General features: G+C 63.6%; 46 protein-coding genes, 4 other RNA genes and 3 pseudogenes (1 of these 53 running past the window's edge). 24 read left to right on the top strand and 29 right to left on the bottom strand.

Going from position 1 to position 57671, the window contains the following annotated elements:
* Window positions 1–45: 45 nt before the first annotated feature.
* Window positions 46–312 carry a transposase gene (locus tag RQH86_RS13910; protein ID WP_311240169.1) on the bottom strand — a complete coding sequence of 89 codons (267 nt, stop codon included), beginning with the start codon at window positions 310–312 and terminating at the stop codon, window positions 46–48.
* Between the two features lie 435 nt (window positions 313–747).
* Here RQH86_RS13910 and RQH86_RS13915 point away from each other — a divergent pair, with 435 nt between their 5' ends.
* The 4 genes and pseudogenes from RQH86_RS13915 to RQH86_RS13930 all read left to right on the top strand — a co-directional run bounded on the left by RQH86_RS13915 (window position 748) and on the right by RQH86_RS13930 (window position 3694).
* Window positions 748–1269 (top strand): hypothetical protein, encoded by a 522-nt coding sequence (locus RQH86_RS13915; RefSeq protein ID WP_311240170.1) that lies wholly within the window; start codon window positions 748–750, stop codon window positions 1267–1269.
* A 107-nt stretch (window positions 1270–1376) separates the two neighbouring features.
* Window positions 1377–2279, top strand: a pseudogene (locus tag RQH86_RS13920) (XVIPCD domain-containing protein).
* Between the two features lie 206 nt (window positions 2280–2485).
* Window positions 2486–2824, top strand: a complete 339-nt coding sequence (locus tag RQH86_RS13925; protein ID WP_311240171.1) for a hypothetical protein — start codon at window positions 2486–2488, stop codon at window positions 2822–2824.
* Window positions 2825–2827: 3 nt separating this feature from the next.
* Entirely contained in the window at window positions 2828–3694 is an 867-nt protein-coding gene (locus RQH86_RS13930; RefSeq protein WP_311240172.1) for a hypothetical protein, read from the top strand.
* A gap of 126 nt (window positions 3695–3820) precedes the next feature.
* On the opposite strand, the gene RQH86_RS13935 is transcribed toward RQH86_RS13930, so the two are convergent.
* Complete coding sequence (locus RQH86_RS13935) at window positions 3821–5950, bottom strand: ankyrin repeat domain-containing protein (protein ID WP_311240173.1); 2130 nt, start codon at window positions 5948–5950, stop codon at window positions 3821–3823.
* Between the two features lie 283 nt (window positions 5951–6233).
* Here RQH86_RS13935 and RQH86_RS13940 point away from each other — a divergent pair, with 283 nt between their 5' ends.
* On the top strand, window positions 6234–7154 hold the full coding sequence (locus RQH86_RS13940) for a hypothetical protein (RefSeq protein WP_311240174.1): 921 nt from the start codon (window positions 6234–6236) through the stop codon (window positions 7152–7154).
* A gap of 168 nt (window positions 7155–7322) precedes the next feature.
* Here the strand turns inward: RQH86_RS13940 and RQH86_RS13945 are convergent, their stop codons facing one another.
* Window positions 7323–8189: a hypothetical protein gene (locus tag RQH86_RS13945; protein WP_311240175.1), complete on the bottom strand. Its 867-nt coding sequence runs from the start codon at window positions 8187–8189 to the stop codon at window positions 7323–7325.
* A complete protein-coding gene (locus RQH86_RS13950) occupies window positions 8186–8830 on the bottom strand; it encodes a hypothetical protein (RefSeq protein ID WP_311240176.1) in 645 nt (214 codons plus the stop codon). The genes RQH86_RS13945 and RQH86_RS13950 overlap by 4 nt, the downstream gene beginning before the upstream one ends.
* A gap of 237 nt (window positions 8831–9067) precedes the next feature.
* Between RQH86_RS13950 and RQH86_RS13955 the strand changes: the two genes are divergently transcribed.
* From RQH86_RS13955 to RQH86_RS13965, 3 genes are all read left to right on the top strand, one after another.
* Window positions 9068–9658 (top strand): hypothetical protein, encoded by a 591-nt coding sequence (locus RQH86_RS13955; RefSeq protein WP_311240177.1) that lies wholly within the window; start codon window positions 9068–9070, stop codon window positions 9656–9658.
* 90 nt (window positions 9659–9748) lie between these two features.
* Window positions 9749–9824, top strand: a non-coding RNA gene (locus RQH86_RS13960) — sX9 sRNA.
* A 93-nt stretch (window positions 9825–9917) separates the two neighbouring features.
* Complete coding sequence (locus tag RQH86_RS13965; RefSeq protein ID WP_311240178.1) at window positions 9918–10415, top strand: excalibur calcium-binding domain-containing protein; 498 nt, start codon at window positions 9918–9920, stop codon at window positions 10413–10415.
* Here the strand turns inward: RQH86_RS13965 and RQH86_RS13970 are convergent.
* Window positions 10342–11931 carry an SDR family oxidoreductase gene (locus RQH86_RS13970; RefSeq protein ID WP_311240179.1) on the bottom strand — a complete coding sequence of 530 codons (1590 nt, stop codon included), beginning with the start codon at window positions 11929–11931 and terminating at the stop codon, window positions 10342–10344. The two genes, RQH86_RS13965 and RQH86_RS13970, sit on opposite strands and share 74 nt — an antisense overlap.
* A 444-nt stretch (window positions 11932–12375) precedes the next feature.
* Between RQH86_RS13970 and RQH86_RS13975 the strand changes: the two genes are divergently transcribed.
* Window positions 12376–13350 (top strand): glutathione S-transferase family protein, encoded by a 975-nt coding sequence (locus RQH86_RS13975; RefSeq protein WP_311240180.1) that lies wholly within the window; start codon window positions 12376–12378, stop codon window positions 13348–13350.
* Between the two features lie 21 nt (window positions 13351–13371).
* Here RQH86_RS13975 and RQH86_RS13980 read toward each other — a convergent pair whose 3' ends face one another.
* The 6 genes from RQH86_RS13980 to RQH86_RS14005 form a co-directional block, all read right to left on the bottom strand.
* Window positions 13372–13833, bottom strand: coding sequence for a DUF4126 family protein (locus tag RQH86_RS13980; protein WP_311240181.1), 462 nt, complete (start codon window positions 13831–13833; stop codon window positions 13372–13374).
* Window positions 13834–14123: 290 nt separating this feature from the next.
* Window positions 14124–15053 carry a CPBP family intramembrane glutamic endopeptidase gene (locus RQH86_RS13985; protein WP_311240182.1) on the bottom strand — a complete coding sequence of 310 codons (930 nt, stop codon included), beginning with the start codon at window positions 15051–15053 and terminating at the stop codon, window positions 14124–14126.
* 24 nt (window positions 15054–15077) lie between these two features.
* Window positions 15078–15563 (bottom strand): helix-turn-helix domain-containing protein, encoded by a 486-nt coding sequence (locus RQH86_RS13990; protein WP_311240183.1) that lies wholly within the window; start codon window positions 15561–15563, stop codon window positions 15078–15080.
* Entirely contained in the window at window positions 15560–15856 is a 297-nt protein-coding gene (locus tag RQH86_RS13995; protein WP_311240184.1) for a hypothetical protein, read from the bottom strand. The genes RQH86_RS13990 and RQH86_RS13995 overlap by 4 nt, the downstream gene beginning before the upstream one ends.
* Window positions 15853–16809 carry an alpha/beta hydrolase-fold protein gene (locus RQH86_RS14000; RefSeq protein ID WP_311240194.1) on the bottom strand — a complete coding sequence of 319 codons (957 nt, stop codon included), beginning with the start codon at window positions 16807–16809 and terminating at the stop codon, window positions 15853–15855. The genes RQH86_RS13995 and RQH86_RS14000 overlap by 4 nt, the downstream gene beginning before the upstream one ends.
* A gap of 277 nt (window positions 16810–17086) precedes the next feature.
* Window positions 17087–17722: a YiiX/YebB-like N1pC/P60 family cysteine hydrolase gene (locus tag RQH86_RS14005; protein WP_311240195.1), complete on the bottom strand. Its 636-nt coding sequence runs from the start codon at window positions 17720–17722 to the stop codon at window positions 17087–17089.
* Between the two features lie 211 nt (window positions 17723–17933).
* Here RQH86_RS14005 and RQH86_RS14010 point away from each other — a divergent pair, with 211 nt between their 5' ends.
* Window positions 17934–18269, top strand: a complete 336-nt coding sequence (locus RQH86_RS14010; RefSeq protein ID WP_311240185.1) for a DUF3817 domain-containing protein — start codon at window positions 17934–17936, stop codon at window positions 18267–18269.
* Window positions 18270–18437: 168 nt separating this feature from the next.
* A complete protein-coding gene (locus tag RQH86_RS14015) occupies window positions 18438–20408 on the top strand; it encodes a S9 family peptidase (protein WP_311240186.1) in 1971 nt (656 codons plus the stop codon).
* Window positions 20409–20466: 58 nt separating this feature from the next.
* On the opposite strand, the gene RQH86_RS14020 is transcribed toward RQH86_RS14015, so the two are convergent.
* The 3 genes from RQH86_RS14020 to RQH86_RS14030 all read right to left on the bottom strand — a co-directional run bounded on the left by RQH86_RS14020 (window position 20467) and on the right by RQH86_RS14030 (window position 24788).
* On the bottom strand, window positions 20467–21723 hold the full coding sequence (locus RQH86_RS14020; RefSeq protein ID WP_311240187.1) for a VWA domain-containing protein: 1257 nt from the start codon (window positions 21721–21723) through the stop codon (window positions 20467–20469).
* A gap of 279 nt (window positions 21724–22002) precedes the next feature.
* The gene (locus tag RQH86_RS14025) at window positions 22003–24324 is read right to left on the bottom strand and encodes a DPP IV N-terminal domain-containing protein (RefSeq protein WP_311240188.1); all 2322 of its coding nucleotides are present in this window, start codon (window positions 24322–24324) and stop codon (window positions 22003–22005) included.
* Window positions 24325–24712: 388 nt separating this feature from the next.
* A non-coding RNA gene (locus RQH86_RS14030) (sX9 sRNA) lies at window positions 24713–24788 on the bottom strand.
* A gap of 112 nt (window positions 24789–24900) precedes the next feature.
* Between RQH86_RS14030 and RQH86_RS14035 the strand changes: the two are divergent.
* Window positions 24901–26322: pseudogene (locus RQH86_RS14035) on the top strand (GAD-like domain-containing protein); the annotation flags it as partial.
* 5 nt (window positions 26323–26327) lie between these two features.
* Here RQH86_RS14035 and RQH86_RS14040 read toward each other — a convergent pair.
* A non-coding RNA gene (locus tag RQH86_RS14040) (sX9 sRNA) lies at window positions 26328–26403 on the bottom strand.
* Window positions 26404–26529: 126 nt separating this feature from the next.
* Window positions 26530–27618, bottom strand: coding sequence for a DUF1615 domain-containing protein (locus tag RQH86_RS14045; RefSeq protein ID WP_311240196.1), 1089 nt, complete (start codon window positions 27616–27618; stop codon window positions 26530–26532).
* A 666-nt stretch (window positions 27619–28284) separates the two neighbouring features.
* Here RQH86_RS14045 and RQH86_RS14050 point away from each other — a divergent pair.
* The 4 genes from RQH86_RS14050 to RQH86_RS14065 all read left to right on the top strand — a co-directional run bounded on the left by RQH86_RS14050 (window position 28285) and on the right by RQH86_RS14065 (window position 31969).
* On the top strand, window positions 28285–30159 hold the full coding sequence (locus tag RQH86_RS14050; protein ID WP_311240189.1) for a GGDEF domain-containing protein: 1875 nt from the start codon (window positions 28285–28287) through the stop codon (window positions 30157–30159).
* A gap of 116 nt (window positions 30160–30275) precedes the next feature.
* The gene (locus RQH86_RS14055) at window positions 30276–30755 is read left to right on the top strand and encodes an Rrf2 family transcriptional regulator (RefSeq protein WP_343237799.1); all 480 of its coding nucleotides are present in this window, start codon (window positions 30276–30278) and stop codon (window positions 30753–30755) included.
* Between the two features lie 103 nt (window positions 30756–30858).
* Complete coding sequence (locus tag RQH86_RS14060) at window positions 30859–31758, top strand: NAD(P)/FAD-dependent oxidoreductase (protein WP_311240191.1); 900 nt, start codon at window positions 30859–30861, stop codon at window positions 31756–31758.
* Window positions 31759–31893: 135 nt separating this feature from the next.
* A non-coding RNA gene (locus RQH86_RS14065) (sX9 sRNA) lies at window positions 31894–31969 on the top strand.
* A 4-nt stretch (window positions 31970–31973) separates the two neighbouring features.
* Here the strand turns inward: RQH86_RS14065 and RQH86_RS14070 are convergent.
* A complete protein-coding gene (locus RQH86_RS14070) occupies window positions 31974–32516 on the bottom strand; it encodes a hypothetical protein (RefSeq protein WP_311240192.1) in 543 nt (180 codons plus the stop codon).
* 308 nt (window positions 32517–32824) lie between these two features.
* On the opposite strand from RQH86_RS14070, the gene RQH86_RS14075 reads away from it, so the two are divergent.
* Window positions 32825–33163 carry a hypothetical protein gene (locus RQH86_RS14075; RefSeq protein WP_311240193.1) on the top strand — a complete coding sequence of 113 codons (339 nt, stop codon included), beginning with the start codon at window positions 32825–32827 and terminating at the stop codon, window positions 33161–33163.
* Between the two features lie 146 nt (window positions 33164–33309).
* Here RQH86_RS14075 and RQH86_RS14080 read toward each other — a convergent pair whose 3' ends face one another.
* Complete coding sequence (locus RQH86_RS14080; RefSeq protein ID WP_055850472.1) at window positions 33310–33843, bottom strand: hypothetical protein; 534 nt, start codon at window positions 33841–33843, stop codon at window positions 33310–33312.
* Between the two features lie 66 nt (window positions 33844–33909).
* On the bottom strand, window positions 33910–34761 hold the full coding sequence (locus RQH86_RS14085) for an SAM-dependent methyltransferase (protein ID WP_115512657.1): 852 nt from the start codon (window positions 34759–34761) through the stop codon (window positions 33910–33912).
* 479 nt (window positions 34762–35240) lie between these two features.
* Between RQH86_RS14085 and RQH86_RS14090 the strand changes: the two genes are divergently transcribed.
* A complete protein-coding gene (locus tag RQH86_RS14090; protein ID WP_055850474.1) occupies window positions 35241–36116 on the top strand; it encodes a DMT family transporter in 876 nt (291 codons plus the stop codon).
* A 119-nt stretch (window positions 36117–36235) separates the two neighbouring features.
* On the opposite strand, the gene RQH86_RS14095 is transcribed toward RQH86_RS14090, so the two are convergent.
* Window positions 36236–37006 carry a transporter substrate-binding domain-containing protein gene (locus RQH86_RS14095; protein WP_055850477.1) on the bottom strand — a complete coding sequence of 257 codons (771 nt, stop codon included), beginning with the start codon at window positions 37004–37006 and terminating at the stop codon, window positions 36236–36238.
* Between the two features lie 299 nt (window positions 37007–37305).
* Here RQH86_RS14095 and RQH86_RS14100 point away from each other — a divergent pair, with 299 nt between their 5' ends.
* A complete protein-coding gene (locus RQH86_RS14100) occupies window positions 37306–37521 on the top strand; it encodes a hypothetical protein (protein ID WP_311260629.1) in 216 nt (71 codons plus the stop codon).
* 436 nt (window positions 37522–37957) lie between these two features.
* Here the strand turns inward: RQH86_RS14100 and RQH86_RS14105 are convergent, their stop codons facing one another.
* Complete coding sequence (locus RQH86_RS14105; protein ID WP_311260630.1) at window positions 37958–39730, bottom strand: expansin EXLX1 family cellulose-binding protein; 1773 nt, start codon at window positions 39728–39730, stop codon at window positions 37958–37960.
* Window positions 39731–39946: 216 nt separating this feature from the next.
* On the opposite strand from RQH86_RS14105, the gene RQH86_RS14110 reads away from it, so the two are divergent.
* Together RQH86_RS14110 and RQH86_RS14115 are read left to right on the top strand one after the other, a co-directional pair.
* Window positions 39947–40183 (top strand): hypothetical protein, encoded by a 237-nt coding sequence (locus RQH86_RS14110; protein ID WP_311260631.1) that lies wholly within the window; start codon window positions 39947–39949, stop codon window positions 40181–40183.
* 117 nt (window positions 40184–40300) lie between these two features.
* Window positions 40301–41212: a CorA family divalent cation transporter gene (locus RQH86_RS14115; RefSeq protein WP_311260633.1), complete on the top strand. Its 912-nt coding sequence runs from the start codon at window positions 40301–40303 to the stop codon at window positions 41210–41212.
* Between the two features lie 158 nt (window positions 41213–41370).
* On the opposite strand, the gene RQH86_RS14120 is transcribed toward RQH86_RS14115, so the two are convergent.
* Window positions 41371–42066, bottom strand: coding sequence for an AIM24 family protein (locus RQH86_RS14120; protein ID WP_012437307.1), 696 nt, complete (start codon window positions 42064–42066; stop codon window positions 41371–41373).
* Between the two features lie 205 nt (window positions 42067–42271).
* Between RQH86_RS14120 and RQH86_RS14125 the strand changes: the two genes are divergently transcribed.
* Window positions 42272–44371, top strand: a complete 2100-nt coding sequence (locus tag RQH86_RS14125) for an NHL repeat-containing protein (protein ID WP_311239678.1) — start codon at window positions 42272–42274, stop codon at window positions 44369–44371.
* 317 nt (window positions 44372–44688) lie between these two features.
* A complete protein-coding gene (locus RQH86_RS14130; RefSeq protein ID WP_311239677.1) occupies window positions 44689–45174 on the top strand; it encodes a family 43 glycosylhydrolase in 486 nt (161 codons plus the stop codon).
* Window positions 45175–45629: 455 nt separating this feature from the next.
* Here RQH86_RS14130 and RQH86_RS14135 read toward each other — a convergent pair whose 3' ends face one another.
* From RQH86_RS14135 to RQH86_RS14155, 5 genes and pseudogenes are all read right to left on the bottom strand, one after another.
* On the bottom strand, window positions 45630–48110 hold the full coding sequence (locus RQH86_RS14135) for an XVIPCD domain-containing protein (RefSeq protein WP_311239676.1): 2481 nt from the start codon (window positions 48108–48110) through the stop codon (window positions 45630–45632).
* The gene (locus RQH86_RS14140) at window positions 48103–48537 is read right to left on the bottom strand and encodes a hypothetical protein (protein ID WP_311239675.1); all 435 of its coding nucleotides are present in this window, start codon (window positions 48535–48537) and stop codon (window positions 48103–48105) included. Before RQH86_RS14140 ends, RQH86_RS14135 begins: the two co-directional genes overlap by 8 nt.
* 169 nt (window positions 48538–48706) lie before the next feature.
* A complete protein-coding gene (locus RQH86_RS14145; protein ID WP_311239674.1) occupies window positions 48707–49432 on the bottom strand; it encodes a hypothetical protein in 726 nt (241 codons plus the stop codon).
* A gap of 405 nt (window positions 49433–49837) precedes the next feature.
* On the bottom strand, window positions 49838–51511 hold the full coding sequence (gene treA / locus RQH86_RS14150; protein WP_311239673.1) for an alpha,alpha-trehalase TreA: 1674 nt from the start codon (window positions 51509–51511) through the stop codon (window positions 49838–49840).
* A gap of 479 nt (window positions 51512–51990) precedes the next feature.
* Window positions 51991–52366, bottom strand: a pseudogene (locus tag RQH86_RS14155) (DUF72 domain-containing protein); the annotation flags it as partial.
* A gap of 222 nt (window positions 52367–52588) precedes the next feature.
* Between RQH86_RS14155 and RQH86_RS14160 the strand changes: the two are divergent.
* On the top strand, window positions 52589–53605 hold the full coding sequence (locus RQH86_RS14160; RefSeq protein WP_311239672.1) for a hypothetical protein: 1017 nt from the start codon (window positions 52589–52591) through the stop codon (window positions 53603–53605).
* 390 nt (window positions 53606–53995) lie between these two features.
* Here RQH86_RS14160 and RQH86_RS14165 read toward each other — a convergent pair whose 3' ends face one another.
* On the bottom strand, window positions 53996–54913 hold the full coding sequence (locus RQH86_RS14165; protein WP_311239671.1) for a GAF domain-containing protein: 918 nt from the start codon (window positions 54911–54913) through the stop codon (window positions 53996–53998).
* 931 nt (window positions 54914–55844) lie between these two features.
* Window positions 55845–57671, bottom strand: partial view of a pitrilysin family protein gene (locus RQH86_RS14170; RefSeq protein ID WP_311239670.1) — the 3' portion only. 1053 nt of this gene lie beyond the right edge of the window; 1827 of the gene's 2880 nt are visible here — the last part of the coding sequence; the start codon falls outside the window, past its right edge; the stop codon is at window positions 55845–55847.

The following is a 57671-nucleotide window of genomic DNA, read 5'->3' on the forward strand; positions in this document are numbered from 1 at the left end:
GAGTAGTTTGCATGGACAGACTCAATTCCAGTCGACGAGCCTGGCTCAACCTTTTCGCGACAGCACGTCCTTGAGCGCGTGGTGATCCAATGTCAACTCGGCATACATGCGCTTCATCCGGGCCAACTCGGCTTCCACATCCTTCAGATGCCGCAACTGCGACACCTCCATGCTGGCGTACTTGGACTTCCAGACGTAATAGGTCGGCTCGCTGATCCCGTGCTTGCGGCAGGTCTCGCCAACCCTTGCACCGGCCTCGACTTCTTTGAGGATCCGAACCATCTGTTCTTCGGTGAACTTCGACTTCTTCATACAGAGCTCCTTGGGATGGAACTCTACTTCCAAGTGGATCGAGTTAACGAGGACGCTTCAGCCTCAGCGGCCTATGGCTGGAACAAGCTGGGCGTTGCCATCGGCACCAAGCTGCGCACCACTGCAAGCGCGGGGAGGGGGGGGGTTCCGGTGGAGCGGTTGTAGCGTCCAGCGACAAGCGGAGTTAGCCGTGGAGAGGGGCAAGCGATACGATGCAGCATGTTAGCCGCAAGGGGCGGCTAAATGGCCTCATGCTCTTCGAAGCCTACTTCCGTTAAACGTTAGCTTTAGCTTCACACTTTTAGGAGAGATACGGTGCCCCTTGCAAACGATCGAGTGCGCTTTGCAGTTATGGCACTGGCTATTTGCCTGATTGTAGGCTGCAGCATGCAACAACCTCCCGCAAATACACCCATCGCAAAGGAGCAGTCAGGTATGCAATCCGCAGTGCCATTCACGCGAAGCTTGCCTTCGCACGACGGCGAAGAAATGGTGCTTGAGTTCGCGGTGCCTGCTCTGCCGGACGATACGAATCCGCCGATCTCTGTCGGTGTTCTACTGACTGGAAGTGACACCGACGCGGTGGCAGATGTCGCTGAGCGTCTAGTGCGCGCTGATGTCGTTGCAGTCGTTCATCTGGAGCACACTGAGCAGGCCGGGTCGGTCCCGGTGGAGCTGCTACGCAGCCAGCGTGTCGGAAGAGAGCAAGAGAAGCCCGTCACGATCGCAGTAGACGGTATTGCAGAGGGATTGTTCGCGCTCAATGCGGATGTTGCGACAATGGAAAATGCCGGATTGCCCCCGAGGGGTATGGTTTCAGAGGAGCTTGCATTCGCTTATAGCACTTCCCTCCCGTCTGGTCGCTATCGTCTTCGGTTGCGTATTGATCAGAATCGGCAGGTTTTAGTGGACGCTAACGCGCAGCTACTCATTGCTTACACTCACAAAGCAAAATAGGTGTGCATGACATGGATGATCACGACAAGCGCTACACCGTTACCATTTATGTCGCTTCGGCAGGTACCCCGCTCTTGATCAGCGGCGGAAACTCAATGGCCGGTCACATGTATTACGCGGTGAGTGATGGCGCGGAAGTTAATAGCTATGGATTTGCTCCCGCGAAGCATGGTGAGTCAAGTGGGCCAGGAAAGGTCTTCAAAGACGATGCCAGGAATTATAAAGATCCTTATTATTCGCGCACGATGGAGATCAATCAGTCGCAATACGAGAAGCTAAAAGAATTTGGCAGGTCGCCGGCGAAGCATAATTTTAATATGGAGTACGGCGGTGCTTCCAATAGCTGCATCGACTTCACTTGGGGTGCGTTGAACTATGCGGGATTGCACCGCACCACCAAGCAGGGGGTCGACAAGGATTTTGAGGGCGCGCTTAAGCCTGTAGGAAATGTTGATGAAATCAAGAGCATCCATGCTCCGATGCCGAACAGTGAGTTGAACAAAGAGCACAGCAATCCTAAGCCGCCTCAGCTTTTCTGGCAGAAGGTGATTGGAGATGCGCAGGCGCCAGGGGATCAGAGATCTGCAGGCGATGCTAACGCAACCGCCGCGAACCAACAGCCTCGTGACCCACTTCATCACCAAGCAGAGCAGGCCGTTCGCCGCCTTGAATAGGGCCTCGGTCGAGAGTACGACGATAACAGTGCCAGGCTGGCAGCAAGCAGCGCACATCTGGCCAAAGAGCACGGGCTGTCGCGGATCGATCATGTCGTGCTGAGCGAGAACACCAAGTCCGTGCAGCAGGGCGAGAATGTCTTCGTTGTCGAAGGCGCGTTGAACGATCCCGCTCACAAGATGGCGCATATGAAGACGAGCGAGGCGATAGCGCAGCCCGTCGAGCAATCCTTGGCGCAATTGCAGGCCTTGGGCGAAACGCAGCGCCAACAGCAATCCCAGCAGCAGGAGCAACAGCGAGAGCAGTCGATTGCGCCTCAACACCGGATGGTGTGAGGCCTAGTGCAATTTGTCTGGGGCTCTTACACGCTCCGTCAACCGCACGCTGTAGGGAGGTAGGCGAGGTGCTGTGCCGGCTGGCCGCTTCTGGTAAAACATCGCTCTACCGCAGGAAGGAGCCGCGCCGTATGCCATTCGCTATCTTCCGTTCTTACGTTTCGGCATCGGCCGTAGTGGTCGTTGCTACCTTTGCAGGATGCGCCATGACCGAGCCGCCGATCTCAAACAAACAGTTTTCCGAGCATGTTGTGACGCTGCTGGCCGGCAAGGATTCGGCTGTGGTCGAAGCCGGCAAGTTGACCGATTTTCCTTGGAAGACGCTGTGCTTCGAGCGCGATGACAGCCTGTTGCTGAAGTTCGATCGCGACGGAGAGACATCCGTGCTGCCGTTGCCTTATGAAGAGTTCTTCGTGGACGAGGCGCATGTGGCCAATTCCCTGGAAGATAGCTGTGTCACGCCATCCGATCGCATCCTGATCAAGAAGAAGTATCCGGGCTATCAAGGGCCTATCGAGTTTCAGAAGGCAGCGCAGGGAGGCTAAGCCATGGTCGATATCACCGATCCAAAAGGTGCAAAGCGGGAGATTGAGCAGGAAGCGTATCGGCACTACGAACAGTTGAGCGGCACGACGTTGGCAAGGCGTCCCGATGGCACGTTCCAGTCACAGGGGCACAACGATCAGCTCGATGCCTTTCGGCATGCGTATACCAGTGGCCGTGTCACCCAACTTGCGTTAGGTCAGCAGTGGATCGCACGCAAGTTTGGGGATGATGCCGAGATTGGGCCGGCCCATCCAAATGATCCCTACGAACATCGGATGGATCTATGGAACAACGAAGCCGGCCGCCGGCTCGGCGATCAGACCTCCGGGCAGGATGCATTGGCACGACAAGCCTATGACGCGCTGCGTCACGGCGATCTGGCGACCGGTTTGAACGATCCGCGGCTCAGGCAGCTGTTTCCCGACGATCCACGCCTTGCGCGCCCCCAGGGAGATCCCGAACGGGACCTTGTGACCAGCAGCGATGTTGACCGGATCAACAAGGATGTATCGCGCCTGCAGGACCAGGCGCATGACAGGTTTCCAGATACGCATCCGGACCGTGCGTATTTCAATACGTTGCGGGGGCAGCTGCCTGCATCGGTGTCCGATACCAAGGTGGCCGAGGTCATGATTGCCGCAAAGCAGGCGGGTATGGAACGGGTTGACCAGCTCGCCGGCGCCGTTCTGCGTGACGACCACATCTTCGTCTCTGGCAAGACGCCAGGATTTCGTGCACAGGTAGACGCGAACACGCCGGCACCTGATATGCGGCAGAGTGTTTACACCGCCGATCAGCACAACGCCGTCCAGGCTTACGACCAAGCGCAATCGCAGGCGACACAACAAGCACCTGCGCCTGGACGCTAGGCGGCCCAGTGGGAGGCTGGTGGTGCTGCCGACGTGTTGCCTTCGACGGCTGAATCATCAAGGGGACGCCGGTGCGCGCCGGCTGATGCGTGATGTCTGGCTCCGGTAATGGTCACCGCATGACGCTCACCGCAATGCCGCCCGCACCGTCTGCAACGAGGTGGCAAACAGATCGACGGCGCGCTTGCCGTCGTTGTCTTTGATGGTCTTGTCGGCACCCCTGGCCACCACGAGCACGTAATTGGGCGCGCTCTCGTCATTGCTTTCCTGTTCGGCGGCGTAGTGCAGCAGGGTGCGGCCCCGCGCGTCGCGGGCGTTGATGTCGATGCCCCGGCTCAGCAGAAAGTCGAGAAAGGCCACTTCCTTTGGAAACGTGTGGCGTGGTAACCAGTGATGGGAGGTGAGGTTATGCAACAGGGTTTGCTGGCCCGGTTGCAGGGCGAGCGGGTCCAGCCCCTTGGCCATGATCAGGCGGACCAAGTCTGGCTGGAAACAATAGGCCAGCGACGAACGCCCATCGGCTGCGGTGCGGGTGGCGTCCGCACCCAGTTCCAGCAGCGCGGTGATGGGGCTATCGGCGTCTAGCGTGTGGGACAGCAAGGCCGATTGCAGCGGAGTGTAGTGCAGCGAGTCGTCGCGCTTCTGTGCGATGGCCTGCGCGTTGATATCGGCGCCGCCGGTAACCAGCACACGCACTTTCTCGCCGGTGCTGGCTGTGTGCAGCGGAGTGGTGCCGTGGATGTCGCGCGCGTTGGGATCGGCGCCGTGCGCCAGCAGCACGCGTGCAGTGGCGACGCCGCCCCAGTCGAGCATGGTGGTGCCGTTGTCCCAGCGTGCGTCGGGGTCGGCGCCGGCATCCAGCAGTGCTTCCAGCATGTCCAGATAGTCCTGCAGGCTGAGGTGGTTACGCAGCTTGCTGTCCACGTCTTTCACCGCATCCTTGCTGGCTTGCTGCAGGGCATGCTTGGCGGCGCGATAGCGCTCGCGGGTCTGTGCATCCTTGGCGTGGGCGATCATGGCATCCAGCGAGTCGAGGCTGCCGATGCTGATGCTGTCGACCAAGTGCTGACGGTATTGGGCGCGGGTCATTGCGGCGATGGGCCCGCGGGTGACCACCAGATCGTGCAGCGGCCAATAGCGCTGATTGGTCCAGCCGTTGACGCGTGCGCCGTGGGCGATGAGCCAGCGTACGGTGGCTAGCGTGCTGTGTTTGACCGCCGTATTGAGCGGTAGCAACCGTGTGTTGAGCGCTGCGCCGGCCGTGAGCAGGCGCGCGATCATGGCCGTGTTGTCGTGCCGGGTGGCGTAGTTGATGGCTGTGGAAAATTCCTGATCGGACGCGATGTGCTCGCTCAGCCAGTCGCTGTCCGGTGTGCAATCGGGCACGGCGCCTGCCAGCAATGCCGCCTCGATACCGACGAGCGAATTGGCGCGTGCTGCGTCCAGCAATGCGCGATCGGCCGCACTGCGCTCCACTACCGGCACTGGCGGTGTGTCGTTGTCGGGCTGTGCGGGGTCGCGTTCCAGCCAGGCAAGCCACGCCTTGGCGCCCTCGCTGCCGGCATCCAGGTAGAAGGTGTCGTTTTTCTGGCCATTGCCGAAGCGCATCCACGAGGCCCATTCGGTGCCGGCCATGCCCAACGCCGACATTTGGGTGATGAAGCTGAAGAAATCCGTGGCCAGCGCCAGGCCGTGCAGCATTTCCAGCTCGTGCGAAAAATAGCGCACCGGTTGCCTGGTGGGATCCGGGTGCGTGGTGTCGATGGTCAGCCAGTCGCCATTGATGAGGGTGTAGAAGGCAAACTGGTGTTCCCACAGTGCGGGGCTGTTGGGTGCTTCGGACAGGTCGCGATCGGCCAGCTCCTGCTTCCAGTCCAGAAACACCGGCAGGGCCATCGTGTCGATGTGGGTCAGGCTCCACACCGCGTCGCGGTTGCAGCTCATGGACGGCAGGTCTTGCTGCTCCATCGCGCGCAGGTGCGAGGGCACGTACCAGCCGAAGCTCACCTCTGCCGACAGCTCGCGCAGCACGCGACGCAGCTGTGTCGGGATCGGCAGGTGGTGGCGGCGTTCGAGCGACAGCAGCTGACGTTCGGTCGCAGGCGGGGCGATCAGCAGCGGCGTCACCTGCCAGTCGCGCTTGCGGGCGATGGCTTCCATCCAGCGCCATTTCGCCTGCCACAGGGTCCAGCGTGTCTGCAGGGCGGTGTCCTGTGGTGTGCAGGCACCGAGCAATGTGGAGGTGGCCAGGGCCATGAGGCCGGCCTCGAGAAGCTTGCGGCGTGAGAGCGTGATCAGAAGCGGTTCCTTGCGTCTGGCGACGGGGCGAGGCGTCTGCGAGCAAGGATGCACGCAGCAATGCTAAACGCGCGACAAGGCTTTGCCGCATCAGCTGCGGGCGCGGGTGGGCAGGTCGGCCAGGCGGCCGCTGCAGGCGCTGCGTTGCGCTGGAACCCTGGGCGATCCCTGGCCGCGGGTGGGACAGGGGCGGCGCAGGTGTCGCACGGTTGCGTAGGATAGGCAGCACGGAGGCACTCGCATGGACCCGACATCCCACCACCAGGATCGCCTGGCTTCGCGCACACGGCTCTACGCGCTGTTGGCGCGAGAGGCGCGCACCGGCGTGATCTTTCGGCGTGGGCCCAGCAAGCAGGTGCAGCTCATCCGCTGGGATCGCGCCACCGACACCTTCGAGCACGGGCAGTGGTTCAAGGGCCGCATCTACGAGCGGCGTTGCGATCTGTCGCCGTCGGGGCGGTTGCTGGTGTATTTCGCGGCCAAGCATAAAGGCGATTTCGGCACCTGGACGGCATTGTCGCGCCCGCCGTTTCTGACGGCGTTGGCGCTTTGGCCCAAGGGCGATGCCTGGGGCGGCGGCGGTGCGTTCGAAGATGAGCAGACGTTGCTGCTGAATCATCGCCCGCAGGAAGGTCGCGAGCCTTTTCCGCGACCGACAGGCTTTCAGCTGAAGCACACGATGACGGTGCGGCCATTCGGGCAATGGTCTGGCGGTGGCGAAGACGAGCCGATCGACAGCGTGCTGCGGCAGCGCGACGGTTGGCGGGTGCTCGACGCCGGTGAGGGGGAGCGGGGCGGCCTGCGGAGCGGGATGCTCTACCGCTTCACGCGCCCGCGCGTGTGGGAGAAGGACGGCGGTGGCGGGCGTCGGCTGCAATCGCTGTTGCATGCCGTGGGGCGTCAGAACGATGCGTGGTATGCGCTGGATCACCGTGTGCTGGATCGCGATGGTGACGTGCTGGCGGACTTGCCCGGCACCGACTGGGCCGATTGGGACGGTGGCGACCTGGTGTTTGCACGTGGCGGTTGCCTGTATCGGCTGTGCAAAAGCGATTTTCGGCGCTATCCGGAGGACGGCGAGCAGGTGGTTCGGCTGTTGTATGACTTCAGCAATGCGCGGTTTGCCCCGGTTGCACCCACGGCGGAGGCGCTGCGCTATTGATCCGCTGTGCAAAACGCCTGCGCGCTGCAGAGCTTGTAAGCTGACCAAGCGGCAGCATGCGTCGCCGTGCTTGATGCGCCGCGCCGATGTGCTCACGTTGGTGATGGATGGATCGCTCTGCATGGTTTCACTCGCCTGCGCACCCGCAGACGTGCCGCAGCGTTGCAATCAGGCGCTGTCTTGTGCGCACAGGTGAGCGAGCAGCAGCGGGTGCAGTACCGGTGGCATCGGCAGGTTGCGCAGCCCTTGTTCCCATTGCTGAAAAAACGGCGCCAGCACCAGGCGATACCAGACACTTCGCTGGCTGCGTTCGGTTTGCCGTGCGCGCAACTGTTCGACCATTGCCTGCGCGCGTGGCTGTTCATCGCACTCCAGGTGGTAGAACGCGAACGCCAGCAGCACGCTCTCGGGGCTGGCGAACAACACCTCAGGCGGAACCACACCGTTTTGGTCGCCTTCCATCCGTTGCAGCCAAGTGTCGGCGGACTGCTGGAACCAGGGCCCAGCCAGTTGTTCGTCAATGAGGCCGAAATAGTGCGCATCCAGCTCGGGTAGCGCAGCCGCTAGGCGGTCCAGCCCGGCGCTTAGCACGGCGTCGCTGTGGGCCGGTTTCAGCACCCATCCGCCATAGGCGCCCACGTCCGCGCTGTCCAGGATTTCCTTGCCCATGAAGGCTGTTGCGGTATCGACAAAATGCAGATCGTGCAGCTGCGTGGTCGCCGCACGCTGCTGCCAGGCCAGCAGGCGTGCATGCTGCATCCCCACCCGGACGATCAGCTCACCCAGATCCGGTTCATAGATGGTCCACAGACATAGACGGCTGCCACCGCGGTCGCGGATCCATTGCCAGCGATGCTCCGGTTCAACTGGCACGGGCGACCAGCCAGCGGCTTGCAGCGGTGCGCCCAGGCGTTGTTCGACCAGCAGCGGGAGCAACTCGCGGACACGTGCCTGCTGACGCTGGGCCTTGTCGCGCGCTGCGCGCAGCGCTGTTGGTGTGCGCTTGGGTTGCAGGAAAAAATGCAGGCCGATCACGCGATCGATCTCGCGCGATCGATCTCGCCGAGTACAGCGTTGTCGTCCGGTCGCGGCAGGGCCAGGTCTTCGGGCGCGCCACGCCGAGGCTTGAGCCCGCGGTGGGCAGCCAGCGCACGGATAGCGCGCAACGTGTCGGAAGCGAGCAGGCCGTCCAGGGTGGAGGCGATGCCGTCGGCAGCGTCGAAGGTCTCGTCCAGCCAGCCGTTGACCAACAGCCCGTAGCAGTCGGCGAACAGTGCGCTGTCATCGGCCTGGTCGGCGAGCATCAAAAGATCACCGAACACAGTTGCCAGCGGCAGCGTTTGGCCGATGTCTGGTTGGCGATAAACCACGCGTGCCTGGTCTTGCCACTCCAGATAGACCTCGCCCTGTGCATCTTCCAGCCAACCCGGCGCCTCGGCGGCCAGGGCCTGCGCGCGCAAGGTCGCGTCGTCGATCTCCTCGGCCGCTGTGCGCACCAGCACGCCATGACACAGTAACTCGGTGTGTAGCCGGAACCAGGTCAGGCCGGTGTCGTAGCGCGCCTGCAGCCGAAGCAGGCTACGCATGAGCGCTGCCTTGTGCGCGCTACGCAAGGTGCTGCGATCGACCAAATGGATGCAGCGCTCGGCCCACTCCTCGATCGCGTGTTGTGACATCCGGGCGTCCTTTGCATCAGCGGTAAACATCCGCGCGTCATCATGCCAGCGGTGCGGGCAACCGGGTGAGCTGGAGTCGCAGGGTGGAACTCCTGGCGCTTGGCGCGGATCAGCATGCCTGTTCGTGCGCTGTTGCGCACTTTCCATATGAGTGCGTCGTTTGTTATCAAGAACTGTCACGTCGCGCCGCTACTACGAGCTCAATGAAATCGCTGGATTGCGATCGTGGAGAATGCGTTGAACAAATTGACTCGATTGCTGCTCTTGTCTCTGGCGTCTGCGGTACCCGCCATGGCCGCAGAGCCTGCGTCCTCGCCCACCGATGGTACCGGCGCGCGCATCCGGATGTTTGGTCAAAATGGTGTTGGTATCGTGCTGTACAAGGATGCGGTGTGCACGGCCAAGTATGGCGAGAAGGTGCGCGCATCCGGTTCGCTGAAAAGCGCTTTCGGGTCGTTGATGGGCTCGGTGAAGAATGAGTCGATCGGCATCCCGGAGACAGAAAATACGCGTCATCTGCGCGACCGGAAGATGATCGGTTCCAAGCCGTTCTACAAGGAATACACGATAGAGCCTGGTAAGCCGGTCGTTGTGGAGGCGGGCGCGAGCTCGCCGGCGCATTGGAGTCAGTCGCCTGGGTACCACATTGGCTGGAGCTGCGGCGCATTGCTTGCTTCTACGTTTATTCCTGAACCTGGCGCAGATTACGAGGTGGCCTTGAACCTGGATTTTCGGAGCTCGGTTTGCACGCTGGCCGTCAATCGTGTGGATGCGAACGGTCAGGTCAGTCCGGTGGATGTTGCGCCGGTTGCAAAAGACTGCAAGTAAATTGCAGCACATCGGCGCAGCAGAAATAAGAGCAGCTAACAAAACGACTTTGCATCCGCCAGGCGGGCGCGGCCGGTGCTCGGAATCGGCATGTACCACTCGTACACTCCGGTTCCTGCGCGCCGTCCACACCCACCTGATAACTGCTCGCTACGTTTTGTTAGCCACTCTAAAACAGGTGCAGCACAAGCGCTGCACGATTGGCCGTGGCAATTTACGAATGCTTGATCGAATCCCCTCACGCCCGTTAGTGCTGGCGATGTGTATCGCCGCAATTGCCTGGGTAACCCCTGCGGCTGTCGCGCATCCGGGTGGATTGAACAAGCAGGGCTGCCACAACGATCGCAAGAACGGTGGATACCACTGTCATCGCTCGGCCAGTGGCGAACGCAAACCGACGGCCGCGGCCGAGCCGCTTGATCGGTCCCCGTGGATCCCATGGACCGGGGCGGTCTTCCGCAATTGCGCAGAAGCACGCGCAGCTGGTGCTGCACCGGTGCGGCGTGGCGATCCAGGATATGGCCCACATCTGGATCGCGACCATGATGGCGTGGGATGCGAGCCGTCGCGTCGGCGCCGATGCACCACGTCACCCTGCGTGCTGATCACTGCCACGTGTGGCGCATACGTATTGCGAGCATGGGCCGCGCATCTGTCCTGGATGCGTGGCCCAGTATCACCCCTCACCAATCCGTCGGCGCGTAATCCTTCAAAAACTGGCCCCACACGTGTTCGCCGGTGTTGGCGCCGTGGATGATCGGGTCGACGATACGGGCGGCGCCGTCGACGATGTCCAGCGGCGGGTGGAAGCGTTCCTGTTGCACCTTGAGCGCGGCGATGTCAGCGGGATCTTCATCAGTGACCCAACCAGTGTCCACGCTGTTCATGTGGATGCCGTCGTTTTGATAATCGGCGGCCGAGGTGCGCGTCATCATGTTCAACGCGGCTTTGGCCATGTTGGTATGCGGGTGACGGGTGGTCTTGAAGTTGCGATAGAACTGCCCTTCCATCGCCGAGACATTGACGATGTGTTTGTCGCGCTCGGGCGTGCGCAGCATCAGCGGCTTGAGCCGCGCGTTGATGATGAAGGGCGCGATGGCGTTGACCAGTTGCGTTTCCAGCAGCTCGACCGACGGCACTTCGGCCATCAGCAAGCGCCAGGAGTTGCGTCCGCGTAGATCGACCTGCTGCAGATCCTGATCGAGACGGCCTTCCGGGAACAGGTGCTCCTGCCCGACCAGCTCGTCGTCCAGCAGTGCCACCTGCGACAGCTCGGCGGCGCGGGTGAGGCCATCGGCATCGGCCAGGCCGCGTCCGTGCACGGCCGGCAGCGCGGTAGCCGAGGCTTCACGCAATAACTCGGGCGTGCGCAGGCCTTCGTAATGGCCAACGAGCTTTTGCACGGTGTCCGGCAGTGCATCCAGTGCGGCGGTTTCGTTGGCCATCATGTGCGCGTAGAACTGCGGCGGGCGGCGCACGGTCTGGCAGGCGTTGTTGATGATGAAATCCAGCCGCTCGCGTGTGGCCAGCAACTGGCTGCAGAACGCCTCGACGCTGGGCGTGTGGCGCAGATCTAGGCCGAATACCTGCAGGCGATGACCCCACTGCGCAAAATCCGGTTCTTCCGCGTAGCGCGCGGCCGAATCGCGCGGGAAACGCGTGGTGACGATGAGCTCGGCACCGGCGCGCAACAACTTCAAGCCGGCCTGATATCCGATCTTGACCCGTCCGCCGGTGAGCAACGCCACGCGGCCGCGCAGGTCGGCGGTTTCGGTGCGCTTGAAGAAATTCAGCTCGGCACAGGCCGGGCACATCTGATCGTAGAAGTGATGCAGCTGGGTGAACTTCTGCTTGCACACATAGCAGTGACGCAGCTCGGGCGAATGCATCGGCTCCGGCGTCTCGGATGCGTTCTCGCCGTTGTGGGCGTCGTGCAGGCCAGCGGCGTGCGGCGGGAAAACGTTCGGTGTGCTGAACACCGGCTTGCGCCGCAACGCACGGATACCACGCTGTTCGAGCAGCGCCTCTGCCTTACGCACCTTCTCCTGATGCCGCTCGCGCTCGCGCTGCTTGAGCAGCTGCCGGCGCGCCTTCGGCTCGGGGTGATAGACCTTGGCCACCACCTGGTGCAGGCGCACGCGGTCGGCCTCGGGCAACGCGTCGAGCACGCTGCGGTCGGCCTCGATCGCCTCCAGTAGATCCAGCGCGGCGCGCAGGCGGTCGGTCAGGGGCAGGTCGTCGGTGGGCGGGGATGGGGAAGTCGTGGTGTTCAAGGTAGATCCGAAAGAAGCGGCACAGGCCGTGGCAAGGACGGCGGGCAGCCGGGAATGCACAAAGGGACGCAGGTGAGGACGACAGCGGGCTGCCGGCTGGCGACCAGCCTCGGGCAGCCGCTTGGGCATTTTCGCCGATTGTGGGGCCGTGGCGCCAATCGATGGGTGGGAGGGGGGGCAGCTGCCCCGGACACCTGATGCGTGTGCTCTACGAGAGTTCTGTTGCCGAAGCCATCTGCTCGCGCCAAGCGTCGCTAAGCGCAACAGTGGTCACCTGCAGCCGTTCCGTGATCGCGCGCTAGCAGGCAGCCCATCAGGCAGCGCGCTGCGACCTGCTGAAGCGACTTGCGCTGTAAGCACGCGCTCTGATTGCAGGCCCGCTCACGTGTTTTCCAACATGGCTGGGCTACGGTGCTTGCCTGTTCTGCAGTGCAAGGAAACACCATGGGCCTGCTGGTCGATGGCAAGTGGCAAGACCGTTGGTACGACACCGATAAGAGCGATGGGCGCTTTGAGCGTTCGCAATCGCAGTTTCGCAATTGGGTGACGTGCGACGGCGCAGCGGGGCCGCATGGGGACGGTGGATTTCAGGCGGCAGCGGGGCGTTATCACCTGTATGTGTCGTTGGCGTGCCCGTGGGCGCATCGCGCCTTGATCTTTCGCCGCCTCAAGGGGTTGGAGCCGCTGATCGATGTGTCGGTGGTGAATTGGTTGATGCGCGACCAGGGTTGGACGTTCGATCCCGGCCCTGGTGTGGTGGCCGATCCGATTCACCACGCCACGCGCCTGTACGAGGTGTATCTCAAGGCCGACCCGCATTACTCCGGGCGCGTGACCGTGCCGGTGTTGTGGGATCGCGAGCGCAACACGGTGGTGAGCAACGAGTCGGCCGATATCATCCGCATGTTCAATAGCGCCTTCGATGAAGTTGGTGCGGCCGAAGGCGATTTCTATCCGGCCCCGTTGCGCGAGCAGATCGATGCGCTCAACGCGCGCATCTACGACACCGTCAATAACGGCGTGTACAAGGCGGGCTTTGCCACCACGCAGGCTGCCTACGAAGAAGCGGTGGTGCCGCTGTTCGAGACGCTGGATTGGCTGGAGGCGCGCCTGGGTGAGCAACGCTATCTCTGCGGTGCCACGCTCACCGAGGCAGATTGGCGGCTTTTCACGACACTGATCCGGTTCGATGCGGTGTATGTCGGTCACTTCAAATGCAATCTACGACGGATTGCCGACTACCCGCAGTTGTCCGGATTTCTGCGCGAGCTCTATCAGATGCCCGGCATTGCAGACACCGTGAATTTTCAGCACATCAAGGGGCATTACTACCAAAGTCACGACAGCATCAACCCGACCGCTATCGTGCCGATGGGGCCGGTGCTGGATCTGCATGCAGCGCATGGGCGCGGTGGTTGAGACGCAGCTGCCCGGTTTGCACTAACGCTTGGCGGCATCCCGGATGATCAACGTCGCCGCACCCACCGCGATGGTGTCTTCGACAACACCGGTACTGGTCTGGCCATAGCGTTCGATCGCACGCATGCGCGCATTGAAGGTGAGATAGGCCGCGGCAACCGCTGTTGTAGCGCCGAGCAATGCTGCAATGCCACGTTGTTCGCGCGGTGCCAATGCGGTGCCGACGATGACGCCTGTGGCGATGCGGGCAATCATGCCGGGTAACACGATGCGGTCCGGGGCGGTTTTCATCTTGTCGCCGGCCAGCTCGCCGCCGGCCAGTGCCAGCATGCCAGCCGATGCCAGGGGATTGGCAAGCAACGCCGGTGCGCCGTTGTCGGCAGGAAGCTTGCCGGTGCGTGCAGCGTTGGCCACTGCAGCCAGCGGGGTCATCGAGCGCATGCCGGCGACGGCGCTCATCAAAATGGAGTGGATCAACGCCATGTGCACCTCTGCAAGGGCGCGCCGACGGACTCCAACGTGGAGCCAGCAGGCGCGCATCAGGTTGTTGGTGCTCAGAGCCTAGGAGGCCGGATGTCTGCGCGATGGCAAGGCGGCGCCATGGCGATGTGTGTTGGCGTCCAGGCGTAACGACCTTGCCTGACGTGTGGCATCACGCGGTGCGCGATGCATGCCGGGGTGGTCGTGCCGCTGTGAAACGGCGATGCGGTGGGTGCACCATGACGCTGCCCGACCATGCAGACGCGACAGCGCGTTGCCATCGCCAAGACGGGTCAGGGTTGCTTTGCAAAGCTGCCCGCGCGCCACGCCATCCACAACACCGCCAGACCCACCGCCAGGCAGATCAGCACGCCGGGTAGCGAGGCTTCCGGGCCGAAGGCGCCGCCGGTGAGCCATTCGGGAAATCCGGGACGGGCCGTGCTGCGGGCGATGGACGGGCCCATGTCGGTTCCGGAAACCGCTGCACCAAACAGATAGCCCTGGGTGAAGTTCCAGGCGATATGCACGCCGATCGACATCCAGATGCGGCCGGTCAAGGCATAGAACGCGCCGAGCAGGATGCCGGCTTCCAGTGCGATGCAAATCGCCGCAAACGCCGTTGCATGCGGGTTGGCGATATGGCCGAAGCCGAACAGTGCAGCAGAGGCGGCGAACGCCACCCACGGGCCGAACGCGCGCCATACCAGGCGCAGAAAGATGGCGCGGAACAACAGCTCTTCGATCACCCCGGCCTGCAAGGCCTTGCGCACCGCCGTCCAGGCTGGCGCCGGGCCCAGCGCTTGAATGTCGTACAGCCCGAACAGCGCCATGATGCCCATGACCGCGGCGAACATGGCCGCGCCGATCACCAAGCCGATGGTCAGCTGCGGCAGCATCGGGCGCAGCGCAAGCTCGCTGGCGCGTCGCCCTTCGGCCAGGCGCACCGCCAACACGTAGACCGCCAATCCAACTGTGATGCCGATCAGGCTGGCGACCAGTTGCAGGGGGCCGGAGTCCTTGGGCAGCAGGCCGCCGATGCCTCTGCCGGCCATGGGCGCCAGCGTGGCGACCACCACCAGCAGCAGGACCGCCCAGGCAATCGCTCGCAGCCAGCGTAGGCGGCCGGGATGCAGGAATTTGCGCTCGCCCAGCGCGATCCGGTGGGGCGTTCGGCTGTGCGTGGTTAGTGCGCTATTGGCAACCGATGGCGTGGGGGCTTGCATTGGGGACGTCCTGTGGGGTGGTTGCTAGCGGGTGGTTGAACGCAATGAGGCGTCTGAGGCGGCTGCGATACGGGTAGCGAATGAGCGGTGCTGCAAGGCGGCAATGGCTTCAGCAAGGACAGCGGAGAGCGCAACGGACAGCTCCTGATCGAGCTGTGCGGCTGCTGCGTTGGTCGCGGCCCATTGCTGTTGCAACGCAGGCACCATCTTTTTTGCCTTCGGCGTCAGTGCCACGATGCGTTCGCGCGCGTCGGCACCTGGCTTCAACACGGTGAGCCGCTGCCTGGTCATCTGCGCCACGGTCTGGCTGGCAGCGGAGTGGGTGATGCCGATCTCCTGCGCTAGAGCCTTGATAGGCAGCGGCCCCGATCGCAGCAGAACGCGCAGGACGGGTGTGTAGCGCGGCCGCCAGTCCAGCCCTGCAGCGGCATAGACCGCTTCCAGATCGCCATCAAGCAGCTCGATCAGGTGACGGACCAGGGTGCCTAGGGTTGGAGATGCTGCGCTCATAAATCAAATGTATAAGCGCTGTTACATTTGCGCCATGTGCCGGAAGTGGGGGGGGCCATCAACGTCAGCTGGGTGAGGTGGTCGGAGGTGCTGCGTAGGCTGATGCGCTGTGTTCCGGAGAGTGCGGTGGTGGAGAGATCCGGGCGGAGTTGCACGTGATAGCGCTCGACCTCGAACCCTGCGCCCGGCAGTGTCGGCGCTGCGGCCATCAGCGAACACGGTGCGAGTGCCAGCAGCGCAATTGCCCTTAGCGACATCGGGACCTTGCATCCAGCCAGCACCCGATGTTTCACCGCTCCATCCGATCAGGAGTCTTTATCCCGAGCAAGGCCTTCAAGCCGTGGGTGGCGCCGCGTGGCCCGATGGTCAGGTGGTCCTCGTCATTGAGAACGTCCAGCTCGACCTGCAACGACGGATAGTGTCGCGCGCGCAGTGCCTGTGCCATGTGCTGTGCGTCGATGACCATGTCGTAATTCTGGTGATAGCGCACCTGCTCGTACTCGCCGACGTACATGTACACCTGTGCCGGCAGGTCGGTATGCGAGGCGGCAAAGCTTTTTTCCTGCACCACCATCGCGTGCTCGCCGTACCAGTACGATGGGCTGCCCAGGATATAGCCGGCAAACATCTCCGGTGTGCTCAACAGGATCTGCGTGCCCAGCAGGCCACCGTACGAATGCCCCAGATACAGGCGGCGCTGTTCGTCGATTCGGTAGCGGTTGGCAACGAACGGCAGCACGCGATCGCGCAGGTAGCGGATGTAGTCGGCGCTCTTGCCGTGGGTGGCAACGGGCGCTGCGGTTGGGCCATCTTCCGGTGTGGGCGTGTAATCGCGTCTGCGGCTCGGCATGGGCTCGTCGCCGACTGCGTAGGACAGCCCAACCAGAATGAAATCCTCGATGGCTGGGCCTTCGCCGTTCAAGCGACGCGCGATCTGCTTGACCAGTGGAAATGCATAGTCGCCATCGGTGGCATACAGCACCGGGTAGCGGCGCTGTGGATTTTCCGCATAGCCACGTGGCAGGGCGACGAAGACCTGGTAGGTGCGACCTGTCGCCGGATCGGGCACGTCCCAGACCTGCGTATCGGCCAGTTCATACGGTTGGCCCTCGCCACGCTGGCTACCAGGTGCGTGATCGGGCTTACGCGCTGACACCGTTGGCTGTGGCGTCGCTGCAGTAGCCGGTGTTGGCGGTGGTGCTGGTGCTGGTGCTGGTGCCTTGCCGCAGCCAGCCAGAAGCAATATTCCCAATCCTGCTGATAACAGCTTATTCAAGACAGCCTCCTGTGTGGTGATAGAGCACAGTGTTGTTGCAGTAGTGCAGATGACATCTAGACGAGGATACGCGGCGAACCGCGCGTACCTGCTCTGTCGCGTTGGACGCGTGTAGACATCGATGATGTCAGTCGACCTGAAAGAAGCGGTAGGCACCTGGTACCGCACACCACGCCTGGGTCCAAAGTCTTCGATGATCGAACGGCGCAGCGCTCCCAACCAGCTAAAACCGCGGGAACACATGCCTTCAGTTCAACGGACCAACCACGCGCAACGCCGATGCCTTGGCCATATCGTTCGGATTGGTGCCGGGCAGGCCCTGCGGCACGGCCATGCCTCTGATGCGATAGAAGTCGGTCCAGTACGGCGACACGTTGCCGGTCTGCAGGTTTTTGAAGTTCATCGGTTGCAGCGCAAACACCTGATGTGCGCGGAAGGCGCGCTCTATGAAGTCCGAGCAGTAGTAACTGTTGTCATCCTGCACGTAGGTCTGGTTGTACGGTTTGCCGAGCATGCGCCGCGCCTGCGCGATGGCGTCGGCAATGGCGGGGCGATGCGCGGGGGTGAGCCGGTATACGACGATCTGCCGCTGCTTGGCGGTGGCCTCATCGATGAATGCCTGCAGCGGTTGCTCGCGCGAGCCTTGTTCGTCGGCATGCAGTACCACCTCGGTATCGCCGGCATGTGCCACCAGCGCGACATGGTCGAAGCTGCGTTCGCCCTGTGTGGCGGTGGCGTCGTCGATGGCGCCGCTCAGGCCGCTGCGCGCTGCGGTGACGAATAGCAGGTCGCCATCGTGCACCTTTAGTGCCATTGCGGTGGCGGGTAGTAAGGCAGTGAGTAATAAAAGCAGCAGAGCGATGCGCATGGTGTGGGGCGTCAGGACAACAGTGCCGGCATTATCGCCGGGATGCGCGTGGATGCGCCGAGTCGTAGGACCCTGCGTGCGTGCCGCAACCATCAACAAGCGCAGGACGTGTACTGGCAGCGCCACGCGCCGGTTCACTTGGTCTTGCCTGTAAACTGGCGCTGCCAGCGGGCGTCGCCGCCGCCATCGCGTCGCGGCAATCCTTGAGTAGCCACTGGAGTGTTGCATGCGTTCTGCTGCTGCGTTGTCGCCGATGGGTCGGCTGTTTGCGGTTGCCGCCTTGATCGAAGGCGTGACCTGGGCCGGGCTGTTGCTCGGCATGCTGCTCAAGTACGGCACACAAACCACCGAGGTGGTGGTGTGGCTGTTCGGTCGCCTGCACGGCGGCGCCTTTCTCTTCTACGTGGTGGTGAGCGTGCTTGCCGCACTGCGGCTGCGTTGGCCGTGGTGGGCCTGGGCGCTGAGCCTGCTAGCCGCGCTGCCGCCGTTGGTGACGGTGCCGTTGGAAATGTGGTTCCGGCGCATCGGCTTGCTCGGCCAGCGGCCGCCGTCTGTCGGTTGATGCGGAGCATGCGTTTAGGCCGCTTGCGGCATCGACTGCAGTAGGTTCGAGCGCAGTAGGCCAGCCAGTCGCAGGTTTGCAGCATCACCGATTGCGCTGATGGGGGCATGGACGCGGCGGCAGTCGTTTGCCACCATGCACCTCTCAAGGACAGGTCGTGGGGGCGATATGCGTGGTTGGACGATAGGCGTGCTGAGTGTGCTGGCATGGGGAGTGGCAAGCCCTGGAGTCGCGCAGAGCGCGTCGGAAACCGTGGATCTAGCGCCGTATCTCAAGAGCGACCAGTTCGAGCGGATCAAGATCTCGCCGTCCGGTGCCTATCTCGCACTGACCATGCCGCTGGAAGACCGCACCGTGCTGGGCATCGTGCGGCGGCAGGACAAGGTGGCCACGGCCAAGGTCACCGGCGGCGTCAACAGCGTGGTGGACGATTTCTGGTGGGCCAGTGATGAGCGCATCGTGGTGTCGATGGCGCAGCGGCTGGGCTCGCGCGACGAGCCGGTGGCCATCGGCCAGCTGCATGCCATCGATGCCGACGGCAAGAACGGTCGCTTGTTGGCCAGCCCGTACGGCACCAATCCGGATATCAACGGCGCGCAGTTGAAGATGGACCTGGACCCGGCGACCTACATGCTGGATACCCTGCCGGGCGACGCGCGCAACATCCTGGTGTCGGCGGTTCCGTTCGTGGGCGATCCAAACGTCCGCATCGACAAGCTGGATATCCAGACCGGCCGGCGCACGACTGTGGCCACCTCGCCGGTCCGTCGGGCAGGGTTTGTGACCGACCAGCAAGGGCGGATCCGCTTTGCCAACGGCCTGGACATCAGCAACATCAGCAAGCTGTATTACCGCGACAACGACGACGCACCGTGGCGGCTGATCAACGATGCGGCCACCAGCAAGCATCGCGAATTCCCGCTGGGTTTTTCCGCTGATGGCAGTCGCGCTTATCTGCAGGTGGAGCAGGCCACCGGCACCGATGTGCTGGTGGCGTGGGATCCGTCAACCAGCAAGGCAACCCCGCTCCTGCACGACGATACCGTGGACCCGTACCACATCCTGCGCGATCTGGACGGCACCACGCCGATCGGTGCGTCGTATATGAGCGATCGCGTGCGCAATCGCTTCTTCGACGAAACAGCGCCCACCGCCAAGTTGTATCGCAGCCTGGAAAAGGCCTTCGACGGCAACGCGGTTTACATCACCTCAGCCACCAGCGATCGCCGCATGGTGCTGGCGTATGTGTGGAGCGATCGCAACAACGGTGATTACTATTTGTTCGACACGGTCAGCAAGAAGGCCGACCGTGTGTTCAGCCGTCGTGAGTGGTTTCCGCCCGATGGAGTGCCGGCGACCAGGCAGGTGAGCTTCAAGGCGCGCGATGGCTTGGTGCTGCATGGCTACCTGACCCAGCCCTTGCATGCGCAAGCCGGCAAGCCGCTGCCGTTGATCGTGATGCCGCATGGCGGCCCGTTCGGGATCTTCGACAAGTGGGAGTTCGATGACGACACCCAGTTGCTGGCGGCAGCCGGTTACGCGGTGCTGCGTGTCAACTACCGCGGCTCGGCCAATTATGGCTACGCGTTTACCCAGGCCGGTGCCAAGGAGTGGGGCGGACGCATGCAGGACGATGTCACCGATGCCACCCGCTGGGCCATCGGCGAAGGTATTGCCGACGCATCGCGCATCTGCATCTATGGCGCAAGCTACGGCGGCTATGCAGCGCTGATGGGCGTGGCCAAGGAGCCGGCGCTGTATCGCTGCGCGGCCGGTTATGTGGGTGTCTACGATCTGGACATGATGGCGCGCGATACCGGGCGCTCCGCGCGTTGGGCAAAGAACTGGACGGTCGATTGGCTGGGCGCACGCGACACCTTGGCTGCGCGTTCGCCGGTGACCCTGGCACGGCAGATCAAGGTGCCGGTGTTTCTGGCGGCCGGCGGCAAGGACGAGCGCGCGCCGATCGAACATACCAAGGCCATGGAGCGCGCGTTGAAAGGCGCCGGCGTGCCGGTGGAGTCGCTGTACTTCCCCAACGAGGGCCACGGCTTCTACACCGAAGCGCATCGACGCGAGTACTACACGCGCTTGCTGGCGTTCTTGAGCAAGCAGCTGGGTGGCAGCACGGCCAAGTGAGCCGTGCTTGTCGCTTGCAGGCAAGGCGACCGGCGCCAGCCAGGCGTGACGCCTTGTCTTACAGGATGTTCTTCGCTCTCGCTGCGGTGAGCCACATGGGAAACTCTTCCATCAGCAGGTCGTAAAGTTTTTCTTCGGGAATCTGATCCAGCCGATCAAGTGCGAAGAAATTGCAGTTGTCCACGACACGGCCATGCATGTCATCGAGCTTCTCGAGGATGCCGTAGCCACGGCCACCCAGGCCGACAAACTGCCAGAAGATCGGCAGTGCAGCGGCTTCCTTCATCAGCTGGGTGATTTCGCGATCCTGATGCACGCCGCCGTCACTGATAAACAGGATGTAGACCGGGGTACGGTCCTTGGATTGCTTGTAGTAGTCGATCACCATGCGCATGGCCTCGGGCTCATCGTTGATGCGCGGGCCTAGTGACCATTTCTTCCAGCCACCCGAATCGCGCTCGATATAGCCCGAAAAGTTATGAAGTGTCACAGGTGACAGCTGGCATGGAGTTGCACCGAATGCCCAGCAATCCAGTGCGCCGTCGTCATCGAAATGGACCGCCATCGGGATGAGGCGATCGACCACCTGTTGAACATGACCTCGGCTGTATTGAGCGCTCATCGAGCCGGAGGCATCCAGGACCAACCCGATCCGTGCCTTGACGTCGGTGAGCCGGGCTTTTTCGAGGCTGACCTGTGCCTTTTTCGCCAGGCTGACCAATTGCGGTGCCACATCGCCCACCCGCTTTTCCAGCGAGACTTTCGCTGCAGACGCGGGCGTACCTGCCGCTGCGGGCACTGCCGGCGGCTCGGAGACTTCACCGCCAAAGTGGGCCACCAATGCATCCAGCCCGGCATTGAAACCCTGCAGGTTGGCGACGATGCGCCACTGATCCTTGCTGCGGTAGATATCGGCGACCATGATCGCTTTTTCGTCGGCAAAGCTTGTGCCGGAGAAACTGCAGCGTGCAGTCTCCTGGCCACTGGCCTGGAGACTGAAATGGCTGGCGTCGATGTCGTGCATGACGCCCTGGCCGTCGATGGAGGCGGTGAAGACCAGGCGATCGATCGTCGTCGGCAGGCTTGCCAAGGACAGCTCGAAGCGCCCGTCCGCATGCTGTCGGACACTGCCGCATGGGCTACTGGGTTGATTGAAAAACACCATGTAACGGTCGTCGGACAGCTTGCCGGCTGCGTCGAGACCAAAGCACACGTAATCGATGGTGCGGTTTGAGGCGATCTGGGTGACGAAGTCGAACCTGGGCTGCTGGATCAGCGTAGACAGCGGGACGCGTTGACCTTGTGACAACTGCATTTCAGTTCCTTTGAAGATCGTTGGCCGAGTAGATTACAAGCTAAGCCTGCACCGAAACATCGGCATACCAGCGGATGCATGCGCTCAGCATGGCGGAGGCCTCGCACCTCCGGGTGGTGTTTGAGAAAGTGACGCGCGGTCGACAGACAGGGTGGACGAAATAGAAAGAAACCTGGAGCCGTCTGTCCGCCACGCCTTGAGATGGAATGCGCTCTGTCGGCTGTTTGTGACAGAGCGCCTGTGTGCTAAGCGCACTTCGTAGTTTCGCTTCCATCACCTCTACGGCATCGGCTTCATCTGGTACTGCGCCGGCGGCGTGGCACCGAGCAGGTATTGCACGAAATAATCCCAGCGGCGGCGGGTGACATATGGGGTCATCTCGCCGTAGCCGTGTTTGGCGTTGGGCAGCATCAGCATGTCGAAGTTTTTGTTGGCCTTGATCAGCGCTTCGGCCACCAACAAGGTGAGATACGGCGGCACGTTGTCGTCCAGGGTGCCGTGCACCAGCATCAGCCTGCCTTTGAGCTTGCTGGCATGCGTGGCATTGGCCTGGTCGTCGTAGTTAGAGGTGCCGTCTTTGTTGACGATGTGCTCGCCGTGATACTTCTCCGCCCAGTCGTCTTCGTAGCCGCGGTTGTCGTGGTTGCCGCTTTCCGACCACGCCACCTTGAAGAAGTCGGGGTAGCGCAGCATCGCGCCGGTGGAGGCGTTGCCGCCGCCGGAGTGCCCCCAGATGCCGACACGGTTGAGGTCCATCCACGGGTAGCGCTGCCCTAGTTCCTTCAGTCCGGCCACCTGGTCGGGCAAGGTGTTGTCGCCCATGTCGGCGTACCAGGTGTCGTGGAAGCTCTTGGAGCGCCACGGGGTGCCCATGCCGTCGATAGCGATGACGATGAAACCGAGTTCGGCCAGCGATTGATTGTCGCCATGGCCGGCATAGAACCGGCGACCGCGGACCGAGCCGGTCTGCGGGCCGGGGTAGATGTAATCGATGACCGGATACGTGCGGCTGGCGTCGAAGTTGCTGGGCTTGAACATCAACCCGTACAGCGTGGTCTTGCCATCGCGCGCCTTGACCGTGATCGGCTCCGGTGGCACCCAGCCGGCGGCCTTGAGGCGGGTGATGTCGGCAGTGGCGATCGTGCTGATGCTGCGGCCGTCGGCGGCGTCGCGCAGCAGCGTGACCGGTGGCGTCAGCGAGGTGGAATAGGTATCGACAAAGCGCGCGCCGTCGGGCGATAGCACGACGCTGTGGTCGGCCACTTCCGGCGTCAGCAATACCGGCGCGCCGCCATCCAGGCTCACCTTCCACAGCTGCTGGTAATACGGATCCACGCCCGGCGAACGGCCGACTGCCATGAACCAGGCGGTGCGTGTCGCCGGGTCTACGCGCAACAGCTCGGTGACGTTGCCTTCGCCAGTGGTGATGGCGTGCTTGGGCTTGCCGGTGCGCAGGTCGTAGAGAAACAGCTGACCCCAATCGCTGCGTTCGGAAAACCACACTGCCTCATCGCTGCCAGGCAGATACGCCCAATTGGCGGCCACCTGTCCACTTTCGTAATAGGTCTTGGCGGTTTCGTCGAACGCGGTGCGGACCTCGCCGGTGGCGGCATCGGCAATACGGAACCAGGTCTGCTTGTGGAAGCGCGAGGTGGAGGCGAATGCCAGCGTCTTGCTGTCGGGCGACCACTTTGCATCGTCCCATGCGCCATCGTTGCCGCAGCTGACGTCATCGCACAAGGTGGAGCGGTGTTGGTCCGGCGGCATCTTCAAACGCACCACGCTGCGCGATGGTACATCGATGATGACGCGCTCGATCATGGTCACGTCCTTGTCGCCGGCCAGCGGGTATTTCCATGCCTGCAGCTCGGGGTGACCGAGCTTGGTGCTGACCAGGTACATGTCGCCGGTCTTGCGCTGGTCCTGCTGGAATGTCGCTATTTTGCGCGAGTCCGGCGACCACGCCACGATGGCGTTGTCGCTGTGCTGCCAGCCGGCGTTGTCGGTGGCGTAGCCGAAATTTTCCACGCCATCGCGGGTGAGCTGGGTTTCCTGGCCGCTGGCCAGATCGCGTACCCACAGGTTCCAGTCGCGAATGAAGGCTTCACTGCGCTTGTCCGGCGACAACACGCCAGGTTCCGGTTTGTCCTTGGCGTACAGCTTGCTGCAACGCGCACGCGCATCGCAGATCACGGCGGTATCGCGCACATTGAGGCGGTAACGACCATCGGCGGTGACCTTGACCACCGGCGCGAAGGTGTCGGCCTTGAGCGGTTTGTTGCCGGTCTTGAGCAGCGTGTTAAGCGAAGCGACCAGCGCGGACTGTTTGAAGATCGGTGCGGTCTTGCCGGTGGCGGTATCCAGCTGCAGCAGCCGGTCGCCCTTGGCATCGTGGTCGACATAGACCAGGTGGGTGGCGTCCAGCCAGTCGATGCGTGAGGCCGTGTGATCGACCAATGGCTGAGTGAGGTAGCCGATCAGACGTTCGGCGCGCGCATAGTCGGCCTCGGTGACGCTGGGCGCCTGCGCACTGGCAATGACCGGCAGGACGGCCAGGGCGAGGGCGGCGAACAGCTGCCGCATCGGCAACGGGGTGGGCATGTAGGACTCTCCGGGACGAAAGGAGCGCGCAACGCGGTCGGCGCGACCGTCCGATGCTACCCGCTACGCGGGCCGGGTGCCTCTGCCAGAAGTCGTGTCTGCGCCGTTGTCGACGGTGGCAGGCTGCGCGCTTTTCGGCGACCGAGTGGGTGTGACCGACGCGGGGTGGACCTGTTACCGAGCGGTTGCCGAGCAGGTCGCCCGGCACCGGCACCGGCACAGCGTGACCGATGAGGTTCGTCGAGCTCGATGCCATCGAGGCAGATCACACCCGTGGACCGCACGCGCGCCGCGTGATCGGCCAGCCACTGATGACGGGAATGTCACGCTATGCACTACGCTTCTCGTCGTCCACACAGGATCATGCGGCACGATCTGGGTTTAGAGCGGCTAACAAAACGTAGCGAGCAGTCGTCAGGTGGGTGCGGATGGCGCGGAGGAACCGGAGTGTACGAGTGGACCATGCCGCACCGAGCACCGAGCACCGAGCACCGGCCGCGCCCATCTGGCGGTGAGCACAGTCGTTTTGTTCGCTGCTCTTACTGACCGCATGCAACGTTGACTGGAGGCCGTCTGATGTCATGGTTCCGCCGCTTGGCACTGTCCCGCTTTATCAAGGCGCACCCGCCGCGCAAGACGCAGCCTGCCCCCGCGGATCTGATTGCCGCCTATGCGCCGGTGCTGCCTGCCAGCCTGCTTGAGCTATGGCGTCAAGAAGGGCTGGGGCACTACGGGAACATGCAGTTCGCGCTGATCAACCCCCGGCAATGGCAGCCGGTGCTGGATCGCTGGATCGTCTCGCCACCCGATGCGGTGCGGCGTATTCCGATTGCGCTCACCCCCTTCGGCGCGCTGCTGTACTACCGCAAGCTGACCGCCACCGACGAAGACGTGGTCTACCTGGACCCGGTCTCCAAAGCCGCCGCTGACCTGAGCTGGAGCCTGGACGACTTCTTCAACCAGTCCCTGTGCGAGGCGGAATTCTGCGACTCCCTGATCCCATCGGCCCTGCTCGCCGCCGCGCGCAAAGAGTGCGGCGCACTGGCTGCGGGCGAGGTCTACGAGATCGATCAGATGATGTTTTCGATGCAGATGTTGCGGGTCCAAAAGGTCGATGCGTTGGCGCTGCACACCCGACTTCGCGATGCCGTCGACGGCCCTGCAACCGTTGCCGATGCAGCGACGACCAATGGTGAGGCATTGCCCGCAGCGCAGCGCTCCATGTTCGAGGGTCTATTCAACGAGCCACAGTCCGGCAACGACCTGCACGGCGTGTACCTGTCGTCGTATATCGATTGGCATCGCATGCTGGCGCTCGAGCCCAACGGCCAGTATCGCCTGCTGTTCTGGAAAATCGATCATCGCAGTCTTGCACGCACCGATGTGCGTGCGTATGCGGGCCGCTATGCGGTGACGCAGACCGAGATGGGCGACGAACAGGTGACGCTGGACATCCGGTTGCGGCCCGACTCCAGTGGTAGCGATGCCAACGACGCGCAGCTGGTGGTCATGCGCTCGGGTACCGACATGTTTCTGGTGCGTAGCGACGAACTGGCAGACATGGTAACGGCCATGGATGGCTCGAACACGCTGGGCCGCAGCGAGTACTACTTTCGCAAGGTGAGGTTGAGTGATGCATTTGTCGAGGAGCCATCCGATGGACGCGCTGCGCCGCCGCTTGCCGATCTTCCACGCGCGTTACAGCAACGGGTGAATGCCGAAGCGATCATCGCCACCATCACCCATGTGGACGACGCCGACCCCGACGCTGAAGACGACGGCGCCGGCACCGTCATGTGCACACTGGACCGAGGCCAGGACGACGGGCTGCGCATGAACATGCCGCTGCGCTCGCCGCCAGACACGGGGCGCGCCCTGTATGGCTGGGTCTGGGAGATGCACCCTGCAGCCTGTCGGGTCGGCATCAACTATCAACGCGGTCGCGATGGCAAGGTGGAACAGGGTCCTGTTGTCGGCGATGTGTTGACCAGTCGCCTAAGAGCGGCTAACAAAACGTAGCGAGCAGTCGTCAGGTGGGTGTGGACGGCGCGGAGGAACCGGAGTGTACGGCTGGTACATGCCGATTCCGAGCACCGGCCGCGCCCGCCTGGCGGCTGCACAGTAGTTTTGTTAGCTGCTCTAAGTGGGGAATGAGATGCCGGTGCGCAGCGCAGGCACTGCGCGCAGCGCTGCCAAGCCAGTCGCTTACTTGCTCATGCAGCGCGTCCAGCGCTCATTGACTCGCTGCGCAAACCAGGCAGTGGTCAGCGTACGGGTGATCTTGGGGCTGTCCAGGGTGATGCCCGGCAGCACCGCGCGCGGCAAGGCCTTGCCGGCGCTGCGATCGGCCAGCGCGAACACCTGTCGATACAGCGCGCTTTGTTCGAACTCCAGTGTGTTGCCGGCTTCCAGCGCACTGCGGATCTGGCGGTCGCTCATCGCCAGCTGGCTGCCCAGCGAGCGCACCGCGCGCTCGGTGCCGCCGGGTGACTCCAGGCTGGCGCCGGGCGTGAGCAGGTCGCCGTCCAGTGCGAGCGCGATGCCGCTGGCCTTGCTCAGTGCGGCCTGAAACGCGGCATTGCGGCTGGCATACCAACCGGCGTTGAAGTCGGCAAAGCGATACAGCAGCGCATCGTAGGTCGTGGGGTAGCCCAGCAGATGGGTGGTGCCGAACCATAGCCCGCCACGGCGGCTGAACACCTCGTGGCGGACCGAGCTGTCGGGCGGATACGGGTAGCGCGCGGCATGTTGTTCGGCAAAAGCGATGCTCACCTGCATTGGCCCGGCGGTATGCACCGGATTGAGCCCATCGAACAGGCGCGCGCCCAGCGGCACGCTGCCGGTGAAGTCTTCGAAGATGCGGCTCAGTTCCTGCTCGGTACGCGCCGCAGCGATACGGGTGGCGTAACTGCGGCCATCCGGCGATGTGATGCGCAGGGCGGCATCGACCATGAAAGCCGGGATGTGGTGTGCACTGGCGCGGCGGTCGATTTCCGCGCGCGAGATCTTGCCCAGGTTGGGCACCGCGGGATTGGCCTGGTAGGTCGATTCCTGCTCGGTCACCGCCAGCACGGCGCAGATGTGCTCGGCGCTGGTGTCCAGTGCCTGCGACGATAGCGCGACATACACATCGTTGGCCCAGCCGCTGCGATCGGGCAGGTTGGCCGGCAGGCGCCGTGCGATATCGGCCTTGACCGCCTCCGGCGAGCGCTGCGGCGCGCGCGGCGCCTGGGTGGCGCAGGCCGACAGCAGCGCGATGGCGATCAGGGTGAGCAGGCGGAGCAGGCGGGGCAGGCGGAGCAGGGGCAAGGTCACGGCGTCTCCAGACGATCAGGGGTGGCAGCTGCCGTGCCGGAGTTTACGTGGCCGCGCCGTGGCGTCCGTCATGTGGCTGCCAAGCGGCGGAAGGCCGCGTGCTGTGGCGTGGCCATTGTCGCGAAACCGTGGCCGCCTGATCGTGGCGCCGGGTGTGGCATCGGCATCGCGTGCGGCAGCAAGCCGTATCGATCCCAAGCGCTCGTCGCGCATCCACTGCGGCCCACGCAGCCCTTGCAGGCAGGCAGCGCTGGCAGGACGGCGACCTGGCAGTGCGCGTCGCAAACCAACCGCGCCCACTCGCAACGCCGTTGCATCCCGTGCGCCCAACGCCTGCTCGCTCGGCCTGCCGGCCACCGCGCGCGCCCAACCGCGTCATCCAGCGGATTCAAGACTTGCGCATCCCGGCCGATAACGGGCTCGACCATCAAAAGCGATCACGGCGTCTGCCGTGTTCGCCGGTCACCCTTGCAGCCGTACGACATCGAGCGCGCGCATTGCCGCGCAGCTCACGCGATTCCACCGCTGTCCGACCACGGGAGTGCCTTCAGATGCCGCAGCAAACAGCTAGCCCCGGCCAGGTCAGGTGCAGTGCCATGGAGAGCGTGCGCATGCAGTGTGGTCCACCCTCCCCGTGATACGCCAATGAGCATGCCTGCGATGGTCTGGCGCCGCCTGCTCGCTGCGTGCTTGTTGTTGTCGTTCGGCGTTGTGGCCTGGGCGCAGCCGCAACCCTGGAAAGCCATTGAATTGGCCACGCTCGACGACCCGATGCGGGCGTTGCAGATGTCCCAGCGTGCGCTGCAACAGGCCCGCGTCGATGGCGACCGCGACGCGCAGTTCTGGGCGCTGTTGGCGCAGTCGCGCGTGTTGATCTCGCTGGAAGACAGCGAGGCGCGCCTGGCCGCGCTCACCGAGGCCCACGGCCTGCTGGACCAATTGCATGGCAATGTGGCGCAGGCGCAGTTGTGGCTGGACATCGTGCAGGCGCTCAGCGACGTGCGCGAAAACCCCAATCGCAACATGGTGGCGCGGCTGAATGGCTTACGTCAGCAGGCGCGCGCACTACGGCGCAGCGATCTGTTGTGCGAAATCGAAGCGGTCGACATGTGGAGCATGCTGGCCTCCGGCAGCAGCGACGAGGCCTGGAGCGCCGCGCAAACCAGCTACCAATGCGCCGTGCGCGAACACCTGCTCAGCGTTGAGCTGGATGGCCTGACCCAGCTGGGGTCGTTGGCCAGCCGCGTCGCAGGCCGCGTGGCCGACGACAACGATGCGCAGGATTACCTGCAGCGCGCCCTGGCGCGCCTGCACGACCAACCAGCGCGCTTTCAGCGCAGCCTGATCGAATACGAATACGGTGCCACGCTGGCACTGCAGCAACCCGCCGCCGCATTGCTGCACTTCCGGCGCGCGCTGGCGCTCAGCCGCGAGCTGGACGATCAGGCCGGCGTGGCGGCAGCCTTGACCAGCGCCAGCGAAGCCTTGATCAAGACCGGCGATGCCGCAGCGGCGCTGGCGATGGCGCGCGAGGCGCTGCCGTTGATGCAGGCGCAGGGCAATATCGGCCGGGTGGCCGCCTGCCACGCCATCCTGTTGCAGGCCCTGACCGCGCTGCAGTCGTCCAGCCTGGGCAGCGCGATCATCGCGGCCAAAGCGGCCGACGACCCGAACCTGACCTTGAGCGGGCGTGCGGAGCTGGTCGATGCCATCGCCCAGGCGCTGGCGGTGGAAGGGCGTTATGCCGAGGCCTACCAGGAGCTGCAGCGCGCCAACGCGCTGCGCGCGCAGAACCTTGACCGCCAGCGCGACACGGTGATGCTGCGGCTGCAGGCCCGCTATGAAGACGCGCGGCGCGAGGCGGAAAATGCCGAGTTGCGCCGACGCAGCGAAACCGCGCAGCTGGCATTGCAGGCGCGCGAAGCCGGTCAGCGCGCCTTGTGGATCGCGCTGTGCGCTGCGTGTCTGCTACTGGTGGGCGCGTTGATCGTGCTGGCGTTTGTCGCACGCCATCGCCGACAACTCTCGCGGCTGGCCATGCGCGATGAGCTCACCGGCCTGCCGAACCGACGCGCCATCCGCGCCGAGGCGCAGCAACAGATCGACCATGCCCTGCGCACCCACACACCCTGCATGCTGGCGCTGATCGATTTGGATCACTTCAAGCTGATCAACGATGTGCACGGCCATGCCAGCGGCGATGCGGTGCTCACCGCGCTGGCCAATGCCTCGCTGCTGGCGTTGCGCGCCCAGGATCGCCTGGGCCGGCTGGGCGGCGAAGAATTCCTGCTGGTGCTGCCGGGCTGCGGCGCGGACGAAATTCCGGCGGTGTTCGCGCGCTTGCGCACTGCGGTGGCGGCGATCCAGATCCCTGGCTTGCCCGCAGAACAGCCGGTGCGCTTCTGCATGGGCGCGGTGAGCGTGACCCCGGCGGCAGGACTGGACGTGCTGTTGAGCCAGGCCGATCTGGCGCTGTATGCCGCCAAGACCGCCGGGCGCGATCAATGGGCGGTGTGCTGAGCCTGCGGCGCACCGTTTGAATTTGCGCTGCGACAATTGCGTAACGCTACGGCACAATCCAGGCGTGACGACGGCATGCCGTCCCTCTGAACCGATCGAGCGAAGCCGAAGACCGCGTGCGAACCGATAGCCGCCTTTCCCGCATGTTGCATGTGCTGTTGCACATGGCCAGAAGCGCGCAACCGATGACCTCCGAGCAGATCGCCAGCATGCTGTCGACCAATGCGGTAGTGGTGCGCCGGACCATGGCCGGGTTGCGCAGCGCCGGTTACGTGCAATCGAGCAAGGGACACAACGGGGGGTGGCAGATCGCCTGCGATCTGGCCCAGGTGACGCTGCTGGATGTGCATCGCGCAGTCGGCGGCCCGCATCTGTTTGCGATCGGTGCCGATCATCCCAACCCGCAGTGCGCGGTGGAGCGCGTGGTCAACGCGGCGATTGCCGATGCATTGGCCGAAGCCGAGGCATTGCTGCTGCAGCGCCTGGGCAGCGTGACCCTGGCCGCACTGGCCAGCGAGTTCGACAGCCTGTGCAGCGCTGGCGCGCCACCTGCCGGCAAGACCACCGGCAAGCGCAAGCGCACGCAGCAGCGCTGAACCACGGCAGCAGTGTGTCGCGCATCGGTGTGTGCGGTAGTGAGTCGCTTGTCTCTTCATGTAACATCTAAAAGTACATAAAGCGATAAGGCGGGGAGACGCTATGCAGCATGAGGTCATCATCATTGGAGGTAGTTACGCGGGGCTGTCGGCCGCACTGCAATTGGCGCGCGCGCGGCGCACCGTCCTGCTGGTGGACAGTGGCCAGCGACGCAACCGGTTTGCCGCCACCTCGCACGGCTTTCTGGGCCGCGATGGGGCATCGCCTGCGCAGATCGCCGATGAGGCGCGAATCCAGGTGCTCGCCTATCCCAGCGTGCGATGGGCCGATGGAACGGTGGGGCAGCTACGCGGCCAGGCGGATGCATTCGAAGTCACGCTTGCCGACGGCAGCGTCCACACCGGGCGGCGGCTGATTCTGGCGATGGGCATGGTCGACCGTTTGCCTGCGCTTGCAGGCCTGGCAGAACGGTGGGGCCGGCAGGCGTTTGTGTGCCCGTACTGTCATGGCTACGAGCTGCAGCAGGGACGCATCGGCGTCGTGGCGACAACGGCGTTTGCCGCGCACCAGGCCAGCATGTTGCCGGATTGGGGCGCAACCCAGTTGTTCTTGAACGACACGCTGGTGCTGGATCAGGTCCAACACGCGCAACTCCAGGCGCGCGGCGTGCAGTTGGTGAACGGCGCGGTGACGGCGCTGCAAGGCGAGGGCAACACGCTTGAATTGGTACTGCGAGACGGACAGACCTTTGCGCTGGACGGGGTGTTCATCACTCCGCAGACCGAGATCAGTCCGTTGGTGGCACAGCTCGGATGCGGTACCAGCGACGGGCCATTGGGCAGCCATCTTGCCGTGGACGCGATGCAAGCCACCACCGTGCCGGGAGTGTTTGGCTGCGGCGACATCGCCAGCCCGGCGGCGTCGGTGGCATTTGCTGTTGCCAGCGGCGCCATGGCCGGTGGCGCGACCCATCGCACGCTGATGTTCGGTTTGCACCACTGATCGCTAACGCTGCCATCGGTCGCCTGCGCAGGCCATGCTGACCTGCGCGGCGACCGATGGCCGCAGGTGTTCTTGGAGCAGCGAACAAACCGACTGTGCAGCCGCCAGGCGGGTGCGGCCGGTGCTCGGTGCGGCATGTACCACGCGTGCACTCAGGTTCCTCCGCGCCGTCCACACCCGCCTGACGATTGCTCGCTAGGTTTTGTCAGCCACTCTTAGCGGGATTCGCGCAGCGGAATCTTGTGCTCGGTGGAATACGCGCGCTGTGCGGTATTCAAGGCTTCCATATCGGTGTTGAGCTGAGTGGAGACCGCTTCCAGATCCTTGGCCAACGGCTCCAGTTCGGCGTTCGTGTAGCCACTGGGCAACGCGGCGACGCGCTCCAGCGCGGCCATCATCGCGTCGGCGCTCTTGAGATACGCCGACAGTTTGGTGTCCAGGTCCTTGGCGTTGTCCGGCACGCCCGAGGCCATGGCGGTATTGGCCTGCGCATTGGCAGCCAATGCCTTGCGCTGGCTGCCCAGTGCGGTCTTGTAGCTGTCCAGCGGCTTGTGCGCGACGGCATCGGTGATCAGGCTCTGCCCGCGATCGCCCGACACCCACGGGTCGATGATGGTCACGGCGCCGTTCCAGACCGACACGTTGTGCAGCAGGTAATCGCTGGAAGAGAGCTTGGATGCGCCGGAGGTGGCGCCGCCTCCGCACGCCGAAAGCAGCAGGCCGAGAGAGACAAGCAAAAGGGTGGTGAACGTTTTCAAAGGGAGATCCTTGATACAACGCGGTTGCCATGCAGTAGCAAACCCGCAGTAACTCAAGGAAGCGTCCGGACATCGGCATCGCGGTGTTGCAGGCCATCTTCCTTGAGACGAATGCAGCGTGGTGCGTTCCATGCACGCGGTCGCGTGCGCTGCATCATCAGTATAGCGGCACACCTTGTGCAAGCGCGTTGTAACGACAGGTCAGTGGCGGCGCGTATCGCTGCCAATACGCACAGAGAACCGTCAACGGACGCGTGGCTTGCGCTGCCCCACGTACACTGCGCGCCCCGCAACGGTCTGGAATCAGCGTGAAAAAGCGTCGCACTGTCTCGCCACCTGCGCCCACGCGTGCGGACTCGACCATCCAGATATGGCTGGTGCGCGCAGTGGTGCTTGCGGTGGCGATCGCTTGTGTTGGACGGCTCTGGCTGCTGCTGGATGCGGTCTTCAAGCAGCGCTATGTCAGCGTCATCCGCGGTCGCCCGACCAGGATCTTTTATGCCGACAGCGACCCGCAGCGGTTCTGGATATCCATCGGCTGGGATGCCGCGTTGACCGGCACGCTGTTGGCACTCATCGTCTGGTTCGCTTACGCGGGCTGGAAGTCGCATCGCCGTCACCGCCGTCACCGCCGGCGAGCGCGGTGATCGTCCCGCCAGCACGCGCCTGCGCGTGACGTATCTGATGCAGTGATGTGTTGCAGGGACGCATGCATCTGTTGGCGGTGGCAACCAGTGCGGCGTACGAACGCGGCAGGTGCGTTGCCGCAGCGCACACTTGCATGTCGCCGCCCTTAGGGCGTGCGTTGCCTGCGCGCAGGTGGTTGCGCGTCGCGTTTGGGCCAGATGTCGTAGCTGTAGACAAACTGCTTTTGGTCGGCACCAGCGGTGGGATCGCAATGCCACGAGTTGGCAACGATGCCCGGCTCCAGCACCCCATCGACCTCGCGCACCGCTTGCGACTCGAATGCGCAGATGGGCCCATCGCGTGCGACGTCCCAATCTGCGCGCGCGGTCGGGCGCGCATGCTGCACCAGCACGATGTCGCTGCCATTGAAGTGGTGGACCTGCGCGCCGTGCTCGCGGTTGATGCTGAAGTAGCACGGGGCGTGCACGCCTAGTGGCAGCACCGCGTCGTCGCGCAACACGGCGCATTTGCCATCGCGCTCGCCCAGCCGGATCAGTCGCCCCGCCAACGTTGCCGTGGTCACCGGATACCGCGTGGTGACCTCCGACATGGGCTGTGCCGGCGCAGTCTGCGCACAGGCCGGCGCGCACAGCGCCATCAACAACGCGGCCAAAGAGAAAGTACCGAGGTGAGTGCGCATGCAACGTCCGTGTTGAGGGCGGTGCAGTATCGCAGATCCGCCCGGCGGCAATGCCGGGCGAGGAGACTAGCGCCGCACAGGCAGGGTGGCGAGCACGCCATCCAGCGCGAGTTGGGCGGCGAAGCCGGCCTTGGTCAGGCGCTTGGCCACTTCATTGGGCACATCGCGCCCGCTGGTGAGTTTGTTGGGTGCGCCGGTGTAATGAAACAGCCGCCCGCCACGGCGCAGCACGCGCGCCAGGTGATCGTAGAACACCTGCGAATACAGCTCGCCGGCAATACCGAAACGCGGCGGGTCGTGCAGGATGGCGTCGACCGAATCGTCCGCCAGCATGGCGATCTGCTGCGACACGTCGGCATGCGTGAGGTGCAGGCGCCCGCCGGCATCGGCCGCCTCCGGATTCGGCGACCAGGGGTTGAGCGTGCGTAACCACAGCACGTCGGCGTTCTTTTCGAAGGAAAGCAACTGCGCCACGCCGTCTTCCAGCGCGCAGGCCGCGAAGTATCCAAGGCCGCCGCAGGTGTCCAGCACGATCTTGCCGCGCGGGTTCACCAGCGCCACCTTGCGGCGCGCATCCTCGAACGGCGAGATCTGCGCAGACGGCAGCATCTTGATGCCATCAATCTCGAAGGTGGGCGCCCCCCATTCGGTGGGCACCAGTTTGATCAGCGCACTGCCAAAGCGCGAGATCGGCGCGAAATCATCGCCTCCCCAGAAATACACCGTGCGGTCCTTGAGCTTGCCCGGATAGGGGAAGCCCATGCCGCGCCACTGCCAGGTCTGTGCATCGAGCTGCACGCTATCGCTGCTGCGGCCCAGATCCAGCGACCCGGTCCACGTGGCGAGACCGGCGCTGCGTGCTGCCAGCAGCGCCTGGGCATCGGGAAGGGTGAGCAACGGTCCGGAATAGTGGGTCACGTGGTCGCTATGTTGTCGCTTGCCGCCGATGGCGGCGTGTCGAATGAAGAGAGGATAGGCGCAAGGCATCGTAACCGACGGCGCCACGAGTTAAAAACGCGATGAAGCATGCGCGATGCAGCACCACGGTTGCCTGCGCTGGCCGGGGGAGCGGGCGACCCATGCGCCCGGCTTGGCCCCAGCGATGATGGCCCCGGCTTGCGATGGCTGCCGTCGCGCGCAAGGACCTCGCGCCTGCGCAGCCCTGGCGCGAATTCCGCCCAGGATCTGTGGAACGTGGTCTTGCCAGCAGACCACTGTTTGCCTGGCCGCGGGCTGCGGTGCGGCGCGTGAGCCAGGGGTGTTGGCAGGATCGAGCTTGGAGGCGTTGTGAGCCGGTCGCGGGATCCTCCGGCCATCAGGCTGCAGGTGCACTGCATAATGCGTCCGTTCCCCGCGCTCCTTCCGCGAGGGGTGTCATCGAATTCAAGAGGCGCGTGATGCTCAAAGGTGTGCTGCTCGGTTTTGCGTGTTATGCGGCCTATTCGATCAGCGATGCCTTCGTGAAATTGCTCGAAGGGACGCTGCCGGTCTACGAGGTGCTGTTCCTCGGCGCCTTGCTGATGCTGTTGGCGGTGCCCTTCCTGAAGAAGCCCGACGACCAGCTGCGCGAACTGGTCATGGCCAAGCAGCCGGCATTGTGGCTGCTGCGTGCGCTCACTGGCGCCATCGGCAATCTCACCTCGGTGATCGCCTTCACCACCTTGCCGATGGCCGAGGCATTCGCGCTGATCTTCCTGATGCCGATCTTCGTCACCGTGCTGTCGGTGGTGTTTCTCAAGGAAGAAGTGCGCTGGCGGCGTTGGACGGCGGTGATCATCGGCTTCATCGGCGTGCTGATCGTGCTGCGTCCCGGCTTTCGGCATCTCACCCACGGACACGTCGCGGCCATCGTGTGCGGCCTGGTCGGTGCGATCTCGGTGATCACCCTGCGCATGGCCGGGCATAGCGAAAAACGCTTGACGCTGTACGGGGCCGGCGTGATCGGCCCGCTGGTGATGGGCGGCATCCTGATGCTGCCGAGCTTCGTATGGCCGTCGCTGTATCAATGGGGCCTGCTGGCCGGCTACGGCCTGCTCGCGGGGCTGGCTGCCATCTGCATGATGTACGCCACGCGCCTGGCACCGGTCAGCGTGGTGGCGCCCACGCAATACAGCCAGATGTTGTGGGCGATCGCATTCGGCTACTTTCTGTTCCACGACCATCTGGACTGGCCGATGGGCGTAGGCATCGCGCTGATTCTAGGGGCCGGCCTGTTTACCTTGATCCGCGAAGAACAGGTATCGCGCTGGTGGCGCCGCACCAAGATCGTTTGATGGCGGCGCGGTGCGCCGCGGGAATGGGGAATCGGGAATCGGGAATCGCAACGGCGCGGCTGCGCAAATTCTGGTGAGCTGAAGCTTGCTCTTGCGATTCCCGATTCCCGATTCCCGATTCAAGGCCTCCGCCAGGGCTCAACAAGACGAACATACTCGCCGCTGGCCTTGCTCAGGTGCAGCCACTGGTCCACATAGGCTTTCCATGCCGTGTCGTCGCGTGGAAGCAGGAAGGCTTTTTCGCTGTATTGCAGCGGTTGCTCGGGAGCGATGGCGCATAGGCCGGGCAGCCGGGCTTGCTGGTAGAGCGCTTCGGACGCGTCGGTGATCATGACGTCGGCGCGCTGGTCCAGCAGCTCCTGGAAGATGGTGGTGTTGTCGGCAAACAGGCGCAGCTGCGCGCGCGGTAATTCGCGCCGTGCAAAGGCTTCGTTGGTGCCGCCTGGCGGCTCGATCACGCGCACCTCGGGGCGATTGAGTTGCGCAACGCTGCGATAGCGCGCCTGGTCGGCGCAGCGCACCAGCGGGATCTTGCCGTCCACATCCAGCACCGTGCTGAAGCTGGCCTGGCGCTGCCGTTGCAATGTCACCGAAATGCCGCCAACCGCAATGTCGCATCGGTCGGCCAGCAGGTCCGGTAGCAGTTGCGGCCAGCTGGTGCGCACAAACTTGGCCTGTACGCCGAGGCTATCGGCCAGCGAGTGCGCCAGCGCGATATCGCTGCCTTCGAAGCTGCCGTCGTCGCGCAACAAGGTATAGGGGCGATAGTCGCCGGTGGTGCACACCCGCACTACGCCGGCGTGCAGCACTGCGTCCAGGCGCGACACCGGCGTGGCGGCATGCGCGACACCACAGGTCAGCAGGAATGCGAGCAAGATGCGACAGCGCATGGCATGGCCTCGAAGATGAGCACGCATGATAGCGGTGGTCGTCAGGGCAGGGCGCTGGATCGTTGCGACGCAGACGGTGGCATGTGGTGCATATGTGCCTGAGCGCTGCTTGCTGTCGGTTACCGCAGTATCCACAGAGATGAGAGGCGAACGCCTTGCTGCCTGCGTTGTGCGTGGCCGCCGCGCCTCGTTGCTGAGCGACGTCAACACGGCGTTACGGCTACAGCTGTCTGGCTCACAACCCGGTAGCACCGCGCGGCCTAGCGTCGATGCATCACTCGAATCGCCCGGAGCCACCCATGCATCTCACTCCACACACTGCACGCCCGATGAGCGCTGTTACGGCAGGCATGTCGGCCCATGGCACCCCCGATCCGGATACGAACGGGGACGAGATCCCGGTCGAAGAGCAGCCGCCGCAACAAGGCGGCTTGCGCGAGGAGGTGGGCAATCTCGAAGAGGACGACAGCAACGCGCTACCCGGCCGTGTTGGCGGCGGCCTTGCTGGTGGGTGAGGGCGTGATGGCAAGCTGCGTAGCCATGCCGATGGCAGGTTAAAGCGGGTCAGTGGTGCTCTGCCGGGCTAATTGAGCTCTTGATGCGGCGCTTGCTGTGATGTCGCCAAATCAAGAGGTTTTGCGTGGAAGGCGCCTTTGCGAAGTGAGCAGGGACGACTTCGGCCAACGACGAAAGCGCAGATGCTTCGTCCTGCCTCTCACTGCACTCCCGCGTGGGTCCCCGGCCCGCGTGTGGCGCGGGCGCTCCCACGTTTGCGAGCTAGCAGCGCAAGCAGTGCCCCTCGCCTCGGCTGGAGAGGGGCTTCGATCGCTTCGCCGCATGTAGGTTGTGCTGCGGAGCTATGGTGAGTCACGCATTTGCGCGCGACCATTAAGCGCGCAACAAGTCAGACACCCATTACGTCACTACAAGTCCCAACTCGGGATTCCCCACTCACGGAAACTGCACACTGCCAGGCTTGAAATACGCCGGGTGGCTGCCGTCTTCGTAGAGCGCGGGAATCGTGTCGAGGATCGCCTTGCCGCGGATATCGGTGATGCGGATGGACAGCGGCTGATTACCTAGTTGTTCGCCGAGGAAATGGTTGTAATCCATCTTCTGCAGGCTCTTCCAGGTGCTGCCCTGTTTCACTTCGAACTTGACCACCGGGTAGGCGTGGTTGCGTACCTGGATTGCCGCCCACCAGCGTGAGCTGCCTTCCTTGATGCGGTACTGCACATTGCCGGTGACCGGGGCGCGCACCATCTTCCAGCTGATCGGGATGCGCCCGTCCACCATGTTGCCGATCGCCGCAAAGGCGTTGTGCGAGAGGTCCAGGCCACCGGAAGCGCCTTCCGGATACAGGTCGGTGACATACACGGTGGTCTTGCCCTTGGGGCCAGTCACTTCCAGATAGGCGCCGGCCATCGCGGCTTTGACGCCGCCGAAGTTCAGCTGCGTCGGGTTGAGTGCGGTGATGAACGCGGTGCTCGGGATCGGATCCAGCAGCAGCGCACCACCGGAGTAGCCTGAGCCGGTATACGTCGCGGTGCCGGTGAAGGTGCTGTCCCACGTCGTGGCCTTGCTGACATTCTTTGCGCCAGCACGCGGTGCCGATGCAGCTACCGGCGCTGCAGGTGCGATGCCCCAGGCCTGCTGCAACACCTGCAGCTTGTCTGCGCGCGGACTGCCATCTTGCGCCAGCAGGCCGCCGTTGTTGGCATTGCCCACTTCCCAGCTTCCGAGAAACGCACTGCGCAATCCGCTGTTGGCAAGATAGCCGCTGAGCGCGGTTTGCCATGCCGGGTCGCGCGGATCGCCATCGCCAAGACCCCCGCCGATGCTGACCGGAACCACGGCGTGGTTGCGCGCAAATTGCCCGAAGTCGCGCTGCCACGTGGCAGGCAACGCCTGTGCAAAATCCGGCGCGGCAAACGCGTCAGCTGCATCACGATCCGGGCCGGCCAGCTTGGGCATCAACACCAGGTGTCGCGATGCGATGCGCAGCGGTGCGCAGGCCAGCGGCTGCAGATTGCTGCCAGCGGCCTTGCGTGCGGAGTCGCTGCACAGCGCATTGCTGCCGACACCTTCCACGCCCACCACCCAACGCGGCGCCTGCGCCAGCACCGCGGTGGCTGCGTGCGCTGCAACACGATTCCAGTCCGCCTCTGCGGCGTTTCCTGCCCAGTTGGCATTGCGATACCCGCTACTGCCAAGATCGATGCCGATAACACCCGCGGTGTCGCGGTAGTCACGCGCCAGTCTGGTCAGGCCGCGCATCCATGCCTGCTGTTGCGTGCCCAGCTGCGGTGCACTGTCATCGCAGCGGCCATCGGCAAACGCAAACATCACCTGCATGCCGCGCTGGGATGCGGCGCGCACCACTGCATCGAGCAGCTGCGATGCAGTGAGACCGCGTAATGCCGGGTCGCCGGCAACGTCTGCAGCCGCCACTGGCGTGGGCTGTAGCGCCGCCGCGCAGATTGGCAAGCGCACGGCGTTGATGTCGGCGGCCTGCATCTGATCCAGTACCTGGGCCAGCGTGCTGTCGCGCAAGCCGGCAGCTGCCAGCGCAGCGCGGTCAAAACCGGGCCAGGTCACCCCGCGAATCTGCAGCGTCTGGCCTTGCGCATCGACAAGTCGACCCTGCGGATCGACCTGCACGGCCAGCGCGGTCACGGGAGCCAGCAATGCGAGCGCGAGCAATAGATGGGTGCGAGTTTGCATGAAAGTCTCCTGGGTGGCGGCTGCGCAGGAGATCAGCAATTGCCACGCCCGGTCCGTGCGCGCAGTCAAGGAAGCGGACGGGAGTATGTATGCCACCGTGAGCAGACGGTCGCACTGGAATGGGGATCGCTGTTTGTGCGAGATGCCGCACCAATGTCATCTGGCTCGGCATAGTCGTACCAGATGGCCGGCGTATGACCGGCTGCTGGCGATTGCATGACAGCCACACGCTGTAATGCTTGGATGACAGTCGGTGAACATGTGGGCCGGCAGCGGAGTGCAGCGGCGGCGCATGGCAATGCCACTGACGCCGAAGGTTTCGGCGCTCGCATCGAAGCACGCCGCTGGCACATGCAACAGGCCGCGCACCGCCCGCAGTCAGCCCATCTGGTTGGCTCGCTCGATCTGTGCCGCAAAGCAAAGCAGGCTTCGCAACGCGATTCCATTGCTTGAGTGGCTGCACGTCGCCGCGATGAAGGCCACTGTCAGCTGAGCGTGCCAGTGTGTTGGCGTTGACGCCGATGAAGCGGGGCCGGATGCTCGCGGCCATCCACTGTCACGGCCTGCCGCATGATCACGACCCACCCGATTGCCGGAATCCACCACGCACAAGGTTACTGGGTCGACCTGTGCCAGCCGAGTCCGCAAGAGTTGGCCGACGCCGCCAAGCAGGTAGGGTTTGCGCTGCCCGACCGTGCGGCCATCGGCGAGATCGAATTCAGCAGCCGGGTGCGCCGCCAGGGCGATGTGCTGTTTCTCAATGTGCCGCGATTTCAGGACGACGATGGCCCGACCGCGCCGCTAGGGTTTGCGCTGTCGCCGAGCATGCTGGTGACCCAGCGCGAGCAGCGCATCGGCTCGCTGGACGCGTTGGTCGCGCGGTTGGAGCACGAGCCCTGCCACAGTTCCGACGACTTGCTGTTGCGCATGTTCGATCAATTGGTCGGGCGCCTGGCAGACCGCCTGGAAGCGCTCGAAGCCCAGGTCACCGAGACCACGCGGCAGGTGTTCGACAACCCGCACACCACCAAGGATCTGGAACGCATGCTGCACCAGGTGGGCGGCATGGGCCGCCAGCTGGGCGGGCTGCACAACGCCGGGCAGGGCATGCTGCGTTTGATTACTTATCTGGACGGCGCCGCGCCGGACTGGTTCGCCGCCGATGCGGCCAAGCGCATCGGAATGCTGCACAAGGACCTGACCACCTTGAGCGAATTTCAGCAGCACATGGACGACCGCATCGAGTTTCTGCTCGACAGCGTGCTGGGCATGATCAACATGGACCAGAACAATGTGATGAAGGTGATGGCGGTGGCGTCGGTGGTCGGCATCCCGCCCACCGTGCTGGTCGGCATCTGGGGCATGAACTTCGCCTACATGCCCGAGCTCAAGGGGCACGATGCATATTTCTGGGCGCTGGGCGTCATCGCACTGAGCGTGGTGATTCCGCTGGCATGGTTCCGCAAGCGCGGCTGGGTGTAATGCACGCCGCTACCTCGTAGAAGCGCACCCGGGCGCGAGGGCGGTCGCGATAAACCCACATCGCGTCCAACGCGCTTCTACAGCACATGCGCCACCAACGCACTGCGCATGCTCATGAAGTGCCCAGCCACGCAACTGCGCGGCTGGGCACCACACGATCAGCCCTTAGCCTGGAAGCTGGCTTCTTCGTACGGCTGCACCACCACCCAGCCTTCGCCGGCGAAGCGCATCTGCAGGCTCTCGCCCGAGCCGCGACCGAACAGCGTGCCGATCGACACATCGGTCACCAGCTCCGGGGTCAATGTGCCGGACCACGCTACCGTGGCATTGGGGTCGGTAAACACCGGGCCGCTGGCGGCAGTCACTGGCAGGGTCAGCGGCTCGTAGTGCGAGGTGATCGCCACGATGCCGTGGCCGCTCAGGCGCACGTTGAACAGGCCGCCGGAGAGCATGCCGGCCACTTTGCGCATCATCGTGATCTTGTGCTCGACGCCGGACTCGAACGCCAGCACATCGTTGCCGTTGACGAAGATCGCCTCGCCATTCAAGCGCAGCAGCGTGACCAGCTTGCCGAGGTCGGCCAGATACACGCGGCCCTGGCCTTCGGCCTTCATCAGCTGCATGCCTTCGCCGCTGACCGCTTTTTTCAGCAGGTTGCCCAGCCCCTGTTCCAGCAAACCCTCGCGGGTGAACTTGACGTTGCCGGTGCGCGCAACCATGGCGCCGGCCTTGGACCACACCATGCCATCCAGGCGCACTTCCAGCAGATGCGGGTTTTCCAGCTCGAACGGATCGGGGCTGACGTCCTTTTCCTTGGAGTGGGCGAGAAATTCGTTGAGCGTGCGTACGGCCATGGGTCCATCCCTAGTACGTGAAAGAGTGCGCATGATACGCGGCCTGCGTGTCGGCAGCGCCTGCGCACGCACGCCTGCTGCTTGCGGTTGCCGCAGGTCGACGCAGCATTGAGTGCGGTGCCTCGGCGCACGCGTGGCACTGCGCTCAACGCTCCACGTTGCCGAACGCGTTTAAAGTGCGGTTCCTCTCACGCACGCGACTGGCATGGCAACACGACGCAAGCTGTGGATCTGTGCAGTGCTGGTAGCAACCACGACCGCAGTGCTGGCGACCTGGTGGCGGGTGCCGGCGCCAACGGTGGTGCCGCAGGGGCAGGGTCCGGTTGCGACGCCATTGGGTTGGTCGGCGCAGCTGCAGTGGGTGGCCGGCAACGGAGTGCGTGGCGCGCAGGATGGCCGCGCGGCCGACGCGCAGTTTGCCGACCCTTACGGCCTGGCGATCGATGCGCACGGCACGCTGTACGTCGCCGATGGTGGCGATAACAACCGTCTCCGCACCGTGCTCGCCAACGGCAGCGTGCAGACCCTTGCTGGCGGGCGGGAAGGTTTTGCCGATGGCATCGGTGCGGCCGCAGCGTTCAATACGCCCTCGGGGATCGCCTTCGACACGGCCGGCAATCTGTATATCGCCGACACCGGCAATCACGCGATCCGCAAGCGCACGCCGCAAGGCGTGGTGACCACCATCGCGGGCGACGGCAGTGCAGGGTTTCGCGATGGTGCGGCGGCGCAGGCGCGCTTCAACGGGCCGATCGGCGTGGCGGTGGATGCGCAGGGGCGCGTGTATGTCGCCGATACCTACAACGACCGCATTCGCGTCATCGAGCCCGGCGGGCAGGTGCGCACGCTAGCCGGTGGCGCCTTGCCCGGCATGGCCGATGGCGTCGGCGACCAGGCGCGTTTCGATACCCCGACCGATCTCAAGGTGGATGCCCACGGTGCGGTGTGGGTGGCGGACATGCGCAACGATGCGATTCGCCGTATCGACGCCGATGGCAGCGTCACTACCTTGGTCGGCGGCGATCCTGCCGACCTCAGCCCGCTGTTGTATCGACCGATGACACTCGCCATCACCCACGACGGCGTGCTGTACGTGGGCGATGCAAGCGGTCGCGTGTTGCAGGTGACGCGCGCCGGGCATGTGGTGACGATGAGCGGCGAGAATGTGATGCAACGCCTGTCGCGCCCGGCGGGGATTGCGGTGGATGCGCAGGGCGCGGTGTATGTCAGCGACGCAGGAAGCGCACGCGTGCATCGGCTGGTGCCGGCAACGGCGACGAACGTTGACGACACGCCCGTGGTCGGGCCGGCCGACGCGCAGCCCTTGCCCGTCACCCAAGGCCGTTGGCCGTTGCAGCCGCAGACCGGCTGGCACGAGGTGGTGGGCACGCTCGGCGAAGTGCGCGGCAACTACCAGGGACTCAGCCGCGATCATCTGCATGCGGGCCTGGACATTCGTGGCGATGTCGGTCAGACGGTCTTCGCGATTGCCGATGCCAAGGTGTCCAGCCCCAATGCCAGTTGGGGGCTTGGGCAACTGGGCGAAGGCATGGTGCTGGACACCATCGGCTACATCCATCTGCGCGTGGGCCGCACCGCGCAAGGCAAGCCGCTGGACCCGCAACGTCTCCAGTTGGTGAGCGATGTGGACGGCAAGCCAGAACGCATGCGCGTAGTGCGCGGCACGCGGTTTCGCGCCGGCGATGCGCTGGGTACGCTCAATGGCATGGCGCATGTGCATCTGACCGTGGGGGCCAACGGCTTCGAGCGCAATGCAGTGCAGCTGGGGTTTGTTGGCTACGCAGATCATGTGGCGCCGCGCATCGACAAGGTGAGCCTGCTCGATGCTGCGGGTCAGCCCTTACCGGTGACCAACGGCGTGGTGCAGGTGCCGCGCGCGGCGGCGGTGCAGATCATGGTGGAGGCCTGGGATCAGGTGGATCGCAATCTGCCGCGTCGGCGCCTGGGCCTGTACGCACTGGGCTATCAAGTGCTGGATGCGCAGGGCGTGGCATTGCCGGGCGAGGCCGCGCCACGCATGACGATCGTGTTCGACCGCATGCCCGCCGATCCGGCTGCGGTACTCACCGCTTATGCGCCCGACAGCGGCATCACCGTGCATGGCAGCGCGGTGACGCGGTTCCGCTATCTGGTCAGCAACACGGTGCGCGATGGCCGTCTCGGCAGTGGGCAGTGGCAGGCCGGTGCGTTGGCGCCGGGCGACTACACGTTGCGCATTACCGCACGCGATTACAGCGGCAACACAGCGACGACCAACCGCGATCTGCGCGTGCGGGTGGAATGATGCATACAGCGTCGCGTCGGTGACCCCGCAGTGCATCGGCGACGCATGCGCGCGCAGGCGCCTGCGCACGACGGCGCTGCTATCGCGATCGGATCCACATAACTTACGCCCGGCACTCAGCTGCGTCGCACGCCTCGTCGAAGGCGCGTCGCAAAACACGGTACCAAGCTGCCGGCGCCGTGCTTCTGAGATCGGCGTCGGATTCGTGGCATTGCCGCCGGGCTAGATTGCTCCTGCAGAAAACGTCTTTACGTTGTTCAAGGAGTGCGGCGATGCGCGTGGTTGCTGGCAGTCGAGTGGATGGGGGCTGGTCTGGAATGTCGCTGCGTGGCGGCGCAACCGCGTCACTGTTGGTCCTGGCCGCCGCTGCCACTGGCTTGCACAGCGCACCCGTGCAGGCGGTAGTGGGGCCGGGTGCGGTGAGCGGCGACACCATCGTGCACGACCCGTCGATGCTCAAGTTGAGCGATGGGCGTTACTACATCTATGCCACCACCGGTGTGGTCACCAGTACCGACCGCACCAAATTCAGCAATGCGGGCGCGATCTTCAGCAGCATGCCGAGCTGGGTGCGCAGCTACAACCCGGACAACCAGCTGTGGGCGCCGGATGTGTCCTTCCACGGCGGCAAGTACCTGATGTATTACATCGCCTCCAAGTTCGCCACCAATACCTCGGCGATTGCGCTTGCCAGCAGCAGCACCGGCAAGCCTGGCTCGTGGAAGGATCAAGGCATTGTCTACACCTCCAAAAGGCAGCGACGACTACAACGCCATCGACGGCAATCTGGTGGTGGACGGTAACGGCAAGTGGTGGCTGGCGTTCGGCTCGTTCTGGTCGGGGATCAAGCTGATCTAGCTCGATCCGGGCACCGGCAAGCAGCTGTCCGGCAACACGGCGCGCTACAGCCTGGCGAGCCGGCCGTACCCGGGCGCGGTGGAAGCACCGTTCATCCAGCAGGCCAATGGCTGATACTACCTGTTCGTGTCGTTCGATGCGTGCTGCAAAGGCGCCAGCAGCACCTACAAGATCGCGGTGGGGCGTGCGCGCTCGGTGACCGGGCCGTATCTGGATCGCGCCGGTGCGGGTGTCGTGCAAACCTTAGGGTCAGGTTCACTTATCAATCGACGGCGCTTGGCTTGCGTAGCCGACGAGCGTGCCTGGTTCCGGCAAAGGGTCGGCTTTGGGCTTCGACCATCGCGCGGAAGGCAGCGTTGCCCAGGGCTAGCTACGCTGCAAACCTATTCTGAGAAGTTGATCAGACACTCATGCGCGGCGATTGCTGCCCATCTTGCTGTTGGCTGCGTGCCAATTCCTGCTGTCGTGTTTGCGTCTGCTCCTGGGCGATGGCTTGGTTGGCCGTTTGTAGCTTTGCATCCGACTGCTCCAAAGGGATATGAATTGCCTGGTCTATAGAAACGACGACGCGCTTGTGCGTCGGGTCGTCGAGGCGTCCCTCGACCGCGAAGAGATTGCCGTTCTTTCCCATCAGTACGTGATCCACGCGCTGCAGTGCATTAGCTGCAAGCGAGGTATTGCCGGCGTCTGGATAGCGCTCGCGATTGTCCTTGCACGCGGCCAGCAGGCAGCGGCTGACGCGTTCGCTCATTTCGTCATACGGCTTACCCACGCTCTCATCGATCTTGGCCACCCCTTCGCGGATCTGCCTCAACATGACGTGATCGGGATGATCCGGATTTTGCGGGCCCGATGCTTGCGGCCGTGCGGGGACGCTATGGCCGCGTACATCTGTGTCTTCCTGAGTCTTCTTCGAAGAGGTGTCCGCGTTGTCATGGCTTTGCGTGCGCGGCGCAGTGACATGGATCGTCTCTAGCGTTTTGATCGGTTCGCCAGCAGTCTGGGCCGCCGGCTGTGCAGCCGTACGCTGTGTGCCTAGGGTCTGGGCTGCGTAGGTTCCATCAAGCTCTTGCTTCAAGTTTCCCTTGGCCTGGCTGTCCCAGAGCATCCCGTCATGGGTCCATTGACCATCTTTGCCACGTTCGTAGAGGTCGCCGTCTGAGCCGACGATCCGGCCGGGATGCTTCAGTGCGTCATGCACTGCGGCGGGCATGTAGGCGTGACGCTCCCAGCCATTTTGCTCGTAGGTCTCTTTGTAGTGCGCGGCCATCGCTGCTGGCGTGTGCATCGCGTTCTGCCTGATGATTTGCTGCGAAGCGGCATCAAGTTGCGACGCACGTTGAGGGCTCGCCGTTTCGGTGTGCGTGCTCATCGTGCGATCGATCAGGCCATCAGCTATCTGGCGCGTCCACTGCTGCGTATTCGCGTTGTGCACCCACGGGGATTCGCGCAGGCTGCGCGTGTCGTGCTCGTTGGCCGGTTGGGTGTAGGGATCTTTATTCTGCGGCGGCGAACCGAGTGCCAGCTCGATAGACGTACGAGATGCTTTGAAGGTCAGCAAGTCCGCGACTTCCGGCGTGGCAACTTCGGTCCGCGTCTTGAAGAGCGGCACGCCGGCTTCGCCAAAGGCGACAGCTGCTGGATCGACTTCGCCAGTGCTGACGTCACGCGCCCACCGTTCTCCGGCTTGGTGATTCTCAAGGCGCCACGTATTGCCTTGCGCATCTTGTTGATGGGAAATGCGATGATCATTGATCACATCGGCCAGCTTGTCGCCGCCCACCGCGCCAACGATGCCGCCAACCGCACCTGTGACTAGTAAGCCCGGGCCAGACTCCACACCTAGCGCTGCGCCTACGCTACTGCCAAGCACTGCCCCGCCGAAGGTGCCCAGATTTCGTGTGGCGTAGCGGGTGACCTCTGCATCGGCCGCAGTGCTGTTGCCCTGCGCGTCCAGCCGCTCGGTGTTTCTTGCCGTACCGCCCAGGTCGTACACGGCCGCCGCCGCGCCCACAATGCCCAGCCCACGGACGGTGCCGGAGGAGAGCCTGCGCGATGCCGCCACCTCTGCGCTGAGCGCGGTCTCTGCGATGCCTACGGCTGGCGCATCCAGCCCGGTCGGTGCGCGGACCATGCCGGAGGCGCTGAGTTCTGCTGATGGCCGGAAGTGCGTCTCCTTTAGGTCAAAGCTTCCAGCAAACTCACGTGAAAACGTGACATCTTTGACCTCGTTTCCAATGCTTCCCGCCGTTGTAAAGATTCCTTTGGGTGCTGCTTGAATAAATTGCGTTTGTACTTCCGGCAGCACGGCACCTGCGCCACCTTGGGCATACAGCGCCTGTAACTTTGGGACAGGCTGCCCGCCCAACGACGTGACATTCGGGTTGCTCAGGACGGCCGGCACTTCCACCTGACCGAAGACACGCTCCAGGTTGGCAGCAGAAGCAACAACTTTGATGTCACCGCGCAGAGAACTTGCGAACTCCTGAGAGGCTTCGCCCCAGAGGCACCTCGACAGGGACGTCGGGTTCTGCGATGGGACGTTAGGATCTCCGTACAAGAATGAACTTGCAGAGTCCTTCGCTGTTATCGCATCCTGACCCAGATCTTCAAAGATATCTATGGTTCTATTCGTTATTGCAGTGCGGACTTGTTTATCGGAAAGAAATTGCGCGCGCGGTGTGTCATTTATTACGGGTAGTCCGGTATTTTTGGATAATTCGACAGCTGCAATTTCCGAGGAAACTTCGCCAATTTTTCTGCTGTAGAGGATCCCGCCTTCGCTGTCTACTGTAGCAGTGTATTTTCTAGCAATACTCGCTATTTCTTCCAGGCTATTGGATTGTTTAATGAGTTCTACATCGGTTTTGTAGTCACTCATTGCTGAGTCCCAACGAATGAGTGGAATTCACCAGGGCCCAATCTTGCTCAAAAATAACCTTACCTGTGAAGAAAGACTTCTTTGATTCCCTCAGCACGGATGGCCTGTTTTCGAACTGCAAACCTGCCGCTATTAGCCTGTTGACCAAGAGTTTGACCGTTTCTAGCTGGTCGAGTGTGAACGCCCTAGTTGAAAAAGATGGAAGCGGCATGCCGACCTGTAACTCATCTAGATATCCAAAGCTTATTATGTGAATGTTGAAGTGGACTTTGTCCTCCAGCCACTTCTGGTCAAGCTCTCCGAAAACCTCGGCCTGATCAATATCTACTGAAAAAGTTTCATGCCCTAGCTCATCAAATCCGCGGATGCCTCCAGAAAAACGTGCACGACCTTCTGGGAAACTTATCCATTCAAATGTCTCTGACATAAAAGTGCCTCTTTTCCTGGGCGTGGATTGATGATGACTCATTTTTGAGATTGAGCGGACGGCGATTCTTGTGATGCATCACTGCCAAAGTGCAAGCCAGGAATGACGTGGTGCTAACGGAGCATCGCTATTGTTGCAGTATAAGTGAGCGCCTGCGCTTGATCGTCCATCAACTGCTTGAAACGCTATCTTGCCGGTTTGCCTCTACCAATAATTGCTCATACGACTGTACGCGTATACGTAGGCGAATGAGATGCCAGGACATCGCAAAAGCAAACAAGAGCGTAAAGGCCAGCACGCCCTGCATCAGGGTGATCTTGCTCAACACCGTCCAGTCACCCATACGCCAGTCTTTCAGCTGCAGATAGAGGGCGAGCAGGACGGGCATAAAGCCCAGCTTCTCCATGCCGCCAGTGAACAGCCCCAGGCGGTCGTGCATGTTGGTACGACGGTCGCGCATGAACGCCTCGCGTCGGCGTCGCTGCTCCAATGGAAACCATCGGAGTGCCGCGACGATGGATTGGTAGTGGTAAAACTCCCGCTCCATCTGCTCTGCATGATCCGCATAGGGGCGGCGGAATCCAGGCCACTCGCGCTTAAATGAGAGTGCGCCGTAGACCAGAAAGCCAGTCAACTCGACCGCAAGACCTATGGCTGCGAGATAGAGGCCAGTCTTGCCGCTCAACAGGGTGCCAGACAAGATACCCACGCCCGCACCGATCAATCCAATCGCCAAGCTCCAGCGCTCTACCGGACCGGCGCGGCTCTGCTCGGTTACGTGTGTGTAGTGCGCCATTGCAGCGGAAAGCGAGGGAAAGCTCAGGTCTACCAGTCCGATGGTTTCCCGATTGGTACTTGCTCCGCGTTCCGCCGCTACGTTATCTGGTGAACCCATCCAGCCTCCCTTGGCGATTGAGCGTCCAATCCATCTCTGTGATCCACAGTATTCCTTAGCTGCTCAATGCGCGCCAGCACGCTACGCAGAAGTATCAAGTGTCTCGCTATGCTGCTGTTGACAAGCGACGCCGGGCGCCAGCAATTTAAGCCCAAGGAGCGTCGAAACTCTTCACGTAGCGGTGCCCACCTCCGTCAAACCGGTGGGTTTTTTGTGCCTGCATCTGTGCAGGTGCAACCGACGCGACGCCTGCGTCGGGAAGGCGGTTAATACAACACCGGCGAAGGGAATACGCCCGCCGGCTACCGGCTGTTTCGAACCTCGCGATATCCTGGCCTACCGACTACCAGAAACGCTATGCCGTCAGCGACGCCGAGCAGCGCCCGGCATATCGCTGGCGCACACTCAGCGCGCCGTCGCTTCGGTCTTGCGCGCGCGCTTTGCAGGCGTGGTTTTTTTGTCGGTACCCGGATACAGATTCAGCAGCATCAAGGTGACGCCATTGGTCCAGCCGAAGCCGTCCTGCAGTGCGTATTCGCCGCCGCCGCCGCCAGCCGCAGCGGCGTCCAGGCCGTATTTTTCGACCAGCTTGTGCTCGCGTGCGAACAGCGCCTGCACCTGGCTGAGGAAACGCTCGCCGATGGTGCGCGCCAGCGCGTCTTCGCCGTAGCGACGCAGGCCGTCCACCGCCACCCATTGCAGCGGCGCCCAACCGTTGGGCTCATCCCATTGCTGCCCGGTCTTCACCGCGGTGGTGGCCAGGCCGCCGGGGCGCAGCAGACGCGCGCGCACCACGGTGGCGGTGCGCTTGGCATGCGCGTCCGACGCCAGGCCAGCAAACAGCGGGTACAGCGCGGCGGCAGTGACCTGGTCGCTCAGCGTGCGGGTCTGCCAGTCGTAGTCGGCGTAGTAGCCAGCCGCATTCCACAGATGCGCGTCGATGGCCTGCTTGCGCTGCTGCGCCAATGCGGCGTAATCGAGCGTGCACTCGGCGCCCGGCTGCGCGCAGGCCTGGGCCAAAGTGCGCTCCAGGTGATACAGCAGGCTGTTGAGATCGATCGGGATGATGGCGGTGGTGCGGATGGTGCGCAGGTTTTGTCCATCGGCCAGCCAGCGGCTGGTGTAATCCCAGCCACTTTCGGCGCCGGCACGCAGGTCACGGTAGACCTCGGCCGCCGGGCGGTCTTTCACTTCGGCGGCGGTGCGGGTGTCGTGCAGCCAGGCTTCCGGGCGCGGCGTGTCGCGCTCGTCCCAATAGCGGTTGAGCACGCTGCCGTCGGCCAGGCGCACCGCATGACGGGCGGCTTCGCCGGGCTTGAGCCCGTCGCTGCCCTGCATCCAGTACGCGTATTCCTTTTGCAGCTGCGGCAGATACCGCTGATAGACCGCCTCGCCTTCCACGCCGGCCTGCAGCTCCACCATGTAAGAGAAAAACGGCGGCTGCGAGCGGCTGAGATAATAGGTGCGGTTCCCGTTGGGAATATGCCCGTAGGTGTCGATCAGGTAGGCGAAGTTGTCCAGCATCTGGCGGCTGAGCGTGGTCTCGCCGCTCTTCACCAGGCCCAGCATGGTGAAGTAGGAATCCCAGTAGTACACCTCGCGGAAGCGGCCGCCCGGCACCACGTACGGGTGCGGCAGCGCCAGCAGGCTGCTATGCGGCGGCACGTGGTTCTGGCTGCGCACCAGCTTCGGCCACAACAGATCGATGTGCTCGCGCAGCGCGGTGTCCTGGCGGATGGCGTCGGTCTGTACCGGCGGCGACTCTTCGAAATTGGCGTCCACGAACTTGCGCAGATCAAAGCCCGGGTGATCGTGCTGCGCCAGATAGTCGGCGTTGATCAGGGCCGGGTCGCGCAGCGGCAAAAAGTCGACGAAATGTTTCTGGTCGTCGAACAGCTCGCCGCTCTGCACCGCCTGGAACAGTTCCGGGTAGGCCACATCGGGCGTCGGCGGCGTGGACGCAGGCGCATTGACGACCGGAGTATCCAGCGGCGCGGCAGTCAGCGTGCACGGCGCAACAAACATGCTCAGCGACAGGCCAAGCAGCGACGTGCAACACGGGGGCGCGGCAGAACTCATGGCATCTCCAGAACGGGCAGTGGCGTAGGGCATGGTAAACGACCAAAGTGGCGGGCGGGACTGCGTGAGATGCCGGAACGCCGACAGACTTCGCGCGGTGACAACGGGATTCAGCAAGGTGATCCGGCGCGCCGCCGCAACGAGCGCCAATCCAGGCGTATCGGCGCGGATCCAGGCAGCTTGAGTGCAGCGACGGCGTGCTGAGTTAGATGCCGTCGCTGCAAGAAGCGCGCCAGGGCATGGCAGCGGCTAGCGTTATTGCGCCGGCATCGGGGGCGCCGTCAATGGAGACACTGGGGCATCCGCCGCACCCGTTGTCTGCGTGGCAGTGACCGGGCGCATGTAGGACCTGAGCGGTGGTCACCCTGAGGCGCTGGTCTGTGCGGCTGGGTCTGACGTGCCGACATGCAACAAGCATCGGCCGGCGACGATGCCGAAGCGTCGTGGCAGGTGACGCCCGGCATGCAGCGGGCACTGCCTCAGACCCACGCCCCCTGTTCTATCCCCAACAGCGCCTGCAGCCCGTGCGCGTTGGGCACGGCCAGGCCGGCGGCGGTGGTGTCGAAGATCACCCAGCGTTCGGCTGGCGGCTGCCGCGCAACGTGCGGCGCAGCGCACACCGCATCGTCCAGCGCCTGCAGCGCGCTCGTCGTAGCTGCTGCAGTAGACGCGCGGGCTGCCATGCCAGCGCCATCAAGACGGGCCGATGCTCGTGTCCGGTGCTGCTGCCTGGGGTACTTGCGCAGGGTCGGCGGCGCAGCGCGCGATGCGGTGGCGCGTCAGCAGCGCCGCCGCAGGTGGCAGGAGCAATCTGGCGTGGCGCGGCTCGCAGACCACAGCGCTCTGCCAGCGCCGCCACCCGTGCATCGAAGGTGGCGCTGGGCGGCAATCGCGAACGTCAGCCGGTGAGGCGAATGGTTCAGCCCAGGCATGCGCTCAATGTGAATGGCGGCTGGTCCCTATTGAGCAGACAACGAATTTCAAACGCGCGTAAACGCCGCGCCGGCTAGATTTGCGCGCTCCGGACCGGGGTTGGTGGTGCGGTGCCCGTCTCTTCTCTTATCGGTCTCCCGCATTGTGATTACCCGCAGGAAGGAAGCGCTTGTCCCGCATGTTGCTGCAGCCGCATGCACGGGCGCCATCCTGTTTTTTCTTGCGTGCCTGTTGCTGTACATGCCAGCTCCGCGTCTTACCGTGCAGCAGGATGAAAGCCTACAGGTGTATTTCCTGCCGCGTCCGCAGGTGACGCCGCCGGCGCCGGTCGAGCCGCCACCGCAGGAGCAGCCCAAGCGGCAACAGCGCGCCACCGCCGCCTCCGCATCGGCTGCCCGTCGTGCGCCACCGCCCACGCGCACTCCGCCGCCGCAACGCCAGGTCGCTGCCGCCAATGCGCCGGCCGATGCATCGATGGCAGCGCAGCTGTATACCCGCGAAGGCCGTCTGCGCATGCCGCTTGACACCAAGGTCGACCCGATGGCGCAAGGCGACGCAGTGCCGCCGGGCATGACCGACGCGCGGGCGCAGGCCAAGGCGCGCAACGTGATGGAGCGGGTCAACCCGGTGCAGTACCAGGACACGCGCTTTGCCAAGGATTGGAAGAGCGACGGCACGCTGGGCGATGTGGCGATGCAGGAAATGAATCGCGGCATGAAAAAGTTCAACGACATGCTCAACGGGCCGCAGACGCAGGTGGCCAAGGCAAGGCCGCCGCCGGACGTACGCTTCAATCCTGCATTGGCCGGAAATCAGGCCGAAATGGGCAGCGAGGCCACTGGCGATGCGTACAAGGCCGCGCCGATCGCGCATGAAACATTGCCCGACCTCAAGGGCGAAGCCAGCCGCCGCATCCGCGAGGCATTGGCAACACTGGAACAACGCAGTGCCCGCTGCGATGCGTCCAAACGCAAATCGTTGCTGTCGCCGGTCCGCACGCATCTGTCCGACCTGGAGCGTGCCGAACACGCGCTCAACAATGGTGCCGACCCGGTATTGGCTGCGCAGCTGTTGCCACGTCAGGCCGACAGCGCCTACGACCTGGCACGCCGCGCGCTGTGGTATGCCGACCGGCAATTGAAGCAGTGCGCGGTGGGGTAGGTGGGGTATTTGCGGCGCCCCATTCCGCGTTAGAGACCGTCATGCGCTTCAAGCCTCTTTCCCGCCTGCGGGAGAGCTCTAAGGCGTCGGGGTAAGGGCACGGTGACAGACCGCCATCTGAGCACAGCGTAGGCATGCGCTGGAAACGCGCCAGGACGCCCCTCACCGCTCAAGCCGCGCACCCAACACTGAGTTTTACCTTGCAAAGGCGTTGTGCCCATCAGGGTGAGAACAGTTGGCTGGATCGGCCAACGGCTGGCCCCCATCCGCCCTTCGGGCACCTTCCCCCGCAGGCGGGGGAAGGCAGTCCGCCGATCGCTGCCGTGAAGCCCCTCTCCCGGCGGGAGAGGGGTTGGGGTTAGGGTACGGCTACGGCAGCGAAGCAGCGGCCTACGCCAGACTCTGCCGGTAGCGATCCTTCTCTGCGCTCAGCGCAATTTCCGCACGTAAAAAGACTTGGCCGATCGGTTCGTCGGCGCGGGTGGCTTGCGCTTCGCCGAGTAACACCGTCAGGCCCAGCGCATGTTGCAACTGCGCGACGTCGCGCAGGTGTTGCAGCGTGCGTTCGGCATCGGGGTCGCGCAGGACGGCGATGAATTCCGCGCTGTCGGTGACCCGGTCGATGCTGTTGCCCGGCCCCTGCACCAGTGCGGCAAACGCCTGGTCGAGCTGTTGCAAGGTACGGCCGAGCAGCCGCTCGCTCTGGCGTTCTGCCAAGGCGGCCAGTTCCTGCACTTCCAGGATCACCAGCCGGTACGGAGTCTGGGTATCCGCGGCAGCGGCCGGCTGCAGGATGGCGTTGCGTTCTTGTTGCAGTGCTTCCTGACGCCCATCCAGCAGGTTCATGGCGACGCGCGCCAGCGCCTGCAATCCGGTGCGCTGGAGTTCGTTGAGCGAGCGCGGTTCGGTATCGAGCACGCACACCGTGCCTAGCGCCACGCCTTCGGTCGTCACCAACGGCATGCCTGCGTAGAAGCGTGCGCCGGTGTCGCCGGTGACCACGGAAATATCGCGGAAACGTGGGTCTTGGGTCAGGTCCGACACTTCCATCAGGTGGCCGGGGTCGCGGATGGCGTGGTCGCAAACGGCCTGGCTGCGGTCGGTCTGTTGCAACCCCAGGCCAAGTTGGGCCTTGAACCATTGGCGGTCGCGGTCTACCAACGACATCAGCGCGATAGGCGTATTGCAGAGCGATGCGGCCACCTGCACGATGTCCTGATACGTATCTTCGGGCAGGCTGTCGACGATGCGGTAACCATCGAGGACCTGCTGGCGGGAGGCTTCATCTGCCGTCGGCATCTCTTTCATCGGATCAGCCAAACACCTGTCGAGGAGAGGGTCCAACCTTACCGGAATGGCCGATAACATGGCGTCGATATGAGGGTTGCCGCCGCCGGAAATTGACGTGCTGACGTGACGCGCGGGCTGCGGGCTGTTGATCAGGCCTAGCGGGCTGTGTTGCCACCTGCCGATGGTTCAGTTGTTGCTGCAGTCAACCGTCAATCAACGATCAATTGACCAATCAAACAACCGACCAGCGTGACGCGCGGAGTGCGGAGTGCCGATCGGTGCGAGCGGCCTGTAGTGCCACCTGCCGATGGTTCAGTTGTTGCTGCGGCCAACGGTCAATCAACGAATCAATAGACCAATCAAACAGCCGACCGACCAGCGTGACGCGCGGGCTGCGGAGTGCGGATCGGTGCGAGCGGCCTGTAGTGCCACCTGCCGATGGTTCAGTTGTTGTTGCGGCCAACCGTCAATCAATGAATTAATAGACCAATCAAACAGCCGACCAGCCGTTGCGGTTTAGCGCGAAGAACGGACCGAGCCGACTGCAAACCGTGGGCCGACCAATCAATATGCCATTCGAACAGCCGGGCAATCGAATAACCGGTTAACCAACATTCGATCCTCGATCCTCGATCCCCGATCCCCGATCCCCGATCCTTGGCCAATCGGCCAATCGGCCAGTCCACAGCCGGTCAACCAAACGCTCGACCACTCGAGCCGGCGATCAATCCGCAACGCGCATTCTGTCAACCAAGCGGTCAACTTGCCGACCGACCGACCGACCGATCAATCAATCGACCGGCGTACCGACCAAGCAAACGAATAACCGACCAATCGAACAATCGATCGGCGCATCACCCAAACCACTGCACACCCAGCAACGCGCCGCTGCCCTGCACCCACCCGCCTACGCATCGCAAGCGGGTGGGTGCAGGGCATTAGCGAAACCTCAGCGCTTGACTGGCTTGCCGTCGGCGTCCAGCACCTGCACTTCGCCGAGCTTGAGCGCGCGCACCGGGGCTTCGATCTTCTTCAGGTCGCCCACGATCACCCAGGTCATCGCGTCGGGCTTGATGATCTGCGCGATGGCCTTCTGCGCGGCCGGCTGGTCGATCGCTTCAAGGCGCGGCTTGAGCGTCTGCACGTAGTCGTCGGGGCGGTCGAACTGCACGATGCCTTCGATCGCGCTCAGCACGGCGGTGGTGGTTTCGTAGCTGCCGGGCAGGGCGCGGATGCTCTGGTTCTTGATCTTTTCGATCTCCTCGCCGGTCAACGGCTTGTCGCCGACGATGGCCCGGGCTTCCTTGAGGATCTCGTTGGCCGACTCGGCGGTCTTGTCGGTCTGCACCGGTGCAGAGAACAGATACGGCCGCTGGCCCTGCGCATCCATCAGACGAGTGCCGGCACCGTAGGCCCAGCGCTTGTTCTCGCGCAGGTTCATGTTCAACCGCGAGGTGAAGGTGCCGCCGAACGCATCGTCGGCCACGCCAATGGCCAGGTTGTCCTGGGTCTTGGTCGACGGTGCCAGCAGGCCGGCCAGGATCACCGACTGCGGGGCATCCGGCCGGTTGATCAGGTACACACGTGGCTTGGGCTGCACGGCCACGTCGACCAGGTTCTTCTTCGGCAGCGGGCTGGCCGGGGCCTTCCAATCGCCGAATGCGGCATCCAGCTGCGGGATGATCTGCGCCAGCGTGGTGTCGCCGGCGACCAGGATGCGCAGGTTGTCCGGGCGCAGCCACTGGCCGTGGAAGGCCTGCAGGTCCTTGGCATTGAGGCTCTTGATCGCCGCTTCGGTGCCGCTGCCGGTGAGCGGGATGCCGTACGGATGCTTGTCGCCGTAGAGCAGCGGCGGCAGCGCACGCAGGCCCAGGCTGGTGGGCTTGGTCTTTTCCTGCGCGATGCCGGCCAGCCACTGGCCGCGGATGCGTTCGATGTCCGACGGTTTGAATGCCGGGTTGCGCACGATGTCGGAGAACAATTGCAGCGACGGCTGCAGCTGGTCGTTGAGCGCATTGAGCGAGGCGCTGCAGCTATCCAGATCGCAGCCGACGCCGGTGATCGCGCCCAGGCGCTGCTTGCGCTGCGCCACTTCCACCGAATCCAGCGACGCGGTGCTCTCGTTCATCAGTGCGGCGCTGAAGCTGGCGGTGCCGAGCTTCTTGCCCTGGTCGGCGGCGTAACCGGCGTCGAACAGCAACTCGACCTGGGTGACCGGGATGGTGTGGCGCTCGGCCAGCACCACTTCGATGCCGTTCTTCAACTTGCCGCGCTGCAGTGTGGGGAAGCTCAGGTCAGGGAACTGGGTGGTCTTGGGCACGCCGGTGCTGCGGTCCACATTGGAAGCGGTGACCTTGTACTTGCCGGCGGCGGGCAGCTTGGGCGCCGGCTTGCCCGGTTCGGCGGCGCGTGCGACCACCGCCTTGTCTTCGGCAGCCGGGTCGAAGTCCTTGCTCGCCGGCAGCACGGTGAGCAGATAGTCGCCCTTGCCGAACCAGGTGGCGGAGGCCTGCTTGACGCTATCCACGGTGGCGGCCTGGCCGCGCTGCAGATCTTTTTTGTAGGCACCCGGGTCGCCGCGATAGACCTGGCCCTCGGCCAGGAGCACGGCCTTGCCGGTGAAGCCACCGACCTTTTCCAGCCCGCGCACGAAGCCGGCACGGTAGGCCACCTGCGCGCGCTGCAACTCGTCGGCAGTCGGGCCTTGTGCGATGAATTTCTTGAGTTCTTCGTCGATCACCGCCTCGACCTTGGCCGGGTCCACGCCGTCTTTGAC

Source organism: Xanthomonas sp. WCS2018Noco2-27, assembly GCF_031843525.1.
Classification (GTDB): domain Bacteria; phylum Pseudomonadota; class Gammaproteobacteria; order Xanthomonadales; family Xanthomonadaceae; genus Xanthomonas.

Bases quoted from the DNA above. Each gene is read 5' to 3' on its own strand.
- RQH86_RS14125 (WP_311239678.1), top strand. From the start codon at position 42,272: ATGGCAACACGACGCAAGCTGTGGATCTGTGCAGTGCTGGTAGCAACC.
- RQH86_RS14145 (WP_311239674.1), bottom strand. From the start codon at position 49,432: ATGGGTTCACCAGATAACGTAGCGGCGGAACGCGGAGCAAGTACCAAT.
- RQH86_RS14060 (WP_311240191.1), top strand. From the start codon at position 30,859: ATGCAGCATGAGGTCATCATCATTGGAGGTAGTTACGCGGGGCTGTCG.
- RQH86_RS14165 (WP_311239671.1), bottom strand. From the start codon at position 54,913: ATGAAAGAGATGCCGACGGCAGATGAAGCCTCCCGCCAGCAGGTCCTC.
- RQH86_RS13935 (WP_311240173.1), bottom strand. From the start codon at position 5,950: ATGGCCCTGGCCACCTCCACATTGCTCGGTGCCTGCACACCACAGGAC.
- RQH86_RS14120 (WP_012437307.1), bottom strand. From the start codon at position 42,066: ATGGCCGTACGCACGCTCAACGAATTTCTCGCCCACTCCAAGGAAAAG.
- RQH86_RS14015 (WP_311240186.1), top strand. From the start codon at position 18,438: ATGCGTGGTTGGACGATAGGCGTGCTGAGTGTGCTGGCATGGGGAGTG.
- RQH86_RS14080 (WP_055850472.1), bottom strand. From the start codon at position 33,843: ATGCGCACTCACCTCGGTACTTTCTCTTTGGCCGCGTTGTTGATGGCG.
- RQH86_RS14140 (WP_311239675.1), bottom strand. From the start codon at position 48,537: ATGTCAGAGACATTTGAATGGATAAGTTTCCCAGAAGGTCGTGCACGT.
- RQH86_RS13980 (WP_311240181.1), bottom strand. From the start codon at position 13,833: ATGGCGTTGATCCACTCCATTTTGATGAGCGCCGTCGCCGGCATGCGC.
- RQH86_RS14010 (WP_311240185.1), top strand. From the start codon at position 17,934: ATGCGTTCTGCTGCTGCGTTGTCGCCGATGGGTCGGCTGTTTGCGGTT.
- RQH86_RS13950 (WP_311240176.1), bottom strand. From the start codon at position 8,830: ATGTCACAACACGCGATCGAGGAGTGGGCCGAGCGCTGCATCCATTTG.
- RQH86_RS14050 (WP_311240189.1), top strand. From the start codon at position 28,285: ATGAGCATGCCTGCGATGGTCTGGCGCCGCCTGCTCGCTGCGTGCTTG.
- RQH86_RS13975 (WP_311240180.1), top strand. From the start codon at position 12,376: ATGGGCCTGCTGGTCGATGGCAAGTGGCAAGACCGTTGGTACGACACC.
- RQH86_RS13965 (WP_311240178.1), top strand. From the start codon at position 9,918: ATGTGTATCGCCGCAATTGCCTGGGTAACCCCTGCGGCTGTCGCGCAT.
- RQH86_RS14025 (WP_311240188.1), bottom strand. From the start codon at position 24,324: ATGCCCACCCCGTTGCCGATGCGGCAGCTGTTCGCCGCCCTCGCCCTG.
- RQH86_RS14115 (WP_311260633.1), top strand. From the start codon at position 40,301: ATGATCACGACCCACCCGATTGCCGGAATCCACCACGCACAAGGTTAC.
- RQH86_RS14135 (WP_311239676.1), bottom strand. From the start codon at position 48,110: ATGAGTGACTACAAAACCGATGTAGAACTCATTAAACAATCCAATAGC.
- RQH86_RS14130 (WP_311239677.1), top strand. From the start codon at position 44,689: ATGTCGCTGCGTGGCGGCGCAACCGCGTCACTGTTGGTCCTGGCCGCC.
- RQH86_RS13925 (WP_311240171.1), top strand. From the start codon at position 2,486: ATGACCGAGCCGCCGATCTCAAACAAACAGTTTTCCGAGCATGTTGTG.
- RQH86_RS13915 (WP_311240170.1), top strand. From the start codon at position 748: ATGCAATCCGCAGTGCCATTCACGCGAAGCTTGCCTTCGCACGACGGC.
- treA (WP_311239673.1), bottom strand. From the start codon at position 51,511: ATGAGTTCTGCCGCGCCCCCGTGTTGCACGTCGCTGCTTGGCCTGTCG.
- RQH86_RS13910 (WP_311240169.1), bottom strand. From the start codon at position 312: ATGAAGAAGTCGAAGTTCACCGAAGAACAGATGGTTCGGATCCTCAAA.
- RQH86_RS13985 (WP_311240182.1), bottom strand. From the start codon at position 15,053: ATGCAAGCCCCCACGCCATCGGTTGCCAATAGCGCACTAACCACGCAC.
- RQH86_RS13990 (WP_311240183.1), bottom strand. From the start codon at position 15,563: ATGAGCGCAGCATCTCCAACCCTAGGCACCCTGGTCCGTCACCTGATC.
- RQH86_RS14105 (WP_311260630.1), bottom strand. From the start codon at position 39,730: ATGCAAACTCGCACCCATCTATTGCTCGCGCTCGCATTGCTGGCTCCC.
- RQH86_RS14110 (WP_311260631.1), top strand. From the start codon at position 39,947: ATGACAGCCACACGCTGTAATGCTTGGATGACAGTCGGTGAACATGTG.
- RQH86_RS13930 (WP_311240172.1), top strand. From the start codon at position 2,828: ATGGTCGATATCACCGATCCAAAAGGTGCAAAGCGGGAGATTGAGCAG.
- RQH86_RS14090 (WP_055850474.1), top strand. From the start codon at position 35,241: ATGCTCAAAGGTGTGCTGCTCGGTTTTGCGTGTTATGCGGCCTATTCG.
- RQH86_RS14100 (WP_311260629.1), top strand. From the start codon at position 37,306: ATGCATCTCACTCCACACACTGCACGCCCGATGAGCGCTGTTACGGCA.
- RQH86_RS13940 (WP_311240174.1), top strand. From the start codon at position 6,234: ATGGACCCGACATCCCACCACCAGGATCGCCTGGCTTCGCGCACACGG.
- RQH86_RS14095 (WP_055850477.1), bottom strand. From the start codon at position 37,006: ATGCGCTGTCGCATCTTGCTCGCATTCCTGCTGACCTGTGGTGTCGCG.
- RQH86_RS14020 (WP_311240187.1), bottom strand. From the start codon at position 21,723: ATGCAGTTGTCACAAGGTCAACGCGTCCCGCTGTCTACGCTGATCCAG.